Raw genomic sequence first — 57,671 nt, forward strand, 5'->3', positions numbered from 1 at the left:
GATAAAATCAGGGCGCTGCGGGAGGCTGTTACATTTTTCAGGGATAACAATGACTGGGAGTTGGAACGGTATGCGAGGAAAAGATATCTTACCAATTTGCAGATCGCCTGGTACCGGACCGCGAAGTTTCTGCCGGACCGAAAAGAGCTGGGTGCTTTGCTGAGAGCAGAATGGAAGCTGACTTACAGTACATATAAGAAAGAGATCCTGGAATGTGCGGGATTTATGGATCGGTTATCGATCCTCGTATTTTCCGTTTCGCCGCAGGTATACAGGGTGATGGCGGAAGTGTATTTGAAATTATTTCCGGAGGTTTGATACGATTAAAAAAGATAGAAAAGTCCGAAAGGCACTACGGTTTATGATTCTCATAGTTTTATTGGCCGCCGCGGTTATCTGGTTGGTATCTGAATATCGGGCCAGACTGGTTTTTACTTACAGGGAAAGTGGCAGCAGAGTGGCGAATCCCTTTCAGGGAGTCTATTTTCAGTGCTCGACCGGTGATCCTGACAGGCTCTATGATGTGGCGGAGGAACACCCGGATTATGATGTTGTTCTGCTTACATTTCTTTTGGATGACGAGCGGGAAATGGCGGTGATACCGAATGACAAGATGCGGGATCTGGAACATACACTCCAGATTGCACAGGAATTGGGGCTTTCGGTGATCTTCCGGGCGGCATATGATTTTATCGGGGAGTATGAGGATCCGGAGTTTGAAATTATGTTAAAACACATCCGGCAGACCGGCCAGGTTCTGAATGCATACAAAAGCTGCATTGCGGGAGTCCAGGCCGGTATGATCGGGGCGTTTGGGGAATGGACCCAGAGCCGGTACATGGATACAAAAATATACCGTATGGAGGTCATCCGAGCATGGGAGAGTGTGCTGGATGCAAGGATCCCCGTGTCTGTAAGAAGACAGAAGTTTATACGGGAAGCCGAATCGTGGGGATGTGACACCGGCAGGCTGGGAGTTTATAATGACGGACTGTTTTCCAGTGAAAGCGATCTGGGTACTTACAGGGAGGATTACACAAGAGAAGAGGATCTGAAATGGTCCGCTGCGAACATCAAGGTGCCGTTTAACGGGGGAGAGATGCCCTTTATCAGTGAATTCACTGATATACACAATGTGGCGGAAGAAGCGCGGCAGCTGAATCTGTCGTACCTGCATGCGGAGTATAATCATGAGGTGTGGCAGTACTGGGCGGAGCAGGAATATGACAACATGCCGGGTGATGAATACATTAAAATGCATCTGGGCTGCAGGCCGTGGGCAGAATCATTTAGTATTGACAGACATTTTACGGCGAAAAAGCAGTTACGGCTGGAGCTGAAGGTCAGAAACAGCGGATTTGCTATGATCAATCCGGACTACCGGTGGTATTTTATACTGCGGTGCGGGGATGTGGAAAAGCGGATAAGGGCCGACGCAGCAATGGAATCCAAGGAAAAGGGGACAGTCAGCGCCGAATTTGCAAATCCCTTTCCGCAAGAAAAGTTGGGGAAGAACGGAATGACCGTGGGAATCCAAATTTCAAAAGAAGAGCCGAGGGATATAGTGGAAGCTTACTGTGTCCGGCTGGCAAACGATAAAACGGCATATGAAAACGGAATAAACATTTTAGCAAATATCAATGAGTGAGGGCAGAGGGTAAATGAAAAAGCAGCGTAAACCGTGCTGGCTGGAAAAGGCATATTGGGTGGCATGTGAAAAGATCCTGTGTTTCCTGGCATTGCTGCCGGCCAGGGATCATAAAATTGTGTTTGATAATTTTGGAGGCAGGGGATATGGCTGCGATCCGAAGTATATAGCAGAGGAGCTGTTAAAGCGGGACGAGGATCTGGATCTCGTATGGCTGACCCGCAGTATGTCGGAAGAATTCCCCAAAGGTATCCGTCCGGTCCGGTACGGTGGAATCAGGGCGGTGTATGAGCAGGCGACGGCGCGGGTGTGGGTGGATAACTTTAAGAGCGGTATCCGCATACGGAAAAAGAAGGATCAGTACTATATTCAGACATGGCATTCTTCCCTGGGACTGAAGAAGAATGAACAGGATGCAGGGCGGCTGGACCGGGCCTATGTAAGAAAGGCCGTGCGGGATGCATCCATGACGGATCTGATGTATTCCAATAACGCTTTCCGGGCGGATAAATACAGAAATAGCTTCTGGTATCATGGAGAAGTGATGCGGTGCGGTCATCCCAGAAACGGGGTTCTGCTCCATACGCCTCCTGCGGTAATCCGGAAGGTACGGAAACATTTTGGGATACCGGAAGAGAAAAGGATACTTCTCTATGCGCCTACTTTCCGGTCGAAAACGGGAGGCGTGGGGTACCGGCTGGATATCGGCGCCTGCCTGGAAGTTCTGCGGGACAGATTTGGAGGGGATTATATCTGCCTTTTCAGAATGCATCCCAATGTGGCATATCAGGGTACAGACTGCTCGGAGGGCGTAATCCCGGCCTCTGATTATCCGGACATGCAGGAGCTTATGTCTGCCGCGGATGTTATGATTACGGACTATTCCGGGAGTATGTTTGAGTTTATGCTGACGGGAAGGCCGGTATTTCTTTTTGCGGGGGATGTTGCCAGGTATCTGGCAGAAGAGCGGGAATTGTACTTTACCTTCGGGGAGCTGCCCTTTTCCCTGGCAGAGGATAAAACACAGCTGCGCCAAAATATTCTGGCGTTCGATTATGAGGCGTATAGAACAGCGTGCAGGCAGTTTATGGAGCTTGTCGGGATGGAGGAAGACGGAGAAGGGGCCAGGGTGCTGGCGGACCGGATATTAGAAGAGATACATAAAGGGCAGACGGATTGCTGATCCGCCTGCGAACCCCTATTTTATTGATATTCGGGTCTGGATTTTTGGAGTTGCTTTATTTCGGTTACAGAAACCAGCCGGATGATTCCGAATCCGGCAGCAAAAGTGAGGATGCAGAAAAGTATTTCCGGCCCGGACGGAATACCGGGGAAGAGTTCCACAATGGAACCTAGTACAAATCCTAGAATTATAAGATATGCCGGCCGGGGGTATTTTGTCATGGCGTGTTCCAGGAGCTTCGTGGTAAAGACAATTCCCAAGAGCAGCCCGATGCCAAGGGGCGCAAGGAATGTCAGCCGGAAACTGCTGATTGCCCGCATAACGGAATCGTATATCCCCATCAGGAGGAACAGATAGGAGACACTAATTCCCGGCAGCACCAGTGCGATTGCTGCGACAAATCCAGCTAATACCAGAAGCAGCAAGCCGCCAGCCCCTTTAGCCATATCAGCCTGTAAGGCGCCGGAGGGAAGCAGGGCGAATATGAGAACCACAGACAGCCCAATGCCCATGTACAACGGATATTTCCAGGAGAAGCGCCGGATGTCCGCCTGCTTAAGCGTTAAGGGTACACTGCCCGTTACTGCACCCATAAAGAAGTACAAAGTAGGCATGGGATAATTTTGGATGAGTCCGAGAATAGGACGGGCAAAGAGAACCATACCAAATCCGCCGCCTGCAGAAAAGGCTGCAAGGAAAAGAAGGTTTTCTTTTTTATGTTTTGTAAAGGAACTTACGGAATGGATTAATTTGGTGTAAATGCCGAGTATCATAGCCATGGAACCGCCGCTTACACCCGGTACCAGCATGGTTCCGCCTACGATCATTCCTTTGATTGCTGTCAGTAGGTTAGTATGTTTCATTTGGTCTCCTTTTTGCGCTTTATTATATGGGCAGAGGGGGCGGGATACAATGGGGGCAGGGGAATTTTAGCGGGTTTTTAGCAGATGGGGGAGGTGCGGGGCGGTATTATGTTATGCGGAGCAAGATGCTTGTCTTGGCGTACTTGAAAAAACAGATTTTTGTGCATGAACAAAAGAGGCTGCCCTTTTCACGGCCGGGTAGTGGCCTGAAAGGACAGCTTCTTTATCTTAGAGGGACCCGTCTGGGTTTACGTAAAAAACAATTTTATAGTAATTCCGGATTTATCAAAGGAATATCAGTCATACTATCATGGATTTCATAAAAATAGAAAAGGATATCACTGCAGTACTGCCACAGAATTAGTATTGCGCTTCTCTTTCATATTATGCATGTAATGTGGTATAAATAGTGAAAATGAATAAATGGTTTATCATTATTCGAAGATCAGTTACTAAACTGTGAAAACAGAACCAGGTTAAAAGAACTAAATAACTTGTTATATTATACTATTTGAGTGCTGGTTTGTCAATAAGATCAGCGATTGTATGTCAACTTTGTGTAAACTTTTTTGCACCTTTTTTTGTGCTGCACAGAACGTATGTATTTGAATATCTACTTGTCCTGAAGTTTGCATTACTTTTGGAATATAAATAAAAAGAGCTGTTCCGAACCTTTTGGTGCGGAGCAGCCTTTTTTCTGCTATCTTATATTGAATTGCTTATTCTTACAATCTAGTCCACTCTTTCAATACCAAGAGTCTCTTGAAACGCTTTAATCGAAAGTTTGTTGGAAATAAACAGGCAGATTGTCAGTATGACTGCAAGGACAGCGTATAGGAACCATGCAATCCGGTAGCTTCCTGTTAAATCGAAAATGATTGCACAAAACGGAATGCCGACGGCGCTTCCAAGGAACAGAATCGTAGTAAACAGACTGACATTTGATGCATAGTCCAGCAGGCCGAATACCCTCTGTACAGTAAAGGAAGGAACGATAACCAATTCAGCAGACACGATTCCGAATAAAATAACCGGTATAAAGGCGCTTACGTTTCCAAGGCAGGTGGCAAGGGTAGCAAATGCCGCTGCACAGATGACCCCGCAAATAATAATGGACTTTGAACTTCCAAAATGGTCGAATACACCTCCAAGAAGAATTTTTGCTACCAATCCAACCAGCATAACAACTGAGAAGAATGTAGCGGCCCTGGCTGCAGAGATTCCTTCTGAAGTCCAATAGGCGACTAACTGCTGCTGGGTACCGGATACGACTAACCCCATCAGGAATACGCCGATTGCGTAAGTCCAGAACCAGATTTTTTTCATCGCATCTTTACGCATAAAACCAGTTGGTTTGATCTCGGCTTCACTTTTGTTCTCGGTACCGAGGGGCCTTTGCCCGATATCTTCAGGCTTGGTACGTATTAACAGAACAGAGATTAGAACAACGATTACGATTGTTACGGCCAGGATGCGGTAAGTTGTCCGCCATCCATATGCTGCGATCAGCCTGGTGACAACAGGGGAAAGTGCAGAAGTAATCAGGCTGGAACCTGTAAAGGCAATTCCTGTCATTGTACCACGCTTATCATAGAACCAGTTTGCCAGCAGATAATTCATTGGGATTGTTCCAAATAATCCTGATGATGCCCCGGCAATAATTCCGCCCAGATAAAAGAACCAGACATTGGCTGCAACGGAGTAAATTAAATGCGCGCAGGCCCCCAGAATACCTCCGATGATAATAAGCTTTCTAGCGGAGTGTTTACGGAATAAAGGCCCGATAAAGGGAGTTGCAAGCATAGAGGCAAACATAGCCAGTGTACTGAATAACATAAATGTAGAATGATTTACTTTTAATGTTTCAATTGCAGGCGTAATAAAAAGTGAGTTCAGGTTCGTAAGAAGGCCGGTACTGGATGCCGAGAGCAGAAAACAGGCGACCACGATAAACCAGCCATAAAACCCTTTTACTTTCCCATTTTGGTTTCCTTGTGTATTTTGTGCCATAAATTTATCCTCCTAATAAGAATCTTTATTTGCGATGACAAACATTACCAGGAATAAAAGCGATGACACGGTTTTATTGATAGTTTTATTATAAACTTATATCCTTGTAATTACAAGTGGCGATATTATCAAAAATAGAGAGCAAAAACTGTATAAAACCATGAAAAAAGAGCCTAGAATAAAAAATATGAAAAACATACTTGCAAATAGAAAACTCATGTGCTAATCTTGTAGTGATGACATTACCAGGTGCGGTGACAATTTTCAATCAAAGGAGGAAAGATATGATGAAGAAATATGAATTTACAGTATTTGGCACAGCAACAACTGTAAAAGTATTTAAGTTTAAAGAATTTCCGCAGCCAGGCGTGACAACTCCGATTTCCAATACTAATTTCGATAAACTGTATTATGGAGGGAAAGCATGGAATATCGCATATAATATGATTAAGTTAGGTGTACCGGTTTATCCGGTTCTGGCATATTCTGATGACCGCATGCAGGATGAAATTCATCGCGTGAATGCGGAATACGGGACACCGGTTGACGCGGTCTTTAAGTCTCCAAAGGGGGAATATGATTATTTAACCTGTTATATGCTGGAGGACGAGAACAAAAACCACATTACGATCGGCGGTTATCACTCCTCAGAAGGGCATGTGGATCTGCGTAAGCTGGTAGCGGAGCATATTCCCCTTCGTCCGGAGTTTTTGAGTGACAGCAGGATGGCAGTCCTTACTTGTCCGAAGGCAGGAGATTTGATGCCGATGTATGAAGCAATCAAGGAATCCGGCCTGCCGATGGTGCTGTCCATGAGCCAGGATGCTTCTGTCTTCAACAAAGAAAATTTAGAACCAATTTTGAGGGATACCGCGATTCTATTCGCAAATGAATCAGAAGTAGAATGGATCAATGAGATGTATGGATATACAGATATTACAGATTTATTTAAGTTCGGTAAAGCAGAGATTATTGTGAAAACATTGGGTATCAGAGGCTGCATTGTATACGAGAAAAAGTGCGGCGAGGCCGTAGAGACAACGGTTCCGATCACGGATAACGCTGCCGGCAATGTAAACGCCATCGGTGCAGGCGATGCCTTTGTCGCAGGATTTCTATATGGGTTGAGTAAAGGCAAAGATCCTGTGACGGCTGCACAGTATGGAAGCACGGAAGCCTCTTTTATTATTGAAGACTATGGCTCTGTGACACGTGCCCCATCAGAAGAAGAGTTACTGGAACGAAACAGACAGCGTCCGGATGCAAAATAGAAATGAAGGGAAAGTGATACCGTATGAAATTTATGAATATGCTTGAGAAAAACAGTGCTTTAATCGGTATGGTGCATTGTCTTCCTTTGCCGGGGACTATGAATTATGCAGGCAGTATGGACGCAATCATTGAAAAAGCGGTTTCAGATGCAAAGACTTTGGAAAGAGCGGGATTTGATGCAATACTGACAGAGCCTACGTTAGATCTTCCCTCGGGAATGGCGCGGGGGCAGCTGCAATTGGCGGCAATGAGTATTATCTGCAAAGCAGTAAGCCAGGCAGTAAGCCTTCCTACGGGAGTATCTTATTTAACGCCGGACTGTATGGATATGTTTTCGGTTGCGAAGGCATCCGGAGCCGGTTTTGTCAGGCTGACAACATTTGTAGACACGATGATTTTTCCACCGGGAGTTTCTTATCCAAGCGCCAATCGGGTCTGGGAGGTGCGCAGACAGGAAGGAATGCGGGATATTGCAGTCTTGGCTGATATACAGGTAAAACACGGAACAATGATGTATCCGGAGACGCGGCTTGAGGAGTCGGCATATTTTGCAGAAAAGCAGGGCGCGGACGCCATTATTGTTACGGGAAGGGCAACCGGCGAGGAAACACCCATCGAAACCATACAGCGTGTGAAACGGACCGTAAAAATCCCGGTTATCGTTGGAAGCGGAGTATCCGTGGATAATATTCAGGAACAGATGCCGTATGCAGACGGATTTATTATCGGTTCCTCCATTAAGGGCAATGGGAAATTAGAAGCCTGTGTAGACGAGAAGCTGGCAGCTGCTCTGGTATCTGCAAAAAATAAATAAAAAGGAGGTGCAGGGAATGAAGATGGTGGGTTATCTTTCGCTTGGCTATCCGACACTGGAAAGAAGCCTGGAAATGGCGGATGTCTATATAGAAGGCGGGTGCAACGCGGTGGAAATCAGCATTCCAAGCCCCAACCCATGTTACGAAAAAGAGACAATTAAAACGTGGATGCAGGAGGCGTACGCTGCGGAAGCTGATTATGAAGTATATTTTAATGCGATAGAAGGAATCAAGAAGAGACATCCGGATCGGGAAGTATATACCATGGTATATCAGGAAGTTTTTGATATGGTAACCCCGCAACGCTACGCGGATTTTTGTGTGCAGGCGGGCGTGGACTGCGTGATTTCAGCAAATCTGACGAAGGAGTCCATAGATGCGTTAGATGAAAAGGCTGTTTCCAGATGTTCATTTGGCAGCTTTATACTGGATCCTAAACGGCTGAACAATTGTCTGAAGCCGGGGGGACTCATCTATATGCAGACAAAGCCGTTCCCCGGGCAGACGGCCCTGCCCGGATATGAGACATTAGGGGATGTGATCCAATATATGCGTGACCTTGGAATTACACGCCCAATCTACTGTGGAGGGGGAATCCAAAGCCCTGCAGATGTGAAGGGTGTAAAGGAAGCCGGGGCGGACGGGTTCTTTGTAGGAACCGCAATGATCAGCCTGGCCAAAGACCTGGATAAACTCCGCAGGGAAATCTATGAATATAAAGCAGCAGCTGCAGACTGATAACATCTCACATAAGAAAAAAGCGATAACAATGAAGCTTTTAAATGTTTGGCAATTTTTTCTGGATATGGTATAATAACAGCAAAATGTAAAGGATTGAAGATGAATGGAGCAAGAAAATTATAAAAATGTCATGGATAACACATCTGAAATTCCTGTGCCAAAATATTATCGTCTCAAGATGGATATTATTACGAAAATTAATTCAGGACTTTGGGCTGAGCATGAGAAGCTTCCATCTGAAAATATATTGTGTGAACAATATGGAATCAGCCGGACTACTGTTAGGAAAACATTTGATGCACTTGCAGCCAGCAAGTATATCTACAAAATTCAGGGGAAAGGCACTTATGTCGAAGAGGCATCAAAACGCCAAAATGAGATACGCAAGGATGATTACGGATGCAGCGAGATGATCCGGCGGCAGGGTATGGAGCCATCCCACAAAGTACTCAGGCAGGAGCTGCTTCCAAGCGACGCCGTTTCGGCGGAATGCCTGCATCTTGATTCAGGAGATGAGGTTCTGAATTATGAACGGATATATTATGGCGACGGGATTCCGGTAATTTATGCTAAGACAGCCATTAATATAAAGTATCTCCGGGGACTTTCAGAAATCGACTTAAGCAAAACCACTTTGTCGGAAGTGCTAAAGAATAATTTTGGGCTTTCGATAACACCCGAAAGGTGCGTACTGCGTGCAATCTCTGCGGATGAGGAGATGAGTTCTGCCCTGGAAGTTCCAAAGGACTTTCCATTGCTATACCGTGCAATCGTATGTACTGCGACAAATGGTGTGGTGACATTTCCGGTAGAAGCGAGCCAGCTCTATTTCAGGACTGACTGCATGCCAATACAAATCCAATAAAAAGGAGATGATATTTAAATAATGCACATAAGTGCGTTATACAATTACTTGTAGTATCAACATAACAACGGGAGGTGATTACTATGGAAACAAAAACGGCATTGCTGGTAGTTGATATGCAGAACGATTTTACGAAGCCAGGGGCAAAAGCGTATTATCATACCACAGAGATTATGCTGAAAGATTTTGCTGAGAAAATAAACCGCATGAGAGACGAGGGAGTCCTCATAGTCATTATCTATTCTCTTGTACCGGATAAACATAAACCCAATCCGGAGCTTACACGGATTACACACGATACGAGAACGCTGGTAGAAGGGACTTATGGAGCTGAAATTGATGAGAGGATTCCTTATGACCCGGAAAGAGACTGGAAGATGCAGAAATTTGCAGCCAGTTCATTTCTGCATACCGACCTGGCGGAACGACTAAAGAAAAAAGGCGTTGAAAATGTATTGGTCAGCGGAGTAAAGACAAATGTGTGCTGCCGTGCAACGACCACTGATTCGGCCAGTTACGGTTTCCGCACTTTTATGGTCAGCGATATGCTGGGAACAAATACCGAGGAACTGAATCAGTTTCATCTAAACGAAATGGGCCATCAGTACTGCAGCGTTGTAAATTCTGAAGAGGTTATGGAGCTGCTGAAGGCAGGAAAACTGTAAGGGAGGGAGATAACATGCAGAGAACGAACCGGACCGCAATGGTAGTGCTGGATATGCAGAATCAGTTTACGAATAAAAAAGGCTGCTTGTTTTATGAAACAACAGAAAAGGTAATTCCTGCTATATTGGATGGTATTCAGAAACTGAGAGAACGCGGTGTCCTTATCGTATATGCAAATTTAGAGTCTGAGGGAGAAGAGTGCTCCCTGGATACGGAAGTTCTGAAAAGAAGGGATCCTGTCCCGCCTAAGGGAAGCTGGGATGCCGAAATGGATGAGCGGCTGGAGGTCCTTCCGGAGGATCTGGTCATATCACATTTTGCGTCCTCTGCATTCTTTGGCACGGAGCTCGAAAAGAAGCTGAAGGAGAAAGAGATCCGTAATGTAATTGTGTGCGGTGTAAAGACGAATTATGATGTGCGCGCAACAGCCACGGATGCAATGTGGCGGCAGTTCCAGGCCTATGCGGCCTCGGACATGGTGGCATCTGATACGGAAGAACGGTCGAAGATTCATTTGGAAGAATTGACAAAATATACGGCAAAGGCAATCCCTCTGGAAGAGATTATCAGGCGTATCGAAGAAGGCAGATTGTAAAGGAGGTAGAAGGGTGAAATTTAGTCCGGCTTTTTATATTATTAACGGGTGGCCATCCGTAGAAAAAACGATTGAAATGGTCGATAAATATGTCGATCATGGTGTAAATGCAATTCAGATATGCATGCCGTCCTCTAATCCATACGGGGAATCCAAATTTATTCAGGAACGCATGAAGCATGCAATTGATCAATATGGATTGAATTATGACATATTCATGGATTGTATCAGGGAGATCCGAAAGAGGCATCCCAAAATAGAATTCCATCAGGTACTGTACAATGATGTGGCGGACCGCATCGGACTGGAAAAGTTCGCGGATTACTGTCTGGAAGTCCAGACATATACGGTTATGGTTGACAATAATGAAACCGCAGATTATCTGAACAGCCGGGGCGTGCGCACCACAGATTTTCTGCACTATGATATGCCGGAGTTCATGGTCGAACGTGCGGTTCGCACGAAGAATCTTGTGATGCTGCGCAGCAATAGCAGATATGAAGACATGGAACCAAGAGAGGGCCTGGCTACATGGAAGCAGCGGATTGAGTGGCTCCGGAAACGCGGGGTAGAAGGTCCGATTTATCCGGTATCTGGAATTTCAACGAAGGAACAGCTTCAGGAAGTAAAAGATGCAGGCGCCGATGGAGCCTATATCGGTACGGCATTGATGGAACTATGGGAAGATGAAGATAAACTATGGGAGAAACTGGATTCTTTCCGATATTTAACCGAGGCTGAATGACGGGCGGCAAAAAAGCCTGTTGATCAGTGATTCATAATCGTAGGTGAAAGGAGTGGTGAATATGAGATTCAGGCCTGTATTTTATATTATAAACGGCTGGCCGACCATCGAAAAAACGAAAGAAATGGTAGACAATTATGTTGCGCATGGCGTCTGTGCCCTGCAATTTGATATGCCATCGGCTGACCCGTCCCGCGAGTCGGAGTTTATCCAGGAAAGGATGCGCTCTGCCAGAAATCTGTATGGCAGCGGATATGAAGTGTATATGGATGCGCTCCGCGAAATACGTAAAAAACATCCAAACCTGGAAATCCACCTGGTGCTCTATCCGGATGTGATAGAGACAATCGGTCTGGAGCGGTTTGGTGATTTTTGCAAGGAAATTGAGGTATATTCTGTTCTTGCCATGGATCCGGAGATCATGCGTTATCTGAATGAACGCGGTATCGCTACGGCAACTTTTATTGGCTATGATACCAGTGAAAAAGCAATCGAGCTTGCAAAAGCGAATGATAACCAGATTGTGTTCCTGAGCAATAAAAATGGCAGAACAGAACCAAGGCCGGGGCTTACCACGTGGAAAGAACGCGTGGCCTATATTAGAAAGGCAGGGGTAAAAGCACCTGTTTTCGGGGTAACAGGAATATCAACGGCAGAAGAATTAAACGAAGTAAAACAAGCGGGGGCAGACGGAGCTTACATAGGCACGATCATGATGAAGCTCTGGGATCGGGAGCCTGAACTCTGGAAGACATTGGATGCCTTCCAGCAAATAGCAGAATAAATAAAGTCAAACAGGAGGAAATAGTAATGGAAATTAGAAGAGAAATGGAAGATTTTATGTTTTGTGCACCAACGCAGCTGTTTTTTGGCAGAACAGCGCTCGATAACCTGGCGGAAAGTATTAACATCTGGAGCCCAAACAAACGGGTACTGGTTGTATACGGCGGCGGAAGTATTAAGAAAATGGGGCTGTATGATAAGGTAATGGACATTCTGAATGAGGATGGCGCGTATATTAAGGAGCTCCCGGGAGTCGAACCGAATCCAAAGATGGGCCTGGTGCGCGAGGGCGTCCATATTTGCCGTGAGAACAGGATTGAAGCCGTCCTGGCAGTCGGAGGCGGAAGCTGTGTTGATACAGCGAAGGCAATTGCAACTGCTTTCTATTATGACGGCGATGTGTCCGAACTGGTTGGGCAGTGGTGGAAGAAGGAAGTACTTCCGGTGCTTGTTATTTCCACAGCTTCCGGTGCAGGAACCGAGATGACAACAAGTACGGTGTTGAACAATGAAGATACAAAGGTCAAGAAGGGCTTCCATGGCCCGGATCTTCGGCCCAAGGTAACATTTTTGGATCCGGAATATACATTTACCGTAGGAAAATGGCAGACAGCTGCCGGAATTGTGGACGGGATCAGCCATACGCTGGAGTCATACTTTACCCAGGTGGACGGCGCTTATTTCCATGCACGAGTAGGGGAGGCGCTTTTGAAGACTTTCTTTGAATACGGCCCAATAGCCTACAATGAGCCTGAGAACTATAATGCCCGTGCCAATGTTATGCTGGGCTGTACATGGGCGTGCAACGGCATTACCACAAAAGGGAATTATGCGGCATGGATCTGCCATGGACTAGAACACGAAGTCAGTGCCTATAACGATAAGATTACGCATGGCGCAGGCCTGGCAGTTATCACACCCCGCTGGATGCGCTGGGCTCTGGATGAGAATACCGCATTCCGTTTTGTTGACATTGGCGTAAACGTATTTGGGATGGACAAAAACATTCCGCCGTTGGAAATGGGTGAAATGGTCATCCGGAAGTTTGAAGAATTATTCTTTGACGTACTCCAAATGCCAAGAAACTTCAAGGAACTGGGATTGGCGGACGAAGCACTGGAGGTTATGGTAAAGGATATGCAGGGAGTTGTCACACCAAATATTCAGAAATTACTCTTCAAACCGATGACGCTGGAGGACATCAGAGAAGTTCTGGAAGAATGTTATAAATAGGCCTCCCTGGTGAGCGAGTCTTACCTGCCGATCAGATGAACCAGCCTGTGGGAAGGAGGGGACGTGGCACGGCGCAGGAGGCATATGTGGGTTTACAGGGCATAGAATGCGTGTTACTGCCACTTAAGGGGAAACAACCGGATTTTATGGATGAAATTTGTTTTACCAAACAAATTTCAAGAAGGGCTGAGCCGCGTTTTCATCAGAAAACGGGGTGAATCCCTTCGGATCCATAAAATCCGGCTGTTTCCTCTTTAGTGGCAGTTAACAAATGGAAAGCCTTGTAAACCCACATATGCCTCCTGCGCCGTGCCACGTCCCCTCCTTCCCACAGGCGTCCGATTCGATAACAAGACAAAAGCCCGCAATCGAACTTTCAGTTTACAGTATTTTGGCCGTATGATAAAATGTAATAAGGGTGTGGTGCGGGCTGTCCTGCACCATATGAGTTTATACGATTGATGCTGTATTTGGAAACCAACAATACCTTACTGAACCAAAGGGGAACAATTACAATATGCAGATGCGTTTTGAAGTCCCGGACACCTTTTGGAGTTTATTCCGCTCGGTGAACCGGGATGCTTATATTGAGGCGTTATTATATATTAATGAAGAATACCAGTACAATAATTACTTTTTGACGCGGGAAGCCTGCATCCAGGTTCTGGGTGATATGAACGCGAGGAAGCGGTTTGAGCTGCAGCGCGAGGAGGATGAGACGGAGTTTGATATGTTGGAGACGCCTTCTTCCCGTATCTTGAACTGGCTGCTTAGGACCGGCTGGCTGAAGAAGATTGAGGATTATAATACGCTGGCTGTGAATATTGTGATACCGGATTATTCTGCTGTTTTTATCGATGCTTTTGAGCGGCTGACATCGGAAGACATGGAGGAGACGGAAGTTTATATCCAGAATGTGTATGCCACGCTGTTTTCATTTCAACATGATCCGCGCGTGAATCTGAATATGCTCCGGACGGCGCTGATCAATACGAGAAAGCTCAATAAGGCGCTGCAGGACATGCTTCATAATATGGACCGTTTTTTTGCGAGGCTTTTGGACCAGAAGACTTACGGGGAACTGTTGAAGGAGCATCTGGAGGGGTATGTCGAAGAGATTGTGCAGAAGAAGTACCATATTCTAAAGACTTCGGACAACTTCTACATTTATAAGATGGATATTAAAAAGGTTCTGCGGGATATGCGGGAGGACGAGGAGTGGATTGAGAAGATCCGGGAGCGTTCCAGGGCGCAGGGAGATACGAAGGAAGATGTGTTGGACCTGCTTGATATGATTGAGCGGGGATTCGATGATATTGAGCACAGGATTGCCAATATGGATAAGGAGCACACGAAGTATGTACGGGCCACGGTGACGAGGCTGAATTATCTGCTCAGTGGGGAGACGGACACGAAGGGACTGGTGATCCGGCTGCTGAACCGCATGGCGCAGGGAGACGATTATGAGGAGGTTCTGCGGAGTACGGGAAGCCGGATGAACCTGTCCCTGCTGGAAATGATTTCCGAAAAGTCGCTGTACAAGCGCCGGAAGGGGCGGCAGGACTTTATCAGCCAGATGGCGCCGGAGGAGGCTGCCGAGGATCTGGAGAGAAGTGATGTGCTGAGGCTTAACCGGATACAGGCCAGATACAATCGAAGGCAGATTGAGGAGTTTATCGAGGCGCATATGAAGGACGAGGTGCTGGATGTGTCAAAGCTGGAGATTACGGAGGAAGGGGATTTTGAAAAGCTGATACTGGCTTATGATATGAGTACCAGGAAGAACAGCCGGTATATGGTGCTGGAGGAAGATGCAGCGATGGTGGAGAATCATGGGTACCGCTATCCGGGGCTGAGGTTTGTACGACGGCGGTGAGACGGGCAGCTTAACAGAATCTCAAAGGAGCCTCAAAGGGGTCAGACCCCTTTGCAGGATGAATGGCATCAAAAAAGTGAGGAGCAGTGTTTCTATGATAGAGTATTATGAACAGCTGATGCAGGAGGAGCAGGAGGCGCTGACGGATGTGATTCAGCTTCTGTACAGGCAGACGTTTCTTCTGGAGCGGAAGTATGACAGGCGGGCGGGAAGGCTGGCCTATGTGAAGGAGTACCGGACATGCAGTAAGCATTTGGAATTTTTGAGAGCGTATTTTCAGGTGGCGGGGATTACGCTTCAGGAGAATGCCCATATGGGGCTGATCTATATCCAGGGGGAGGCGCTCTGGGGTGAGAAGATGCCCAGGCTTGCCACGATATATCTGCTGGTGCTGAAGCTTCTTTATGATGAACAGATGGCGGAGGTTTCTTCCAGCAGCCATATCGTGACGACTATGGGGGCGCTCAACGGAAAGGCCGGGGACTTCCGTGTTCTTAAGGGGATTCCGTCGCCTACGGAGATGCGAAGGACGATCTCCCTTCTGAAGAAATATCAGATCATTGAGCCGCTGGATATGCTGGAGGAACTGAACGAACACACCAGGCTGATCATCTATCCGTGTATTAATGCGGTGCTGATGGGAGAGGATATCCGGGAACTGCTGAAAACATTTCACGAGGAGGACAACATTGGAGACGAAACAGCCATTCAAGGCACTATCAAAGATCTGCCTGAATAACTGGCATTATATAGACAGGAAGATATTGACGCTGAATGAGGGGATTAATTTTTTCACCGGCCATTCCGGCAGCGGGAAGTCTACGGTGATCGACGCCCTGCAGATTGTGCTGTATGCCAATACGGACGGGCGGGGATTTTTTAATAAGGCTGCAGCGGATGATTCGGACCGGACGTTGATCGAGTACCTCCGTGGTATGGTGAATATCAGTGAAAATAATGAATCTCAGTATCTGCGGAACCATAATTTTTCCAGTACCATTGTGTTAGAACTGGAGCAGACCAATACCCATGAAAAGCAATGTGTGGGTGTTGTTTTTGATGTAGAGACTGCCACCAATGAGATCGGCAGGCTGTTTTTCTGGCATACGGGCGGGCTTCTGGAGAATGGTTACCGGGCGGATAAGCGCTGCCTGACAACCGGGGAAATACGGGAGTATCTGCAGCGGGTATTTCCGCCGGAGCAGCATTACTGCGGCCCCAGCAACGAGCGTTTCCGCAGACAGCTCTATGATATCTACTTAGGCGGGCTGGATATGGAGAAGTTCCCCAGGCTTTTTAAACGGGCGATACCGTTTCGCATGAACATTAAGCTGGAAGATTTTGTGAAGGAATATATCTGCATGGAGCAGGATATCCACATCGAGGATCTGCAGGAGAGTGTTATGCAGTACGGGCGGATGCGCAATAAGATTGAAGAGACGCTGGAGGAGATCCGGCGGCTGAAGGAGATCCGGGAAAGTTATGGACAGTACAGGGAGCGCCGCAGGGAAGCCGAGTCCTGTACGTATCAGATCGATAAGCTGGAGATGCTTTTACTGCGGGCGAAGATTCAGGAGTTGTCGGACAAAATCGGGGGCCGCGAGGAGGAGATCAGCCGGCAGGAGACGATGCAGCGGCGGCGGGAGGAAGATGCTGCCCGGATTCAGAAGGAATATGAGGACGTGCTGCTACGGATCAGCAACAGCGGCTATTCCGGGCTGGAAACGGAGCTGCTGAGCGTGAATGAGGCGCTGGAGCGCCTGAGCAGCAGTAAGGTAAAGTGGGAGCAGACCGCGGGGCGGCTGAAGGACTGGACCGGCTGTGACGCGGCGCCCAACCAGGTTTTATGGGATATCGAGAAATTTGGAAAGGGGAGTATTACCGAAGGGGAGCTGGAACGGCTGAAGGAGAGCCTGGCCGCGCTTCGGGAGGAGCTGGAGGAGGAGCGGCGTGAGACCGATTCCCGGCTTAGGAAGATTAAAAAGGAAGAGCATGAGGCCCGGGAGGAACTAAAAGAACTCAGGCAGGGGCGCAAGGCATACCCGAAGGAGCTTGAGGAGGCCAGATATGAGCTGCGCAACCGGCTGCACGAGCGCTGCGGGAAGTTTGTGAATGTACAGATTCTGGCGGATCTGCTGGATATCCGGGATGAGCGGTGGCACAATGCCGTGGAAGGATATCTGGGGAATAATAAGCTGCTTCTGGTGGTGGAGCCGCAGTATGCAAAGGCTGCTATGGACATTTACCAGCAGATGGATAAGAAAAAGTTCTTCCGCGCCGCGGTGCTGGATACGGAGAAGGTTCTGGAGGAGGAACATTCGGTACGGCCCGGAGCGCTGGCAGGGGAAGTGACTGCGCGGGAGGCGCATGTGAAGGCATATATTGATTTTTTCCTCGGGAATGTGATGAAATGTGAGAGTGTGAAGGAGCTGCGCAGGTGCCGCGTGGGCGTGACGCCGGACTGTGTCTTGTACCACAGCTACCGTCTGCAGCACATGAATCCGGAGAACTACACCAGAAGGGCTTACATTGGTGAAACGAGTATGCGGCAGCGCATCCGCCAGCTGGAAGAGAAGTGCCGGACGCTGCAGGAGGAGCGGATGCCCCTGCAGGAGATGCTGGAGCAATTCCGTAAGATTGGGCAGTTCGAGGGCCTGCTGCAGCCGGTTTCCGAATACATGGAATGGCTGGACGATGTGGGGAAGATTCCGGGGAAGGAGCGGCAAAAGAAGCAGCTGACGGAGAAGATGCGTACGCTCCGGGAAGAATCTGTGTCTGCGTGGGAGGCCGAGAAGCTTGAGCTGATGCGGCGGCAGGAAGAAAAGAAGATGCAGATCCGGACGGCCCAGGAGGAGATCTGGAAGAATAAGGAGTTTATCAGTAAATGTAAGTCCGACAGCCTGGAGATGCATGCCCAGCTTGCGGATCGGGAGCGGTACTTCAAAGAGGATGCGGAGTTAGAGGCGCTGTTTGCTCAGTTTATGGAGGGCAGGCGTTCCGTGAACTACGACTATCTCAGAAGGCAGCGGCTGGGGGACCGGACGCCGCTGGAGGAGAAGAAGGAACGGGCTTACCAGGAGCTGGTGGATATCCGGAGCAGCTACACGCAGAGATACCCGAACCGGACATTCTCAGCCAGTATTAAGGACAACGGCCCTTATGACAGGCTGCTGGAGAGCCTGGAATGCGACGATCTGGAAGGCTACAAAGAAGCGGCCAGGGAGCAGGCGCGGTCGGCGGTAGAACATTTCAAGGACGACTTCATTTTCAAGATCCGCAGTGCAATCCGGGAAGCCTACCAGCGCAAGGATGAGCTGAACCGCATAATCAGCAGGCTGGATTTCGGAAAGGATAAATACCAGTTTGTGATTACAAAGAACAAGGGACCGGACGGAAAATACTACAGGATGTTCATGGATGATTCACTGAAGATCAATCCGTCCCAGCTTACCCATGCCATGGAGAACCAGCTGAATATGTTCACCATGGAGCACGAGGATCAGTACGGGGATATGATGAACGAGCTGATCAACATCTTCATTCCGCCCGAGAATGCCACAAGGGAGGAACTGGAAGAGGCCAAGAAGAACATGGACAAGTATGCCGATTACCGTACCTATCTGTCCTTTGACATGCAGCAGATCGTGCAGGGCGAAAAAGACATGACCATCGGCCTCAGTAAGATGATCAAGAAAAACTCAGGAGGCGAGGGGCAGAACCCCTTGTATGTGGCACTGCTCGCCAGTTTCGCCCAGGTATACCGGATTAACCTGTCGCCCAAGATACATCGGAATCCTACGATTCGGCTGGTGGTGCTGGATGAGGCATTTTCAAAGATGGATGCGGAGAAAGTGGCAAGCTGCATTTCGCTTATTCGTGGATTAGGCTTCCAGGCTATCATCAGTGCTACGAATGATAAGATACAGAACTACCTGGAGAATGTGGATAAGACATTTGTATATGCGAATCCGAATAAAAAGCATATATCTATACAGGAATTCGAGCGGACAGAATTTGGGGAACTGGTGGAGGAAGAATAGGGGTCAGACCCCTTTGCGGACCGTTTTCAGAATGTTCAGTTAATAGGATAACGAAGATGTGTTTTTCCCTTAGGGAGGCGTGATATTGTGTATCTTGTAGAAAGAATTATTGAGAAATGTGAGAACAGTCGTAATGACTGGCGGCTGGGGGCCACGGGCGGGAAGTCTTTGCGGATTGACCAGCAGGAGTATGATGCATGCGGGAAGACGGCTCTGGTGTCGGAGGCGGAGGAGCTGGAGCGGGCGGGGATGGTCCGGATCAAGTGGCTGACCCGGGGGAGTGATATCGAGCGGATTCACTACCGGCTGGAGGATCTGGACAGGTTTTATGCGGTTCTGATGGAAGCACAGCCCGGGCGGCAGCCGAAATGGAAGCAGATCCGGACGTACTGCGAACTGTTAGAGCGGGAACTGGAAGGGCTTAAGACGGAGTGGATCTGCCGGTACTACCGGGATCTTCTGGAGCAGCTGGGGCGGGGAAATATTCCGAAGATGCTGGACAAACGGGAAGTATACCTGCCCTGTTTCCGGGGAATCGATGAACTGAAGGAGCCTGTGTTCAAACGGATTTTCAGCAGTAAATATCTTATGAATTCGAAGACTTTTGAAAATAATGCGGAACCCCATATCATAGCAAAGGCCCGGGAGTATTGCGGGGATGTGGTGGAAGAGATGGACGATAAGGAAGTACTCTCCCAGCTCTATATAGAGGAGTATTCCCAGGAAATGTCTCTAAAGGGGGCTCTGTGTATTGGGATTGTGCAGGGCTCAAAATGTTCTGATATTAACCTGGGAGATTATATCTACGGGACGGTTTTGAACAGCGAGACATTGAAAAATGCCGTGATCCTGAGTGAGCAGCCGGAGATAAAACGCGTAGTGACCATTGAAAACAAGGCGAATTTCGTATCGGCTCCATATCAGGAAGGAACCTTATACATCTTCAGCCACGGTTATTTTTCGCCGCGGGAAAAAAGATTTTTGCAGCGGCTTTGGGCCGTGCTGGAGGGAAAAGGCGTACAGTTTTATCACAGCGGGGATTTGGATTACGGCGGAGTTAAGATTTTTGAATATATTAAGAAAAATATTTTCCCGGATGTGCGGCCGCTTATGATGGACGTGGAGACATATGAACGTTATCTGGCATGGGGAGAACCGATTGCCGCAAAGACGCTGCAGAAGCTGAAAAACACTAAAATACCGGAACTGCAGGGCCTGATAGATGCTATCATGGAGAAGAGGGTGGCTGTCGAGCAGGAATGCTTTCTGATGTGAGGCCTGCGCGGAAAAACGCAGGCGAAAATGAGGAATGCTCAGACCGTGCGCTGTGCACAAGAGCTTCCGAGAGTACTCAAAATAAAAAGGAGGTAAGTATGAAATATGAAATAAAAGGCGGGGCATTTCCCGTGGTTGTATGTGAACTTGAAAATGGGGAGCAGATGATTACTGAAAAAGGCTCCATGGTATGGATGAGTCCAAATATGCAAATGGATACTGCAGGCGGAGGCCTGGGGAAAATGTTCTCAAAAGCATTTTCCGGCGAAAGTATGTTCCAAAATATATATACTGCACAGGGGGCAGGGATGATTGCGTTTGGTTCCAGTTTTCCGGGGCGGATACTTCCGTTTGAGATCAGGCCGGGCAGAGAGATGATTGTACAGAAAAGTGCATTTCTTGCGTCGGAGGCAGGAATTCAGCTGTCCATACATTTTAACAAAAAAATGGGGGCAGGATTTTTCGGCGGGGAAGGTTTTATCATGCAGCGGCTTTCAGGTTCAGGCATGGCGTTTGTAGAGATTGACGGGGAACTGGTCGAATATCAGCTGGGGCCCGGACAGCAGATCGTTGTGGATACCGGCAATGTAGCCGGATTTGAAGCCGGCGTGCAGATTGATATACAGCAGGTTCCGGGGATCAAGAATAAGCTGCTGGGCGGTGAAGGGCTGTTTAACACCGTACTGACCGGCCCGGGCAAGATCTGGCTGCAGACGATGCCGATATCCAGCGTGGCGGCATCCATCCGGCCTTTCATACCAAGCGGGAATGCATAAAGGGCGCAAAGGGGTCAGACCCCTTTGCAAGGAAAGGAGCTGCAGAGATGAGATTGATGATTGCATCGGATATTCACGGATCTGCCTTTTACTGCAGGCAGATGCTGGAGGCTTACGAAAGAGAAAGGGCGGACAGGCTGCTTCTTTTGGGAGACATCCTGTATCACGGGCCGCGCAATGACCTGCCGAAGGAGTACGCTCCCAAGCAGGTGATTGCATTGCTGAACCCTATGAAGGAACACCTGCTCTGTGTCAGGGGAAACTGTGATACAGAGGTAGACCAGATGGTGCTGGAGTTTCCGGTTATGGCGGAATACTGCCTGCTGGAACTGGATGGACAGACCCTTTTCGCCACGCATGGGCACAACTTCAATCCAGAACATCTGCCGGCGCTTAAAGCAGGCGATATTCTGCTGAATGGACATACCCACGTTCCGGCCTGTGAGGAACATGAAACATATATTTATATGAATCCGGGCTCTGTTTCTATTCCAAAGAAGGATTCAGTGCATAGTTATATGATATATGAAAATAAATTATTTCAATGGAAAGATATGAATGGAGAGGTATACCGGATATGGAAGACAAATATGCATTGCTGATTGACGCGGATAATGTTTCCGCAAAATATATAAAGCCGATACTGGATGAATTGTCCAAGTATGGAAACGTAACTTATAAAAGAATCTACGGAGACTGGACCAGCACGTATAATTCAAGCTGGAAAGAGGAACTGCTGCAGAATTCCATTACTCCGATCCAGCAGTTCAGTTATACGCACGGGAAAAATGCAACCGATTCCGCGATGATTATAGATGCGATGGATATGCTGTATACAAGCGAGCTGGAAGGGTTCTGCCTGGTATCCAGTGACAGTGACTTTACAAAACTGGCCAGCCGCCTCAGAGAAAGCGGCAAGACTGTCATAGGAATGGGAGAAGATAAAACGCCGGCGCCTTTTAGAAAAGCCTGTGATATCTTTACCGTGTTGGAATTGCTGCTGGAAGATAACACCATAGAAAAGGAAGAGAAGAATACAGTACATGCCACCGGGAAAGACTGCAAGAAGAGCAGCACGGATGTGGTATCCAAGAATCAGATAGAAGAGGCGGTCGTCAAGATCATAACTGAAAATCAGAACAATGATAAGGAGACCGGCCTTGGTGAGGTTGGCAGCCGTCTGGTCAAACTGTATCCTGATTTTGACGTCCGGCGCTACGGGTACAGCCTGCTGTCAAAGTTTCTGGAGACATTTCCAAAACTAAAGCTGAAACAGGATGGCACCCAGGTTACCGTCACGCTATATGAAGATAAAAGCAGGCAGGAGATGCTGCAAGAGTATATCATCATGCTTGTTCAAAACGCCGGGGCCCAGGGCGTATCCTTAGGCACGCTGGGGAACAGAATCAGAAACCGGTTCGGCGATTTCAAAGTCAGAGATTATGGATATTCTCAGTTTAAACAGTATATTCAGAGCTTCCCCAGTATACAGATTCGGGATGATGGGGAGCAGAACTGGGCAGTACATGTTGATAACAGGTAAATAAGTGCAAAGGGGTCAGACCCTTCTGCAGAGGGGGCTGCTCCCTTTGCAGAAGGGTCTGATCCCTTTTATCATATCTCTTTCGAAAATTATCTTTCTAAAATGTTCGTTTCCGAATAAATTCCCCCAAAAACCCCTCCGCGCCCAATTGATTTGCGTACCCTCTATGCTAAGATAATCTTGTAAAGGCAGCAACTTATTTCATAATCCATAACAGAAAGGAGCAAAGTTATGAGCATAAATAAGAAACTTCTCCCTTCAGGCCTCACCAGGGAAAACAGAACAGAGAAACTAAATCAAGCCATGAGAAATGTAAAACCGGAGATCTGTATCGAGCGGGCCCGCCTTATTACGCAGAGCTACCGCAGTACAGAAGGAATGCCTTACATTATCCGCAGGGCTATAGGCCTGAAAGACCTTCTTGAGAATATGACAATCTTTATAGAGGACGAAGAGCTGATCGTAGGAAATCATGGTTCCAAACCCCGTTGTGCCCCTCTCTTTCCGGAATTCGGAGGATTCAGCAAGGAGGAACTGGACAGGATGCCCACCAGAAAGGTAGACACACTGCAGATTACGGAGGCGGATAAGGCGGCTCTTTTGACGGAAATATACCCGTACTGGGAGAATAAGTCCATAGGAGACCTATCCAGGCACTACATCGACGAGCGGATCATGAAGGTGCTCGACTCCCCCTACCGTGTATTCAATCCACTGAGCCGCGCGCGCAGCGGATATGGTCATTACCTGCCGGATATTCAGAAAATCATCAGCCATGGGTTCCGAAAAGTAGAGGAAGAAGCAAAAGATTACTTGGAAAGTCTGGACATTCTGGATCCTGAGTTTACAGATAAGACTCATTTCTATAAAGCAGTCCTGATTGTATGCGAAGGGATAAGAATCTTTCAGAACCGTTATGCGGACCTGGCAGAACAGATGGCAGCAGAGGAAGGTAATAAGCGCAGAAAACAGGAGCTGCTTCTCATCGCCTCCAATTGCAGGCATGTTCCTTATGAGCCGGCGCGGACATATTATGAGGCGCTCCAGTCATATTGGTTTACGCTTCTGATTGATTACTGCGGCCAGAATGGATCCGCTATATCAGGAGGCCGGGTGGATCAGATGTTCTACCCTTACTATAAGAATGACCTGGAAAATGGCATCATGGTCAAAGAAGAAGCGCGGGAGCTTCTGGAGGCATTGTGGGTAAAGAGCAGCGATGTCATTAAAGCGGGAACCTACATGAGTGCCAGAAATAACGGCGGATTCGCCACTACGATCAACGTGGTGCTGGGCGGTGTCGATAAGAATGGGGAAAATGCGGTCAACGATTTTACCTATGTCTGCCTGGATGCAGAACAGACGGTATTCAATTCGGAACCCAACACCAGCATCCGCATTTCACAGAAGAATCCGGATAAATTTTTAAACCGTGTACTGCAGATCCTAGTGGAAAATGAAGGCGGAAAGCTTCCATTTTTTAACGATGACTTAATCATAGACGGCCTGATGAAGGACGGCGTATCCCTGGAGGATGCCAGAAACTACGCAATCGTAGGGTGTGTGGAACCGACAGGACAGGGCAATACCATGGGCAGGACCAATGCATGTTACTTCAACCTTGCCAAATGTCTGGAGCTTGCGTTATTTAACGGGGTATGCCAGATGTCGGGAGAACAGATGGGGCCGGCAACCGGAAAATTTGAAGAGTTTGAGACTTTTGATGAGCTTAAGAAAGCATATGAGATACAAGTAAATTATTTTGTTGACATGATGATCAGCTCGCTTAACTCCATCGAACTGCTGCACGCACGGTACGGGCAGCATATATACTGCTCCATGCTGCTGGAAGGCTGCCTGGAAAAAGGCAGAGACTGTACGCAGGGCGGGGCAAAATACGACTATGCAGGCGTGCAGGGTGTCGGAATTGCGGATGTGGGAGATTCTCTCATGGCTATAAAAACGCTGATATTTGACAAAAAGGAAATGGCCCCGTCCCAGCTTCTTGATGCATTAAGGCATAATTTTGAGGGGCAGGAAATCCTGAAATACCGTCTCATCAACCAGATACCGAAATATGGAAACGACATCCCCGAAGCAGACGAGATGACAGCATATGTGGGAAAACAGTACTGCGAGAGCGTCAAAGGCCATCGGTCTCCCTACGGTGCGATCTACCGTCCCGGTCTGTTCTGCCTCTCCTCAAACACACCGTTGGGCCGCCAGGTCTGCGCACTTCCAAGCGGCAGAGAGGCGGGGACTCCGCTGGGGGACGGCGGCATTTCTCCGAAACACGGCATGGATATCTGCGGTCCGACCGCTGCGGTTAAGTCTGTAGCCAGAGTGGATCACGGGAGCGCGATCAACGGTGTGAACTTTAACATGAAATTCATGCCTACGATTCTCAGGACAAAAGAAGAAAGGCAAAAACTCATCGACCTGATCCGGACGTATTTCGCCATGGGAGGCATGCATATTCAGTTCAACATCCTGACCCCGGATAAGCTCAAAGATGCACAGCAGAATCCCGACCGCCACAGAAACCTCGTTGTACGCGTAGCAGGATACAGTGCATTTTTCGTGGAACTGGACAAAGACATACAGGATGAAATCATCAGCAGAACCATGCAGTGTGTATAGAGGGAGGAAAAGAATGCAGGGAAATATATTTGATATTCAAAGATACAGTATCCACGATGGCCCGGGGATCCGCACAGTGGTCTTTTTAAAGGGCTGCCCGCTGCGCTGCAGGTGGTGCTCCAATCCGGAATCCTGGCAGGTGCATCCGCAGTTATTCTATGCATCCTCCAGATGTATTGGCTGCCTGAATTGCGTAAATCACTGTCCGGACGGGCAAATTACGGCGGAAAATGGTCTGCAGATTCATTGGGACAGGTGCGGAAACGAACATCTGGACTGGGTGGCAAAGTGCCCTACAAAGGCTCTTACCGTAAAGGGAAAATGGATGACGCCAAAAGAGGTGTTCGAAGAGGTCTTAAAAGACGAGTCATTTTATAAAAGAAGTAAGGGCGGGATCACCCTGTCAGGGGGGGAACCGCTGCTGCAGGCGGACTTTGCAGAATCCCTGTTAAAACTATGCCGCAGCCGCGGGATTCATACGGCCGTGGAGACGACCGGATGCGTGCCAAAAGAAAACCTGGAAAAAGTGCTGCCTTACACGGATTTATTTCTATACGACATTAAATCTGCAGACAGCCAGGTCCACAAAACCTGGACAGGTGCAGACAATCAACAAATTCTAAGGAATCTGGAGTGGCTTGCGGGACAAACAAAAGGCATTTTCATCAGGACTCCGATGATACCGGGAGTAAACGATCGGGAACAGGATATTTTGGACATCATCGAGATTATTCAGAAAAATGGAATCCGCCATTACGACATCCTTCCATTCCATCAGTATGGAAGCGGAAAATACATTTCCTGCGGGCTGGATTACTCCATGCAGGATGTAAAGCCCCATGAGGAAGACTATGTAGAAAAAATCAGGAATACCATACACAGCTTCGGCCTTTCCACCAATATGGAAGAAATGGCTGACCAATAAGAAAAAACATCCCCCCCTATATCTGAACTAATCCAGATATAGGGGGAATATGTATCATCCTGGCCGCTGCCGCAGAGCGGTATGTGTAACGGACAGAACGGTGCAGACGAAAAAATATTATGACAGCGTTACCTGTCGGCGGATGTCAATCGGGCTTTTGCTGGCGGATGTGTTGCGGTACAGTTCCAGTTGAAATACGCACTTATCGGCCCGGGTGATAGAAGTGGTGAACTCGAATACAAATCCTGAATCCAGATAAGAGATACGCTGAATCTTATAGCCGGGCACTTTTGCTGCACATTTCAGCAGATCAGCCTCATCCTTATTGATAATGATTGCTTCAATTGTCTCCGTTGCACGGTAGAGATTCAGTGCGTAGCGCTCACTCAGCACCTTGTACAGGGATACGGTTGAAAAATCAAAGAATTCAATCCGTTCGCAGAGATAATAGGGAATAAAAGCCTTCTCAAATAAGATTGGCTCATTGTTCGCACAGCGCAGCCGGTAAAGCTTAAATACCTTATTCTGTGTCGGCGGCAGTTTGAGCTGGTCGCGGATATACTGATCTGCCTCAACCACTTCGCTCTTGATGACAACAGAGGCGGGAACCGCTCCAAGTTCCCTCATATTCTCGGTAAAATTGTATAGATAGTTGATATTTCGTTTCATCTTGGGATCTGCAATAAAAGAGCCCCGTCCTCTGTAACGGACAAGGAGGCCCTCATCCACAAGCCTGTCCATGCACTGGCGGACCGTAGTCCGACTGATATTCAATATGTTGCAAAGGTTTGTCTCTGTGATCATCTGATCTCCGGGCTTCAGGACACCTGCCTGGATTTGTATCTTAATATAGGAGGCAAGCTGCTCATACAGAGGAGAATCGCTCTCAGGCGAAAACTGAAATGTTTCTTTAAAATAGTCAATGTCCAATTGTATAGTTCCTTTCTATAAAATATGAATTTCCGCCCGGATTAGATTGGGAAAATGCAGTAAATATAGCGGATTCAGCTGTTTTATTTTCTTCAATAGTATCATAAATATATACGATATTCAAACATATTTACCAGTTAATGGAATGGTAAAAACAACTGGATTATGTCTATCGGATGTGATACAATAATAATGTATCAAATGTATGATACATTTATATTATCATATTAAATTATAAAACGCAATATCCACGGAAAAAGAAATTGTTGTATGGGGGGCTGATAAGTATTGATGCATACACAGGATCGCAGAAAAGCAATTTTAAAAGAACTTGAGCAAAACGCTTATGTTCGTGTGGGTACACTGAGCAGCATGTTCGGCTGCACTGAGATGACGATCCGCAGAGACCTGAATGAGATGGCGGAGGAAGGCCTGCTGAAAAGAACCCACGGGGGCGCTGTAAAAATAGGAAAGAATTTTGTAACTGACAATGTAAAAGACTTGCTGTACAGCAATCTGCATAATAAGATATACATAGCCAGGCAGGCGTACAAAGTCATCAGGACGCGGGATACCATATTTTTAGATGATGCAACCACATGCCTGTATCTGGCTAAGGAAATTAAGAAAAATGAGAAAAAACAGGTAAATATCATAACAAACAGCGTACTTCTTGCATTGGAACTCATGCAGACGGAACATGTCTCCCTAAAGATTATCGGAGGAGATGCGGCCGGCAATCTTTCTGCGACTGTGGGGCAGGAGGCCGTCGAACAGATCGCACGGTGCAGGGCGGACAAGGCGTTTATTGGAGTCAATGGCATTGACTTCACGGAGGGGATTACAGGGATTGGATACCCCCAGATGGAGATTAAGCAGGCCATGTTAAAAAGTGCAAAAGAGACCTACGTGCTGGCGGACAGCAGCAAATTTGGGCATATCTATCTTTCCCATATCTGCAATATCGATCAGGTTACAGCCGTGCTTACAGATGGGAATCTGGGGGCGGCATTTCAGGAAGAAGCCAGGGCCCAGGGGGTTCCGGTTATCTGGCAGACGGAGGCAGAGAAAAATAAAGAATGAATACGGTTCGGACTGTTTGAACTATTACAAATGAAGGGAGCAAATATGGGCAAAACAAAGTTAAGCGAAAAGGAAAAGTGCCAGGCAGGGCTGCTCTATGATGCCAATTATAATCAGGGGCTGGCAGAAGAAAGAAACAGATGCAAGGATCAGTGCTGGCTGTTTAATTCCTGCCGGCCTTCGGAGCAGGAAAAAAGGATGGACATCATGAAGGGGATTCTAGGGAAGACAGGCAGCTCCTTCCTGATTGAACAGACCTTCTGGTGCGATTATGGATACAATATAGAAATTGGTGAAAATTTTTACGCAAATCACGGATGCGTCATCCTGGATGCGGCCAGGGTCACTTTTGGAGACAATGTCTTCATCGCGCCCAACTGCGGATTTTATACAGCCGGACACCCGTACAGCCCGGATCTGCGCAACCAGGGTCTGGAGTACGCAAAGCCGATAAGCATTGGTAATAATGTGTGGATTGGAGGAAATGTCACAGTGCTGCCGGGAGTGACCATAGGGGATAATACCATCATCGGGGCAGGCAGCGTGGTGACGAAAGACATTCCGGCAGGTGTGGTGGCCGTGGGCAATCCATGTAAGGTGTTAAGGGAAATAACTGAAGAGGAGATGGAAAGAGAAAGGAGGAGTGTACAATGAACTGGCTGGATTTACATATGCATTCCGTCATCAGCGATGATGGAGAATTTGAGCCGGAGAAACTGATGGACATGTGCCGGGAGGCAGGGCTGAAAACCGTGGCAGTTGCGGACCATAACAGTACTAAAGCTCTTGGGCGGGCTGCCGCCAGGGCAAAAGAAAACGCTCTTGAGTTGATCCCCGCAGTAGAGCTGGACTGCTGCATACGGGACAGGGAGCTGCATATTCTGGGATACGGCATTGATCCAGATTATCCGGAGTATGAAAAGGTGGAACAAAATCTGCTGGCCCAGGAACAGGAGAGCTCAAAAATACGGCTGCGGCTGGCGGAGGAAGCGGGATTAATCGTGGATCATGATTTGGTCTATGAGCTGGCACATCACGGTGTCGTGACAGGAGAAGTCATTGCAGAGGCTGCGCTGAAGAACGAGGAGAATCACGGATTGCTGCGGGATTATCTGCCGGGGGGAAAGCGGAGTGACAACCCCTATGTGAATTTTTACTGGGACTGGTGCTCACAGGGAAAATGCGCCTATGCCCCAGTAGAATTTATTTCCCTGGACAGAGCGGTAGAGATTATTACAGCATCGGGGGGAGTTCCCATTCTGGCGCATCCCGGCAATAATACGAGGGAGGATGAGATCCTGCTGGAGGATATCGTGAAAGCAGGGGTCCGGGGAATGGAAGCATTCAGCAGCTACCATACGGATGAGCAGGTGGAGTTCTACCTGGAATGGGCCTTGAAGCGGCAGCTGCTGATCACGGCAGGAAGCGATTTTCATGGAAAGACAAAGCCGTCTATCCATTTGGGCCGTATGGATGTAAGAGGGCTGGAAGATAAAATTTACAAAGAACTTATAGATGCGCTCTAAAGCGTATCTGAAAGGAGGGCATAGATTATGAATGAATTGTACCAGAATGTGCCGTGGGAAGCGGGCGTATGGACGAACGAACCGGCGGAAGTAAAAATAGAAGACGGACGGTTGACCGTAACGGCCGTGCACGAAAGCGATTATTGGGAGAAGACGCTTTATGGATTCCAGCACAGGGACGGGCATGCGCTGCTGGCAGAACTGAAACGGACGGAAGCGATGGAAGTTACATTTCTCCTGGAGGATTTTAAAGAATTATATGACCAGGCAGGGATGATGTTATGGTATGACGACGTACACTGGATTAAGATGACAATAGAAGTGATTGACAACGAGCCGAATATTTCAATTGTAGTAACGGATGTCTACTCTGACTGCTCGAACTTTCCGGTGCCGTCCTGGGATGGAAAACAAGTGACATTCCGTGTGTCTCCGTTCGAGGATGCGGTACTGATCCGTGTGCGTACCGGGGACAGCAGATGGATGACCATGCGGCTTGCGCGGTTTCCTTATACGGACGGGATGAAAGCGGGGCCGCTGGTATGTGCGCCTATTAGAAAAGACTTCCGGGCGGTATTTACACGCTGGATAAAAACGGATACTGATAAGGGACAGCATGAGGATCCTCCGATCTTATAAGAGGGAGATGCTGTTCCTACCTTAACCTGCATAGATAGGAACCATAAGCGAAATAAAAATGCCTACCCTGTCTGACCCACAGGATAGGCGGCTGCCGTAAGGCAATTACTTAACTTAAGAGGTTACCACCCGTGCGGCGGTTGTTCTCTTTGTGTCTTTAATATAGCATATCTAAAATGATTCTGGAAGAAAACATAAACATTCTTTACAAAATAGACTACCCTACTGTTACGATTCACGGGGCCGATGGATGTAGGATGGGTTTGCGCGGGTGTATTTCTTTAGGAGCGGGTAACTTGAAAATTTCTACATTTTCTTGTAATAGTCTGATTGTTTTAGGGGATATCGGAAGGTAGACTATAATTATGGTGCAGAAGGAGGGCAAATTATATGAAAATGTTTTATGAGGCGCCAATGGGAAACCTGTCCGGAGAGGAGATGCTGGAAAAAATCCGAATACGTGAGATTGTAGAGTACGACCGGTACTGTACGGATTATGGCCTGAAAGAACAGCAGAGGGCTTTGTGGCATGAGGATGGCAGAATATTTACAACATGGTTCGAGGGGAGTATCAATGACTATCTGGGGAATCCCACAATCAGATCCAAGGAGCTGCCAAAGACACATCAACCCGAGGAGTCTCACGGTCATCGGATTAATAATACCGTAGTCTGGCTGAACGGAGAAAAGGCGATAGCGGAAGTGCTGTGCTTCTTGAACTTCAGAACAGAAATCCAGGGAGAATGGATGGACTCCCAATGCTGGTGCAGGATGCATTACCGGCTGGAAAGAAGAGCGGATAGGTGGGGAATACTTTATTTCGAAGGAATCTATGAAAAAGACCGTATGGATCCGGTGTTTATGGACAGCTGCCTCGAGATCCCAAGAGATGAACTTGAAAAGTTCAGATCCATTAATTGGAATATGGCATACAGGAGAAGCTGTATTGGCGGGCTGAAGAACGCCGACAGATGGGCCGGCAGCGATGTTCCCGAGACACTGGAGAGGCTGTATACGGAAAGTTCAGAGTGGTTCTGGCTATAAGGGGGTATAAGGCGGCGGAATGAAAAGGGGGCGGTCCCTTCTGTAAAGGGGTCAGACCCCTTTGCAGGAAGCGCAGTAGATGTTGCACCTTAAAATGTTGATATGTATATAAAAAAGTTGTAATAGAAATAAACTGAAAGTTTGATATATAATATGACTAAAAGGGGTCTGTCCCCTCTGCAAAAGGGTCAGCCATTTTTGCAGAGGGGACAGACCCCTTTCATATGGTATAATGGTCTCAGCAAAAGATGAGTACTCAAGAAAAATTCGGAGGTGATTGCAGCATGTACAGTATCTTGATCGTGGACGATGAAAAGAAGGAGCGTGAGGGCATCAGCAGGCTGCTGAAGCGCTATCATTTTAATTTGAAGATCAGCCAGGCAGCAAATGGTGAGGAGGCGCTCAAAGAGTTCGAAAAGCATGAGTATGATATTCTCCTGACGGATATTAAGATGCCGTTTATGGATGGCATACAGCTTATCAAGGAGGTACAAAAGCGGGGAATGAATCCCATTTGCATTATCTACAGTGCTTACGGAGAGTTTGAGTATGCGCAGAATGCCATTTCACTTGGGGTACTGGAGTACTTGCTGAAGCCGATCCGCCTGGATGCGTTTGAAGACTTGTTCCATAAAGTGATTGACCTGTGCAGGGAGAAGGATGAGATTGAGAAGGAGAAGGAGCAGACAAGACAGGCCTATGAGGAGGTCGCCGCTTACCGGCTTAGCTGGAATCTTCTGGGCTATCTGGAAGGGGATGGAGCAGCCGGAAAAGGGGAGACAGCTTATAAAAAAGAGACGGTAGAGGAGCTGAAAGCGGAATTTGCGTTTGATAAAAATGTTTGCGTACCAGTGCTGATCTCCTGTTATTCCAACCTCTTCTCCATGGAGTGGGAAGCCTATCAAAACGAGATCGAAAAACAGCTAGGAGGGGAACTTCTTGTCATAAATAAAGCGGATAACCAAATTCTTGTTCTTGTAAAAAGAGAAGCACAGACTTTCCGGGCAAAAGAGCTGAAAAAGAAATGTGAACTGCTCATTGAACAATCGAAAAGAAAATATCAGACCGATGTATTTATCATCATAGGAAGTAAGACGGAAAGTTTAATTCAACTGAAGAAAGAGTATGAAGAGATGAAAGATCAGTTGGATTATCAGTTTTTTGTATCGGACAGTATGCTGATTGTGCATGACGAATCCTATTTTGTGAAAAAGGAGCAGGACATGCTGACTCTGTATTTTGAGCGTATCTTTAATTGCGCCAGAATGCAGGATTACGGCGGGATGAAAAAGGAGCTGGAAAAAGTATTTGCATACATTGAGAAACAGAGCGGATTCAGCTCGATATATGTGAAATATACATTTACCGATGCCGTTAAGAAAATCAATGAGTATACAAAATCAGATATTGATCTTATGTCGTATCTGGAAAGAATATATGAGGCCCGCTCTTTTGAGGAAGTCAGCCAGACGGTATATGAAGTGTTAGATGACATGGCAAATCAGAAGAAGAACGATGAAAAAGAAAACAGGCTCGTACGGATGGCTAAAAATATCCTCTATGAAAGGTACGGCGATTCCAGCCTGAGCGTGTCCTCCATTGCGGAGGAGATGCATGTGTCATCGGCTTACCTCAGCAGTCTCTTTAAAGTTGAAACCGGCGAAAATCTGGTAAAGTTTATTACCAAATACCGGGTTGGAAAATCAAAAGAGCTTTTGAAACAAAGTAATATGAAAATCGGTGATATCGCGGCTGCTGTGGGTTATATCAGCGTTTCCTACTACATATCAATCTTCAGGAACCATGAGGGATGCAGCCCTGTTCAGTATAGGGAGAAGATAAATGAAGACAATTGACTGGAGAGCCCGTTTTAACCAAATGCATTTTTTAAATAAAGTCCGCCTGATTTACAGCCTGATTCTGATTATACCGATCCTGCTGCTTGAGTGCCTGATCTGTATTACTTCCAGCAATTTCATCAAAGAGCAGCAGATGCTGGAGGTGAGGAGCATGATTGAGCGTAATTACCAGGACATCCAGAATCAAATGAAGCAGTGTGAAAAATCACTGCTTTATCTATCCAGCAACACGATGCTGAAAGAGTTTCTTATGACCGGGGATGATGAATATATGAAACGTCTGACGCTCTCAAAAAATGTTGCGCCTCTGGTCTACAACAGCTTGCTGTCAACCCAGGACTTTGAAAAGATACTTGTCTATTCGGAAAAGAATTTCAGCATATCCTACGACCTGTTTAAAAATGATTCGGAAGTGCAGGCGAAGGAATGGTACCGGGAAACGGAAAATACGAGCAAGACCCTCTGGTGGTATGAAGAAGAAAAGGAACAATTCTTTATCACCCGCTGTGTCAGAGATTCCGTAACGGAAAAGAAACTAGGAATTATCCGGATTGACCTCAAAGGTGAGATTCTGGCAAAAAGCTTTGAAATATTTTCCGGGGTACCTGTGGAAATCCGTTTGCTGGGAGAAGAAAATGAATTCTACCGTTATACCAATATAAGTGGGGATGGGGGGCATAAAACCGGCTATGAAACGTCTCTGGATATGGGGCAGCCCGACTGGCAGATTCAGTATGCCGTAGACCAGTCCTATTTTTCAACCATTTTTCACCCGCGGATCTTAATATCACTCATGATTGTCATGATTCTGCTTGCATGTGTCTGGATTCTGGTTAACCGCAGCACAAAGTACTTATTGAAGCACTTGTACCGGATTATTGACGGTGTAAAAAAGGTGAATGACAGCAATTTTGAGATCGAAATAGATGAGTCGTCGGGAGATGAGATCGGAGAATTAGCAAAAAGTATCAACCGAATGTTGAAAAAAATCAGGATGTTGATCGAGGAAGTGTATAAATCGGAACTGGACAAAAAAAATCTCGAACTCAACCTCCTGCAGTCGAAGATTAATCCGCACTTTTTGTATAACAATCTCTCCGCCATCAACTGGATTGCGATTGAAAAGGGGGAGGACAGGATTTATGAAATTACGACGCAGATGGCAACATTTTACAGGACGGCGCTGAACCGGGGAGTGAATATTGACAGGCTGCGGGTAGAGATTGACAATATAAAGTCTTACATGAAACTACAGTCATACGCTCATGATGATTCTTTTCAGGCGGAATATGAGATTGAGGATGCCTTGCTGGACACCCGGATCCCTATATTTATTATGCAGCCCCTGGTAGAAAATGCAATTGAGCACGGAATCGACACGCTGCGGGAAGACAAAGGTAAGATTAGGATACATATTTTCTCAGAGGACGTCTGGTTAGTGATACATATATGGGATAATGGTAAGGAACTGTTCGGGAAAATCGGAGACTCAGAGCTGAATTCTGAAGAATTTGGATATGGCGTCAGTAATGTAGATAAACGGATAAAGCTGCTGTGCGGTGAATCCAGCGGAGTGAAGATCCGGGCAGACAAGTTCGGAACTACTTCGGAGATACGTCTGAAAAAGGATACAATCGTATTGGATGCAAAATCTTAAAAAGTTGATAACCAGTTAAAAATTTTATTATTTTTTCAAAAGAATGCCATAGCTATAATGAATATATACCAAAGGAGACATCAAAAAAGAAAGGGGATTGCTATGAAAAAGAAAAAAGTACTTAGTATTTTACTTGCAGCGGTTATGGCAACAGCAATGATGGCGGGTTGCGGCGGAAAAGAAGAAGACACATCCAAAGGCGAAAAGAAAGAAACAGAAAACAAAACGGTCAGCATAATGGGCTGGTACGACGAGGATGATATGGAGGGTGTAATCAATGCCGTGAATGAACAGCTTGACGGCGCATATACACTGGAGTATACCTACGTTGCACTTTCAGACTATAACAATGTGCTTGGTACCCAGCTGGCATCGGGTGAAGGCCCGGACATCGTGCTGGACGGAGCCGAGTTCCCGGCGAGAGTTAAGGCGGGGAATGTGGAAGAAATTACGGACAAGGATTATGTAAAAGAATTCAGCGAAGCGGGGCTTTCTCTCGCAAGCAAGGATGGAAAAGTATACGGGATCCCGTCCTACGGCTGGTTTGCCGGTATGTGGTATAACAAAGATATTTTATCAGAATGTAATGTAGAGGTACCAAAGACATTTGATGAATTTGTGGCAGCATGTGAGAAGATCCAGGCGGCAGGGCATCAGGCTATGGGATTCGGGCTCGCAGACGCGGATACGGCGCAGGCGTCCCTGATGGGTTATCTGGAAAATTCATTTTATCACAATAATACCGACAATCCTGACGGTATCGATTTCGATGCAAAATTTGCCGCAGGCGAGGCTACGCTGGACGGAAATATCAATGACTGTGTTAAAAAATGGTATACATTAATTGAGAAAAAAATTATCACACCGGAAATGCTTGGGATTTCCAATCAGGATGCACTGAATACATTTAAAGCGGGGGATGTTGCGTTCTTCAATGGGGGGCCTTGGCAGTATACGGAGATCAAGGAAGCGGGCGTGAACTTTGGCCTGATGCCGCAGCTGAGCGAAAGCGGCGAAAATGTATTTACCGGCGGCGGTCCGGCTGCAAGCCTTGGGATCAATGTAAATGCGGCAAACAAAGAGGGCGCTGAAAAGACATTGGAGGCATTTGCTTCTGTGGAGGTGCAGCAGGCGTTTATTGATGCGAACCCGGGATCACCGAGTTACAGAAAGGGTGTGGAGACTGAACTTCCGGATGAATATGCAGAGATCGCAGAGTGCGTCGAGGCAGGCAATATTGCTGTCAATTGGGACCGCTGGTCTGTCAATATGCCTTCTCAGACAATGATTAATGAATCCATTGCACAGATCCAGGGGATGGTATCGGGAGACTTAACACCGGATGACTATGTAAAGGCAATGGACGCTAAGGCGGATTCGGTTCGATATGAGTAAGGATAGTAAATATAGTAAGAAATAAAAGCGGCAGGCTGTACGGGATCTTGTACAGCCTGTTTTTACGATTTATAAGAAAAGACTTTCCTTGTGAAAACTCTTGTTGTTAATGGCTTGAGCGCAACAGTTGAAAAATAAAATCAAAAACAATTACCATAGGTTGAATCTATGAGTACAAGCAGTCTGAAAAAACAGCTCGAGAACGGAAACGGGTAGAAATTAAAGTATTAGTTAAATAGTGGGATTAGGAAATCTTATTATCTTTGAATTCGACTTGAGGTGTTAGTTTGTCTAAAAGAATAGTAGATGAGCAGGAACTAATATGTATACGTTCTTTTTTTAATAAGGAGCGAGGTCGTTGATTTGATTCATAATCACGAGCCCCTTGTTTAAAGGTTGAACAACATGAAAAATCACATTTAGCAGAGCCATCTGCATTTGATTGGATTATGAATACAAAACTTTTTATATCTGTGCGAGAGGAAATGAGGTCGCTTTTATTTGTGTATAAAAAGGGTACATACGTGGCATATATGAAAAAAGCATAAATTCATTGTCAAGAGTATCCTTAATTCGGACTAATGCTTTCAGCCTGGGAACTACCATTTCATTGTATTGAGCAGCTTTCTGGATTTGCTCCAGTTTTATTGTACTTATAATCTGTTAGTTCGTTCCAAACAGAAGCAGCCTGATAAAAAATATCATTTGTTGAAGATGTCAGATATTGTCCCCCCATTCAAAGAAAGATAGAGTGCTCAGATAATAAATGAGACCTTGCATGAGCAAGGCCCCATTAATGCGTTTTCGTTCGATTACTAAGAATCTATTCGGCTTGTGGTTACCGCATAACCCACGGGCAGGTTCCACAATCAGCTGCATGCCGACACAGTCAATTGCTTCAACACCTACGATAGCTGATCACTGCCGCTATCCTCTAACAGCATTATAGCACAAATAAGCTTTAATTCAAGATATCTAAAAGTTTTTTTGAACTCTTTTTGAACTCTCCGTGAATGTAATATTGAGTTCACTATTATTATATGTAGATTTGATAAAAAATTTGATGATTAGCTAAAAAATTTATTATATAAACGGATATTCCTCCATCTTATAATGAATGTATAAAAGAGATAATCTGAAAGGAAGAGGAAAAAATGAAGAAGGCATACAAGGTGAAAAATGGCGCGCCCTATGTGATTATGGTACTTCCGGCGCTTCTGGTTTTTGTCACGTTTTTTATTCTGCCGCTAATATTTACCGCAAAGTACAGTTTTTACAGCTGGACTAATTTTTCGCAGGAGATTACATTTAACGGCTTAGAGAATTATAGGAAAATATTTGACGACCCTATTCTGGCAAAGGGAATCAAAAACACACTTATTTTTGCTTTTGTGACGGTTACCGTACAGAGCCTGATCTCTCTGCCCGTATCGGTATTTCTGAATTCAAAAATCAAAGGGAGCAATATCTACCGCGCCATTTACTTTGCGCCGGCAGTTTTGAGCACTTTGGTTGTTGGTTATCTGTGGAAATATCTGATGTCCTCCAGCGACTACGGTTTTATCAACCAGGTACTTACCGGAATGGGATTTGAGAAGGTGAATTTTCTGGGCAATGCGCAAATTGCGCTGTTCGCTATTATTACGATCTCGGTGTGGCAGTGGTTTGGCTGGTCCATGGTGATTTATCTGGGCAGCTTACAAAGCATTAGTGAAGAGCTGTATGAGGCGGCCTCGGTGGATGGGGCGAACGGGCTGCAGAAGTTCTGGCACATAACCATCCCGGGACTGGCGCCGGCCATTAAGATCAATTTTGTAACAAGTACCATATCGGGCCTGAAGATATTTGACCTGATTCTGGCAACCACAAACGGAGGACCGGCACATCAGACGGAGACGATTCTGTCCCTGATGTTCTCCAAGTTTTCGGATGGAAATTATGGGTATGCATCGGCCTTTGGAATGGTATTTTTGTTAGTCAGCATGCTGGTTGCGGCAGTGATGCTGGGAGTATTTAAGAAATGGGAGGATCGGCTGGGATAATGAAGAAGAAAAAGATTTATATCAACGTTTTGAAGCATTTGGTTTTAATCGCGCTGGCGGTTGTTGTCCTGATTCCGGTCTATTATCTGATTGTGACTACTTTCAAATCAGGGGCCGAGGCTGCCCTGAATCCGATGGGACTTCCGTCCTCTATAGATTTTAGCGGTTACATAAAGGCATTTCAGGATATGCAGTATCCACGGGCATTTAAAAATACGCTGATCATCACGGCATGTTCGGTTGTGGGAATTATATTTACCAGCTCCATGTGCGGATATGTACTGAACAGAAAAGGAAAATATAGAATCACACAGTTCGTATTCCTGCTGATCTTATCAGGCATGATGTTTCCCTATCAGATGTCAATCATGGGACTTTACAAGCTGATCCGCGGGATGGGGCTTATGAACTCGCTGCTGGCTGTTATTTTAATCGATATTGCAATTAATATTCCATTTGCCACATTTTTGATGAAAAACTTCATCTCCACCGTCCCGATTGAGCTGGAGGAGGCTGCCAAGATCGACGGCGCGGGAGTATTCCGGACATTTTCAACGATCACATTTCCGCTCCTTAAGCCGGTGATTGCTACCGTGGCGATTTTGAATACATTGAATGTATGGAATGATTTTATGGGGCCGCTGTACTTCTTACAGACAAGGGAAAACGATGTCATCCTGCAGGAGGTTTACCGGAACATCGGCCAGTTTTCCACGGACTGGACCAGCCTGTTCCCGATGATGGTGCTGGGCGTACTGCCTCTTCTGGTCTTTTATCTCTTCATGCAGAGATTCATCATTAGCGGTGTGATGGCCGGGTCAGTCAAGGGATAGGAAGGAGTGTCTGCAGGATGGAATGGAAAACCAGCTGGGGGTATGAGCCCATTGACTATGGAAAAACGATCGGGCGGATAGAAGAAACGGCCTGCAGGATGTATGCAAAAAATAATCTCTCAGGAAATAGCGTAAGAGTCAAATTTTCAAATCGTTATGGAAATACGCCGCTTCATTTTCAGGCGGTCAGGATTTCAGACGGACGGAGAGAGCGGGCGGTTACGTATCAGGGGAGAGCAGAGATAACCATTCATGCGGGTGAAGAATTTTATAGTGATGCTGTGAACCTGCCTGTTCAGGCCGGAAATGAGATTATGGTTGATATCTTTGTTGGTGAAGTGCTCGAAATCGGCTCTGTCTGTACTACATTTTCGGCAGGGGGATGGTCTGCGTGGTACAGGAGGCGCCAATCGGAGGGGGAAAGCAGCGCCGGGAGGGAACTGGAAGAGATATTTCCATTTGTGAAGGTAGAAGCAATAAAACCTCAAATCATATTCGGTTTCACGGAAATCCAGGTATTGACTGACAGCAATGTGCGGGAAATTCTTCTCTTCGGCGACTCCCTTACTCATATGTCATTTTATTCGGATGCACTGGCGGAACGGCTCTATAGAAAGTATCCGGGAAAGGTATCGGTTATCAACGGAGGAATATGCGGGAACCGGGTCTTGCGCGACGCAATGGAGGTGGAACGTTTTGCGGGAAATGGCAGAGAAATGGGACGATCCGGCATCGGACGGGCAGAAGGCCAATACAGAGGATGTACGGATATTGCGGTCATACTCGAAGGGATAAATGACATACTGCAGCCATATGGTGAGAATCGGCTGGAGGAGGTTGTGACCTCCGGCGAATTGATTCAGGGCCTGTCACAGTTGATCTTCCTGCTGAAAAAAACAGCAAGGCAGGTTTACATAGGGACGCTGCCTCCGTTCCAGAGCAGAGATGCAGCATGGCCGTACCAATGTGAGAATATCCGGCAGGAATGTAATCAATGGATTCGGGAGCAGAGGTTAGCGAACGGGTTTGTGGATTTTGACAGAGCGGTTGCAGACCGTGTAAATCCATGCCGTATGGCGGAAGGGCTGCATCTGGGAGACGGCGTGCATCCCAATACAGAAGGTGGGATTTTGATGGCTGAGGAAGTCATGCATAAGTGTTTTGGGGAAAGGGGAAACGTATGAAAATAAAAACGGATCACAGAGAATGGAATCAGGCATTTGTGACAAAGGAAAATGAAGCAGGCTATCTGACATTTTTAGGACATAAAGACGATCAAGCGGGAATGAACTGGATCGAAGGCAGCAGGCTGTGGGGGGAGGTAATATGCCCGGATGGCATACAAGCCGAGGTGTCCAGGGAATTTACGGAGGCCGGGAACTTAAAGGAAACCTACCGGTTTCAGAATGTCTCCGAATTTCCCGTTTTTCTGCAAAAGACGGATACCGGGATCTGCACTACCTTTAATGACAGCTACGAGGAGGCGGAGAAGTGCCTTGCTTATAAATGCCATACGCACTTGTTCTGTGGAAATCATGCGGCCTATGTTATGGCGCTTCGAATGTCCGGGGAGGGAGCAAACCTGGGGTTAAAGCTCCTGCAGGGGAATATTGGGTCATACAGTATCGAACGGGATCTGAATCAGAGGAGTGACGACAGAGGGGACTTTATTCTCCACCCTGTAATCGGCTGTATCGAACCGGGGGAGGAGGCGGTGGTTCAATGGGAACTTTTCTGGTTTGACACGAGGGAGAGGTTTTACAGTGAGCTACTGGAGGTGCCGCATTTCCCCGTAGTATTTTTAGAGCGGAGTACGTATTTTACCGGTGAGACTATGTGTTTTAAAGCCGCGGTAAAGGGGGAGGCTGATCCAGGGGCAATCAAAATTATGCTGGGTGCCAGGGAAATTCCTTTTGCTATAAAGAAAGAGAAGGCGATTCTCTGGATATCCGCGGAATATCCGGCAGAACAAGAAGGGGAATACCGGTTTCGAATAAACATGTATGGCAAAGAAACCTTTGCGTTATTGTATTGCGCTGCCGGACTTGAGGATATGGTGGACAGGAGGTGCAAATTTCTGGCTGAGAAACAGCAGTTTCACGGCAGCAGTACTTCTCTGGACGGGGCATATCTGATTTATGACAGGGAGGAAGACTGCCGCTATTACGATCATACTGCGGATGACCATAACGGGGGGAGAGAACGCCTGGCTATGGGGGCTTTGATGGCCTTATGGCTGCAGCGCCGCCGGGACGGGGATCTGGAAAACAGTCTGAAGGATTATGTAACATATGTCTACAGAGAGTTGTACCGCAGAGGTGAGGGGATTGTATACAACGATATTTCCTATAATCTGGATTGGCACAGGATGTATAACTATCCCTGGATGGCGGTCTTTCAGCTTGAGCTGTACCGGCTTTGGAAGAAACAGGAGTATCTGGAGGATGCTTATCAGGTTATGAAGCGGTATTATGAACAGCGGGGAACCGAATTTTATGCAATCGGAATCCCGGTTTATGAACTCCGGGAAGAGCTGCTGAAAGCAGGTTTGTCCGGGGAGGCGGAAGTAATGGCACATTATGCCAAGGTGCATGCGGATCATATTTGCAATAACGGAGTGTACTATCCGGCATCGGAGGTTTCTTATGAACAGAGTATCGTTGCCCCGGCGGTGTCATGCCTTCTTCAGGGATACCAGATAACCGGGAAGGAAGAGTATTTAAGAGAAGCAGAAAGGCAATTACGCATATTATCATTGTTTAACGGAAGACAGCCGGATTACCATCTTTTCGAAAACGCGATTCGGCACTGGGACGGGTATTGGTTTGGGAAAAACAGGATGTATGGGGATACATTTCCGCATTACTGGAGCGCGCTGACAGGGGTGGAGTATGCCAGATACGGAGCGGTTACCGGGAACCACTGCATGGATGCGCAGGCTTCGGCATCGCTGCGGGGATGCCTGAACCTGTTCTTTGCAGACGGCTGTGCATCCTGTGCCATGGTCTTTCCGGAAAGGGTGAATGGGAGGAAAGGGCATTACTATGATCCCTGGGCGAATGATCAGGACTGGGCATTGTATTATGCGTTGAAGTATCGGGAGATTACGGAGGGGGGACGCTTAAAAACCAAGAAGCCTGCCCTATACCAGGAGAATGGGGGAAAATAGCTCCAGAGTATACTTTCTGCGGGCAGCGCTTTCAGCCAAAAAAAGAAGTATAATTAATAATATAAGCCATTGTTAGTTTTTGGCTGACAATGGCTTTAGCTCTGGCAAGAAATTATATTTTATGATGAATGAACGCTTTAAATTTCCCCATACGTCTCCTTCGCTATCTGCGTATACTTGGCAACAAAATCCGACTTCGAGTCCGTATAACTATCCCTGTCATGTTCAAACTCCTTCCAGAGCCTCAGCTTCAGCCGCTCATATTCATGAGCAATATCCGGATTTTCAATCAGATAATCCCTGAAATACAATTCGTCATGATCCCCAATATATCTCAAATGCAGATGAAATACCCTTTCAGCAAATCCATTTTCCGTGTAACCTTTATTAAAAGAAATTCTGCGGTTTCCCCGGGACATGCATAGATAACCATTGTCTTCTAATATGGAATTTATAAGCTCCATATCAGAATCATCCGGCACTTCTATCAAAATATCCACAATAGGCTTGGCCCAAATCGTACAAACAGAGGTACTTCCAATATGGCTGATCCGCATTGTCTCACGATGCGGCAGAATCCCCATAAGAAGGCTTGTCTCCTCCTCGTACCATTCCTTCCATACTGCCTGATGAGGTTCTAAAAAAATAGGGAACAATTCCCATAAATCTTCCAAACTCATCTCCGAAAGCGTACTGCTCATTAATAAACCTCCTAAATAAAATAACAGAATATCACGTTGCTTTAACAAAAATAAATGCCAATTTATTATAGCATAAAGGACAATTATCATAAACAACCTAAAATAAAGTACATCGTAAATATAACAAAAATAAAAGTAGTATTTTTGTGCAATATGTTAGTTTTCAGTATAATTTTACAAAATTATTGACAATATTAAATGAATAATATATATTAAATGTATCATACATTTGAGACAAATAAACAGGAGGTTAGTTATGGGGAAAGGTAAGGTATCGAACGTAAGCGGAAATGGCACGCTTCTTAAAAATTTAAAGGCAATGGGAATTTTGTGGGCGTTAATTTTAATTTGTATCATTGCAGCTATTATTTCCCCAAATTTTCTGAGACCGGCGAATATGGTCAATGTGGTGCGCTCGGTTTCTTTGAACGGAATTATTGCAATGGGGATGACATTTGTCGTACTGACCGGAGGCGTTGATCTGTCTGTGGGTTCCACTGTGGGCGTGGTGGCTGTATCTGCCGCGATTATGATGCAGAAAGGGATTCATCCGGTTGTTACCATAGCAGCAAGCCTTCTGATCGGAATAGTTCTGGGACTGATCAACGGGATCGGCGTTACTGTAGGAAAACTGGCCCCGTTCATTATGACGCTGGGTACCATGACGGCTTTGCGCGGTGTTGCAAGGTATATCGCGAATGGCTCTCCGCAGAACTGGAGGGATTCCGGTATAGATTTTTCCTTTCTGGGACAGGGCAGCATCCTGGGGATTCCGGTGCCGGTGTACATATTTCTAGCGGTATTTGTGGTAGCATTTTATGTGTTAAAGTATACGGAATTTGGACGGAGCGTTTACGCGTTGGGGGACAGCCGCGAGGCGGCAAGGCTGTGTGGGATCAACACGAAGAAGGTAGAGACGCTGTGCTTTGTAATCACTGGTTTTCTTTCTGCGTTATCCGCTATTATCTTTATCTCAAGGCTTGGCATCGGACAGCCGGAAGCGGGCGAGGGTTATGAACTGGATGCCCTGGCTATGGTTTACATTGGCGGTGCAAGTACGGCTGGAGGCAGCGGAAGTGTAGTGGGCACACTGATTGGCGCGTGTCTGATCTCTGTAATCAACAATATCCTGAACCTGATGGGCATTTCTCCATTTATTCAAAAGGTAATCCAGGGTGTCATTATTATTCTTGCGGTCTTGCTGGAGCGAAGGACCAAGAAGAACAGATAAGTAACGGCAGTTTAAATAAAGAACAGCAGTATAGGACTAAAGAGTTTGTTTAGACAGAAACAGCGTCTCTTTAGATAGAGGGAGCAGTGCGGATAAAGGCTAACAGCACATAAGTGCTTTAGTACATATCAAATTCAAGAATTATAAGAGGAGGAACGGTGAATGAAAAAGAAGATTTTCAGTGTAATGTTATGTATGGCAATGGCAGCGACCATGGCGGCGGGGTGCAGCAATGGAGCCTCCAAAGAGACGAAGGCTACGAACGGGGAGGCAAAGACAGAAGATACGGATAAAGCTTCCGACAGCGGTGATAAGAAGTATGTGATCGGTGTATCGCAGGGAACAATGAACCACCCATTCCGTGTGGCCATGGTAGATGAAAATGTAAAATATGCGGAGGAAAATTATCCGGAATTTGAATGTATTACAACAGACGGACAGAACGATTCCGCAACGCAGGTGCAGGATGTGGAAGATCTTCTGGCCCGCGGCATCGATCTGCTGCTGATTTCTCCGCTCACCTCAGATGCGCTGACGCCTGTTTGTGAGAAGGCAATGGAGCAGGGCATCCCGGTTGTTACGCTGGACAGAAATGTGGAATGTGACGTTACCTGTTTTATCGGAGCAGAGAACAAGCCGATGGGCGTGGCTTCTGCAGATAAGCTGGCTGAGGCTCTGGACAAGAAGGGAAAGATCGTGGAAATTCAGGGTACGGCAGGCGCATCTGCGACAATTGACCGTCACGATGGCTTTGCAGAGCAGCTGGAGAAGGAATATCCAGACATGGAAGTAATTGCAACCCAATACTGTGACTACCTCCGTGAAGATGCAATGGCATTTATGGATGATACTCTTCAGAGATTCGGACCTGGTGAGATCGACGCCATCTACTGCCACAATGATGAGATGGCACTGGGCGCGCTGGAATCGCTGCGTGCGGCAGGCCGGGAGGATGAAGGCATCCTGCTCGTCGGAATGGATGGTACGGAGGTTGCATTTTCAGAGATTGAGGATGGCAATATGTTCTTCACTGTTGTATATCCATACTGTGCACCGGAAGGAATGCAGGCTGCATATGAGATTCTGGAGGGCGACGGAGTGGAAACCCGCTGGGAACTGGATACAACAATTGTGGATAAGGATAATGTAAAAGACTGGATAGGTAAAGGACTGTAAACAGGCACAGGAGGTGGCAGGGATGCTCAAAATGAACCATATTTCTAAAAGCTTTCCGGGAGTGAAGGCGCTGGATGATATATCAATTTCTGTTGAAAAGGGTGAGATCCATGCGCTGGTCGGCGAGAACGGAGCCGGAAAGTCTACCCTGATGAAGATTTTATCGGGGGCTTATTCTCTCGACAGCGGGGAGATTCTGCTGGACGGGGAAAAGATTGAGAATACATCGCCTGCGAAGATGATTGAGAGGGGAATTGCGGTTATTTATCAGGAGCTGATGCTGCTGCCTCACCGTACTGTAGCCGAGAATATTTTTCTGGGCAGGTACCCTAAAACAGGCTTAGGAAAGATCGATTATAAGAAAATGGAGCGGGATGCGAAGGCGGTCCTGGATGAATTGAAGCTGGAGCTGGATGCCCGGGCGGTGGTGGAAGATCTGAGCGTTGCAAAGAGACAGATGGTAGAGATTGCCAAGGCGATGTCCCGCAATGCCAAGATTGTCGTGTTGGATGAGCCGACCGCGGTTTTGGGCGACAGTGAGCTGGAGGGATTGTTTGATATTGTGAAGCGGCTGGCGTCGGAGGGGGTCACATTTATCTATATATCACATCGGCTGAAGGAGATTTTTGAACTCTGCACGAGCCTGACGATTATGAAAGACGGGAAAATGGTAGAAAGCGGACCTGTGGAGCAATATACGACAGAGATCCTGGTCAGCAGGATGGTCGGCCGGGATGTGAAGGATATTTATCCAAAAAGAACGCGGAATATCGGCGAGGTGGTGCTTTCGGTCAAAGGACTGACCAGGAAAGGGGTTATAGAGAATATTAATTTTGACCTGCATAAGGGAGAGATTCTGGGGATTGCAGGCCTGGCAGGAGCCGGGCGCTCGGAGATTCTGAGGGCAGTCATCGGGGCGGATCCCATAGATGAGGGTACCGTGGAGCTGGAAGGCAGGCCGGTGAAGTTTAAAAATGTGAAAGAAGGCATTCTGGCCGGGCTGGGAATTGTTCCTGAGGAGCGCAAGGCGGAAGGGCTGATGCTGCAGCAGAATATGATTTTTAATATGACCGTGCCTGCGCTGAGAAAGTATAAGAACCGCTTCGGCAGGCTGACGCCGGCAAAGGAGGCGGAAGTTACCAGAAAGTATATTGAGACGTTCCACATCCGGCCCGGTTCCGCTCATACAATTACCAATTTTATGAGCGGCGGCAACCAGCAGAAGGTGGTATTGTCCAAATGGATTGCCGCGGACTGCAAGATTCTGCTGGTCGACGAGCCGACCAGAGGTGTGGATGTGGGGGCGAAGGAAGAGATATATGAGATACTAAACCAGCTGATTGAAAATGGGCTTTCGATTCTTATGGTTTCGTCGGAACTGCCGGAGCTGCTGGGCACATGCGACCGGATTATGGTGATGAACGAAGGACGGCAGACAGGACTGTTTGATATTGATGAATGTTCGGAAGAGACACTGATGACATTTGCAACAAATTAAGGGCAAGGTGGCAGTATGTTTGATTTATGTGCAATCGGGGATGCCCTGATTGATTTTATCCCGGCGCCTCAGTATACTTCCGAGGCGCCAGTTTACCAATGTGAGGTGGGGGGGACGGTGGCGAATCTGCTGACGGCCGGAAGTAAACTGGGACTGAATACGATGTTTGTGGGGAAGATCGGCGAGGACTGTATGGGCCGTCTGATCCGGGAAAAGATGGCGGGCTATGGGGTCAGTATGGACGGATGTGTTATGGATCCGATGCATTTTACGACCCAGGCATTTGTGACGCTGGATAAAGACGGGGAGAGAAGCTTCAGTTTTTCCCGGCGGTTCGGTGCGGATATCTGGCTCCGGGAAGAGGAACTGCCGATAGAAAAGGCTGTGGCATCTTCCATGGCTGCTTTTTCGGGAATGTGTATGACGGATGAGCCTGTGCGTTCTGCAACCTGGCGGTTTTTGCGCGCGGTGTACGACAAGAAGATCCCTATCGTATTGGATGTAAATTACAGATACAATCTCTGGAAAAGTGAAGAAGACATGATACGGATTATGCGGGAGACGCTGCCCTATGTAACGCTTTATAAATCCTCGGAGGAGGAGGCCTGTCTGCTGGCGGGCGCCGAAAGCTGGGACAGGGCCGCGGAGATGCTCTCGGGATATGGATGCAGAATCGTTATTATAACGCTGGGGGAGAAAGGGTCTTATTACTATATGGATGGCAGGGCCGGCCTGATTGAATCTTATCCGATAGAGGCCGTGGACACGACAGGGGCAGGAGACTGTTTCTTTGCCGGACTGCTCTATCAAATTAAGATAAAAGGCGGCATTGACAAGATCGTTCCGGAAGATTTTCCGCAGATCCTAAGCTTTGCGAATGCCGCCGGTGCTTTGGCTGCGACAAAGCGGGGCGGTACAAAAGGTTCACCCTCACTGCAGGAAGTTACAAGCTTTCTGGCTAAGCAGAAATAAGCTGGGTGGCAGGTAATCCTGCTCGTGTTTGGATTCATTTACAGAATGGGCTTTGGTTTAAAATCTGTATTCAGATAAGTAAGAGTAATATTAAAATGAAATTAACTCTAAATAAGAGTTGATAATAAATCATAAAAAGACAATAGGAGGAGACAAAATGAAACCTGATAAAAAGGCGTGTGACATGACAACCAGAGAGCTGGCCGCATACATTGATTATTCGGTCTTAAAGCCGGAATTCACTGAGGAAGAGATCATTGAGCTGACAAAGGATGGAGTAAAACTGGGATGTGCAACAATCTGCATTAATCCAGGATATATGGAACTGTGTGAACCATACGTAAAAGGGACAGACACCATGCTCTGCCCGGTAACAGATTTTCCATTTGGAACAAGCTCCACAGAATCCCGTGTACAGCAGATCGAAAATGTTGCAAAATACGATACAGTAAAAGAAGTGGATATCGTAGCAAACTTCGGATGGATAAAAGCAGGATTATATGACAAAGTAACCGAAGACTTGAAAAAGTGCGCAGAGGCGGCACACAAATACGGAAGAGAAATCAAGGTTATCCTGGAAACAGATGCCTTAAATGAGGAGCAGGTAAGACGGGGGTGCCACTGCTGTATGGATGCGGGGGCAGACTTCGTAAAAACCAGCACCGGTTTTCTCACTGGCTTCGAAGCCCATGGAGCTACACCGGAAATTATCAAAGTGATTATGGAAGAAGTGAACGGAAAGGCAAAAGTAAAAGGAAGCGGATGCATACGGACGAGAGAACACTTTCTTCAGCTGATCGATATGGGAATTGACAGAATGGGTGTGGGGTATAAGTCGGTACCTGTTGTATTGGGAGAAGAGGTTTAAAGGGGTCAGACCCTTTTGGACTCCATAGTCAGAAAATAACAAAAAGATGCGGGAATTTTCCGGCATCTTTTTGTGTTATATAAAGAGAAAATACAAAGTGGTTTAGGAAACCCCTTAATTAGTGGGCGTATAATAGAATTTGCAAATTTGCCGGCAAAATAAAGATTCAGAATTGATGGAAAACGGAAGGCAAAGGGGTCAGACCCCTTTACTGTCTTGTCACCTGTAAACTTATGTGCTATAATGATGAGAATTTACCGCAGAAGTTTTTCTGCAAAGGAATACATAAGCCCCAAGGGGCGGGAGAGGTGTGAAAAAGATGACAATAGCCGATGAGATTAACAAGTTGAAGAAGGAAAAGAATGCTGTGATTCTGGCTCACTATTATGTGAATCCGGAGGTGCAGGACATTGCGGACTACATAGGGGATTCTTTTTATTTAAGCAAGGTTGCAGTAGAGCTTACGGAGCAGACGATTGTGTTCTGCGGGGTTTCTTTTATGGGAGAAAGCGCCAAGGTGCTGAATCCTGGGAAGACGGTGTTGATGCCGGATGCTTCGGCGGACTGTGCAATGGCGCATATGGCAGATACTGATACGATCAGAAAGATGCGGGAGCAATACGAGGATTTGGCTGTGGTGTGTTATATTAATTCCACTGCAGAACTCAAAGAGCATTCGGATGTCTGTGTGACGTCGGCAAATGCGGTTAAAATAGTGAAGGCCCTGCCCAATAAAAATATCTTTTTTATCCCGGACAGAAATCTGGCCCATTTTGTGGCTGAGCAGGTTCCGGAAAAGAATTTTGTTTACAACGAGGGCTACTGTCCGGTTCATGAAAAAATGAGTGTTGCGGAGATCAGAAAAGCGAAGAAGATGTATCCGGAGGCGGAGGTTCTATCCCATCCGGAGTGTCCCAAGGCAGTGCTGGAGCTTTCTGACTACATAGGCAGCACCACCGGGATCATCGACTATGCGGGCAAAAGCAACAGCAGAGAATTTATTATCTGCACAGAAAATGGTGTCCGCCACAAGCTGGAGAATGATTATCCGGAAAAAAAGTTTTATTTTACGGAGACCGAGCCTGTATGTGAGGATATGAAGACGATTACACTGGAAAAAATACTGCATGTACTGAAGACCGGAGAAAATGAGGTCCGGGTATCGGATGAACGGAGAGAGAATTCCAGAAAACCACTGGAAAGGATGCTGGAGTTGGCGAAATAGGAAAGGCTGTGGGGCTGTTATGGAAATGAAAACAGAAGTCGTAATTGTTGGTACTGGTGTGGCAGGATTATTCTGTGCGTTGAATCTGCCGCGGGATAAGCAGATCCTGATGCTCACCAAATCGGATGTGGAGAGCAGTGATTCTTTCCTGGCCCAGGGCGGTATCTGCGTTCTCCGGGACGAGGATGATTACGACAGTTATTTTGAAGATACAATGAAGGCAGGGCATTACGAGAACCGCAGGGAGTCCGTGGATATTATGATACGGAGCTCCCGGGAAATCATAGAAGACCTGGTTAGATATGGAGTGGAGTTTGAGCGAAGCAAAGACGGTTTCGCCTATACGCGGGAGGGAGCGCATTCCACTCCCAGAATCCTGTATCATGCGGACATTACCGGACAAGAGATTACGGGTAAGCTTCTTGCCCAGGTTAAGAAGCTTAAGAATGTCACTATTTTGGAATATACAACCATGACCGATATTATAGAAGAAAACGGAATATGCACCGGGGTTCTGGCAGAGTCGGAGGCAGACGGCAAGATAGAGATCCGCGCGGATTTTACGGTCCTGGCAAGCGGGGGAATCGGGGGAAATTATAAACATTCCACTAATTATCCTCATTTAACAGGGGATGCCATAGAAATCTCGAAAAAACACGGCATCCGTCTGGAACATTTGGACTATGTGCAGATTCATCCCACCACGCTGTATTCACGGAAACCGGGCAGAAGATTTTTGATTTCCGAGTCAGTAAGAGGAGAGGGGGCCGTCCTTTACAATAAAAAAGGGGAGCGTTTTGTAAATGAACTCCTTCCACGCGATGTTGTGACAAAAGCGATTCACGAACAGATGGAAAAGGATGGAACAGATTATGTATGGCTTTCGATGGAACATATTGATAAAGAAACCATCATGAGCCATTTCCCAAATATCTGCCGGCACTGTCTGGAAGAAGGCTATGATGTAACCAGGGAATACATTCCGGTGGTTCCTGCCCAGCACTATTTCATGGGCGGTATCTGGGTGGATTCCGACAGCCAGACATCCATGGACAGCCTGTTTGCCGTGGGAGAAACTAGCTGCAACGGCGTCCACGGCGCCAATCGTCTGGCCAGCAATTCCCTGTTGGAGAGCCTGGTATTCGCAAAGCGGGCGGCTGGAAAGGTCAAAGAACTGTATGGGACAGAAACCCAAAAGGAAGAAACGGCGTGAACAGCGGGAAAATGGCACAGACCTGCCTTAAATGGAACGTTTATGGTGGACCGGATTAAAAAATCAGTAAATAGAAGGGAGAACAGGACAAATGAATGATATTACAATGACATTACAGGCTGACCACCTGATTTTAGAGGCGCTAAAGGAGGACATTTCCAGTGAAGATGTTACCACCAATGCAGTGATGAAAGAAGCCGTGAAAGGTGAGGTAGAGCTGATCTGTAAAGAAGACGGAATCATCGCCGGACTCCATGTATTTAAACGGGTATTCGAGCTGCTGGACAGTCAGGTTATGGCAGAGTTTTACTGCAAAGACGGCGATCAGGTCATGAAAGGCCAGCTCATGGGAAAAGTAACAGGGGATATCCGGGTGCTCTTATCGGGCGAGCGGGTGGCGCTTAATTATCTGCAGAGAATGAGTGGAATCGCGACCTATACGCATTCCGTAGCGGCACTCCTGGAAGGAACGAAGACAAAATTACTGGATACAAGAAAGACCACGCCTAATATGCGGATTTTTGAAAAATACGCTGTGCGGGTCGGCGGTGGATATAATCACAGATATAATCTGTCAGACGGTGTTTTACTAAAAGATAATCACATCGGCGCAGCGGGCAGTGTGGCGAAGGCCGTGCAGATGGCGAAGGACTATGCGCCATTTGTGAGGAAGATCGAGGTTGAGGTTGAGAATCTGGATATGGTAAAAGAAGCGGTTGAGGCCGGTGCAGACATCATTATGCTGGACAATATGACGACCGAAGAGATGCAGGAAGCCATCCGCATCATAGACCACAGAGCCGAAACAGAGTGTTCCGGAAATGTGACAAAGGAGAACATCGACAGAATTACCGCGCTTGGCGTAGACTATGTTTCCAGCGGGGCGCTGACACATTCCGCGCCGATCCTGGATATATCGATGAAGAATCTTCATGCAGTATAAATCAGGACGGACAGAAAGGCAGGTGAAATCATCCCATGATGACAGGTTCTGAACGCAGAAATGCTATAGTGAGCCATATAAAAAACAGTGCCATACCGGTATCCGGCAAGACACTGGCACGGGAATATGAAGTGAGCCGTCAGGTTATCGTGCAGGATATCGCCCTGATCCGCGCATCCGGACACGATATCATTTCCACAAACAGGGGATATATTCTGAATGCGCCGAAGTCCGCCGGCCGGGTGTTTAAAGTGAACCATACGGACGATGACCTGGAAAATGAGCTGTGTTCCATCGTAGATCTGGGCGGCCGGGTCGTCAATGTTATGATTAATCATCGGGTATACGGGCACATGGAGGCGGAACTTAACATCAATTCCAGAAGAAAAGTCATGGAGTTTATGGAAGACATCAGGAGCGGAAAATCCAGTCCGCTCAAGAATATAACATCGAACTATCACTATCATAAAGTGGAGGCGGATAATGAAGAGACCCTGGACATGATAGAAGATATGCTCCGAAGAAAAGGATACCTGATCGAGCCTTAGATGGAATTTCCTAATATCATAAAAAAGCCGGGGCTGTGAGCTCCGGCGGAGAAAGGTATGAAAAAGAAAATTTATCTGAAAAAGCATCTCTGCTTTGTATGATTATAATTTAAACAAAAAATGTGACAAAATTGTGATATCAGCATTAATAGTTTGTAAAAGAATCATTTAAACTTTATGAAGGGATCTTTAGAATTTATAAAGTCATACCCTTGACATTCGCAAATTGCTGTGATACGCTTTTTAACAGACCAAACAGAAATGAAAAACGCAGTGACGGAGAGAGTAGTCCGCAGGACATTCCACAGAGAATTCCCACAGTTCCTCAACATAGGAACGAACGCTGAGAGGGATGAATGAAGGGCAGATGAAGATGGCTTCTGAGCGGCGCACCGAACAGAGAACAGACGTGAGGCAGTCTGAGGAATTCTTAAGTATTTAAGTATGCCGCCGGAGGTTCTGTGCAAGGCTGCGATGGGTTCGCCCTTTACAGCGAAGGAGTGCTGGCTGGCACTTACTGAGGCTCTGTCCGTGAGGTCAGGGTGAATTGGAAGTGGTAACACGGATAGGATCCGTCTTCTTAATATTAATTAAGAGGGCGGTTTTTTGTGTTATAAGAGTACCAGTCTAAAGCGTTTTGGTACAGGTCAACAGTGAAATCGGGGCGTCCCTTCCACGGACAGGGCGGCGTTCTTAAAGGAGAGAGAATCATGTCAGAAAAACAAAAGTATTACATTACAACAGCGATTGCCTATACATCCGGCAAACCGCATATTGGGAACACCTATGAAATCGTCCTTGCAGATGCGATTGCAAGGTACAAAAGAAGCCAGGGGTATGATGTGTTCTTCCAGACAGGTACAGATGAACATGGTCAGAAAATCGAGCTGAAGGCAGACGAGGCTGGGATCACCCCTAAGGAATTCGTGGACAATGTGGCAGGTGATATCAGAAGAATCTGGGATCTGATGGATACATCCTATGACAAATTTATCCGCACTACTGACGAAGAACACGAAAAACAGGTGCAGAAGATTTTCAAAAAGCTGTACGACCAGGGTGATATTTATAAAGGGCATTACGAGGGCATGTACTGCACTCCGTGCGAGTCCTTCTTTACAGAGTCCCAGCTTGTGGATGGAAAATGCCCAGACTGCGGGCGCGAGGTTCAGCCTGCACAGGAGGAGGCGTATTTCTTTAAAATGAGCAAATACGCGGACCGTCTGATCGAGCATATTAATACACATCCGGAGTTTATCCAGCCAGTGTCCCGTAAAAACGAAATGATGAACAATTTCCTTCTGCCCGGCCTGCAGGATCTGTGCGTATCCAGGACATCATTTAAATGGGGAATTCCTGTGGAATTCGATCCCAAGCATGTGGTATATGTATGGCTGGATGCGCTCACGAACTATATCACAGGTATTGGGTATGACTGCGACGGAAACAATACAGAACAATTTAAAAAAGACTGGCCGGCAGATCTTCACCTGATCGGTAAGGATATTATCCGTTTTCATACGATATATTGGCCGATATTCCTGATGGCGCTGGATCTTCCGCTGCCGAAGCAGATTTTCGGGCATCCGTGGCTGCTGCAGGGCGACGGTAAGATGAGCAAATCCAAGGGAAATGTGCTGTATGCGGATGAATTGGTTGATTTCTTCGGCGTGGACGCCGTGCGTTATTTTGTACTCCACGAAATGCCTTTCGAGAACGACGGCATCATCTCCTGGGAACTGATGGTAGAACGTCTGAATTCGGACCTCGCAAACACCCTGGGCAACCTGGTAAACCGAACCGTGTCCATGACCAATAAATACTTTGGGGGAACGGTATGCGATAAAGGCGCTGCGGAGGATGTGGATGCAGACCTGAAAGCGGTCATGGAGGGGACGCCAAAGGCAGTGGAATCTAAGATGGAGGGACTGCGCGTAGCAGATGCCATTACGGAAATCTTCAACTTATTCAAACGCTGCAACAAATACATTGACGAGACCATGCCCTGGGTTCTTGCAAAAGACGAGGCCAAAAAAGACAGGCTGGAAACCGTACTGTGGAACCTGATTCAGGGAATATCCGCAGGAGCCGTACTTCTGGAATCCTTCATGCCGTCCACCAGCAAGAAGATTCTGGAACAATTGAACGGGGGCCATGTCACAGATAAACCGGAAATTTTGTTTCAGAGGCTTGATCTGGAAGAGGTACTGAAAAAAGTAGAAGAACTCCATCCGCCTGTGGCAGAGACCGGGGCAAAAGATGCGGAAGAAACCGTCATTGACATAGAGGCAAAACCAGAAATTACATTCGAAGATTTCGGAAAAATGCAGTTCCAGGTCGGAGAAATTATTGCCTGTGAAGAAGTAAAAAAATCCAAAAAACTGCTCTGTTCCCAGGTAAAAGTCGGAAGCCAGGTAAAACAGATCGTATCGGGAATCAAGGCATACTACAAACCGGAAGAGATGGTAGGCAAGAAAGTCATGGTGCTTGTCAACCTGAAACCAGCAAAGCTGGCCGGAGTACTGTCAGAGGGAATGCTGCTCTGCGCAGAAGACGCAGATGGCTGCCTCGCACTGATGACACCAGAGAAAGACATGCCGGCCGGTGCCGAAATCTGCTAAAAGGGGTCTGACCCTTTTGCGGAGGGGTCTGACCCCTCTGCAAAGGGGACAGACCCCTTTGAACTATCGAAACCCTTCTTCTCTCTTTACAATATATAGAGGCCGCTTTTTTGTTTCCATGTAATCTTTTGAGATATACTGCCCCAATACGGATATAAAAAGCAGCTGTATCCCGTTCAATCCCAAGATGAGCAGCACCACAAGCAGGATTCCGCTGGCTGCATAGCCTAAGATAAACGTCCGTACAGCCACGGCAATTCCGAGCAGCAGGGCGGCAGCCAGCAGGAGGCTGCCGGTTGTTCCGGCAAGCGTAATCGGGGCGGTTGAGAAGGAGAATATTCCGTCCAGGGCATACCTGAACAGGCTTCTAAAGCTCCATTTGCTGTTTCCCGCGGCACGTTCCACGTTGCGGAATGGAATCCATTTGGTATCAAAACCGATAAATGAAAAGATTCCTTTCATATATCGGTTATATTCCTTGAATTCCAGGATGGAGTCGGCCATCGCACGGTTCATCATGCGGTAATCCCCGGCCCCGTCACTCATGTTCATATCACAGATTTTGTTAACGATTTTATAGAATCTGCGGGAAAGAAAGCTTCTGACCCGCCCTTCTCCCTCACGGTCTTCCCGGAATCCGGCACAGCAGTCATAGCCCTCATTTTTCAGTACCCTGTACATTTCCCTGAGAAGCGAGGGCGGGTGCTGGAGATCCGCATCCATAAATACGCAGTAATCGCCGGAAGCATGCTGCAGACCGGCATACATAGCGGCCTCCTTGCCAAAGTTCCGGGAGAACGACAGGTATTTGCAGCGTTTATCCCGATAAACCAGGCTTTGCAGTATTTCGGGTGTGTGGTCCCTGCTTCCGTCATCAATAAAAATGAATTCACACTCTGCAGTCTCTATGCCGCGGACTGCCTTGTCTGTTTCCTGATAGAACATGGAAAGCACCTGTTCTTCATTATAGCAGGGAACGATAATGCTGATTTTATCCATGGTTCATTTCCTCCTTTTGGAAAATCTTATACTTACACAGCACATAATTCGATAATATAGTGATTACGCTTACTATGATCTTAGAAGGCAGAGGCGGTATGCCCAGGGCGCCTGCTGTCAGCCAGAGCAGGGCATTTTCCACCAGAAGCGTCAGGAACCTTAAACAAACAAAGGAAGAGAATTCCTGCAGGATCTGTTTCTGCGAGTGGAACACCAGTCTGCGGTTCAACAGATACGCCGTGATAACAGCTCCTCCCCAGGCCAATGTATTAGCTGCAAGGTACCCCACAGATATTTTTAAAAGCGCATAGTAAATTAAATAATTTACAAATGTTGTTACACCGCCGCTTAAGCAATAGAGTACAAGTTCCTTTTTGGTTTTCAGCATCCCGAGAAGCGCAAGCCCGGGAGCCCGGAGTGCATAAAGAAGATAAATCAGAAAGCTGCCAGTCGTAATAATAAATCCGGCCAGCTGTCCCGGCGCATGGAACCGGACGCTGATTTCATGAACTCCTCTTGTCAGATGAACACCTGCAAATGCTTGGTTCAAAGTAAGGATAGGAACATTTTTCCCGTCAACCAGGATTTCCATACCCCTTTGTACAGGAATGGAGGTTACAAAAAAGCCGTCCTCATCAAGAGATGCCCTGCAGGATAATATTTCACCGGATCGTGGCGCCTGTTCTTCAACCTCCGTATACTGTTTTTCCGCGAGGTTTTGTACGTCATAGGTATGCCAGTTTATATGCTTTATCAGATATTTTCCTTTGGAAAATGTAATAGTAAGCGTGTGAAGTCCCTCTTGAGAAGGACTGGTAAACTGGTAATGGAAAGTATTGTTTCCGTTGGGGTAAGGGGCGCCCGGACCGGACAGCTTATTTCTCATATGGTTTATATCAATGACAACCGCGTGCTGTCCCTGATTCTCAACTTCAAAATCCAGCAGCAGAATCTGTTCTTTCAAAGACTGGCTCAGTTTGAGCGCAGCTGTGGTTTCTTTCTTTA

At 47.0% G+C, this 57,671-nt stretch carries 49 protein-coding genes (2 of these 49 cut by a window edge); 43 read left to right on the top strand and 6 right to left on the bottom strand.

Translation table 11 applies throughout. The annotated features are described in order from the left end of the window. The 3 genes in view from BN1938_RS03800 to BN1938_RS03810 are tightly spaced (at most 43 nt apart) and all read left to right on the top strand, a layout consistent with a single transcriptional unit that may run on beyond the window. Positions 1–318: the 3' end of a glycosyltransferase family 2 protein gene (locus BN1938_RS03800; RefSeq protein WP_050639326.1), read on the top strand. Its footprint begins 702 nt before the window's first position; only the last 318 of its 1,020 coding nucleotides appear in the window; its start codon lies beyond the left edge, outside the window; it ends in the stop codon at positions 316–318. Positions 319–361: 43 nt separating this feature from the next. Beyond that, entirely contained in the window at positions 362–1,648 is a 1,287-nt protein-coding gene (locus BN1938_RS03805; RefSeq protein ID WP_242843799.1) for a DUF4832 domain-containing protein, read from the top strand. Positions 1,649–1,661: 13 nt separating this feature from the next. Beyond that, a complete protein-coding gene (locus BN1938_RS03810) occupies positions 1,662–2,831 on the top strand; it encodes a CDP-glycerol glycerophosphotransferase family protein (RefSeq protein ID WP_050639327.1) in 1,170 nt (389 codons plus the stop codon). A gap of 20 nt (positions 2,832–2,851) precedes the next feature. On the opposite strand, the gene BN1938_RS03815 is transcribed toward BN1938_RS03810, so the two are convergent. Both BN1938_RS03815 and BN1938_RS03825 read right to left on the bottom strand, forming a co-directional pair. Next, complete coding sequence (locus BN1938_RS03815) at positions 2,852–3,694, bottom strand: DUF368 domain-containing protein (RefSeq protein ID WP_050639328.1); 843 nt, start codon at positions 3,692–3,694, stop codon at positions 2,852–2,854. 732 nt (positions 3,695–4,426) lie between these two features. Next, the gene (locus BN1938_RS03825) at positions 4,427–5,704 is read right to left on the bottom strand and encodes an MFS transporter (protein ID WP_050639330.1); all 1,278 of its coding nucleotides are present in this window, start codon (positions 5,702–5,704) and stop codon (positions 4,427–4,429) included. A gap of 284 nt (positions 5,705–5,988) precedes the next feature. On the opposite strand from BN1938_RS03825, the gene BN1938_RS03830 reads away from it, so the two are divergent. The 18 genes from BN1938_RS03830 (at position 5,989) to BN1938_RS03915 (ending at position 26,494) form a co-directional block, all read left to right on the top strand. Then, complete coding sequence (locus tag BN1938_RS03830) at positions 5,989–6,975, top strand: carbohydrate kinase family protein (RefSeq protein WP_050639331.1); 987 nt, start codon at positions 5,989–5,991, stop codon at positions 6,973–6,975. Between the two features lie 23 nt (positions 6,976–6,998). Continuing rightward, positions 6,999–7,790, top strand: a complete 792-nt coding sequence (locus tag BN1938_RS03835; RefSeq protein WP_050639332.1) for a BtpA family protein — start codon at positions 6,999–7,001, stop codon at positions 7,788–7,790. Positions 7,791–7,797: 7 nt separating this feature from the next. After that, complete coding sequence (locus BN1938_RS03840) at positions 7,798–8,529, top strand: tryptophan synthase subunit alpha (protein WP_255350404.1); 732 nt, start codon at positions 7,798–7,800, stop codon at positions 8,527–8,529. Positions 8,530–8,635: 106 nt separating this feature from the next. Then, on the top strand, positions 8,636–9,397 hold the full coding sequence (locus tag BN1938_RS03845) for a GntR family transcriptional regulator (protein ID WP_050639334.1): 762 nt from the start codon (positions 8,636–8,638) through the stop codon (positions 9,395–9,397). An 83-nt stretch (positions 9,398–9,480) separates the two neighbouring features. Beyond that, entirely contained in the window at positions 9,481–10,062 is a 582-nt protein-coding gene (locus BN1938_RS03850; RefSeq protein WP_050639335.1) for a cysteine hydrolase family protein, read from the top strand. Positions 10,063–10,076: 14 nt separating this feature from the next. After that, on the top strand, positions 10,077–10,658 hold the full coding sequence (locus tag BN1938_RS03855) for a cysteine hydrolase family protein (RefSeq protein ID WP_050639336.1): 582 nt from the start codon (positions 10,077–10,079) through the stop codon (positions 10,656–10,658). Positions 10,659–10,671: 13 nt separating this feature from the next. Further along, entirely contained in the window at positions 10,672–11,403 is a 732-nt protein-coding gene (locus BN1938_RS03860; protein ID WP_050639337.1) for a tryptophan synthase subunit alpha, read from the top strand. Between the two features lie 61 nt (positions 11,404–11,464). Next, positions 11,465–12,187: a tryptophan synthase subunit alpha gene (locus BN1938_RS03865; RefSeq protein WP_050639338.1), complete on the top strand. Its 723-nt coding sequence runs from the start codon at positions 11,465–11,467 to the stop codon at positions 12,185–12,187. A 26-nt stretch (positions 12,188–12,213) separates the two neighbouring features. Continuing rightward, complete coding sequence (locus BN1938_RS03870; protein ID WP_050639339.1) at positions 12,214–13,419, top strand: iron-containing alcohol dehydrogenase; 1,206 nt, start codon at positions 12,214–12,216, stop codon at positions 13,417–13,419. 517 nt (positions 13,420–13,936) lie between these two features. Further along, entirely contained in the window at positions 13,937–15,295 is a 1,359-nt protein-coding gene (locus BN1938_RS03875; RefSeq protein ID WP_050639340.1) for a Wadjet anti-phage system protein JetA family protein, read from the top strand. A 94-nt stretch (positions 15,296–15,389) separates the two neighbouring features. Next, on the top strand, positions 15,390–16,034 hold the full coding sequence (locus BN1938_RS03880; protein ID WP_050639341.1) for a DUF4194 domain-containing protein: 645 nt from the start codon (positions 15,390–15,392) through the stop codon (positions 16,032–16,034). Continuing rightward, positions 15,985–19,335, top strand: a complete 3,351-nt coding sequence (locus BN1938_RS03885) for an ATP-binding protein (protein WP_050639342.1) — start codon at positions 15,985–15,987, stop codon at positions 19,333–19,335. Before BN1938_RS03880 ends, BN1938_RS03885 begins: the two co-directional genes overlap by 50 nt. A gap of 87 nt (positions 19,336–19,422) precedes the next feature. Next, positions 19,423–20,610: a Wadjet anti-phage system protein JetD domain-containing protein gene (locus BN1938_RS03890; protein ID WP_050639343.1), complete on the top strand. Its 1,188-nt coding sequence runs from the start codon at positions 19,423–19,425 to the stop codon at positions 20,608–20,610. A 98-nt stretch (positions 20,611–20,708) separates the two neighbouring features. Next, complete coding sequence (locus tag BN1938_RS03895) at positions 20,709–21,386, top strand: TIGR00266 family protein (protein WP_050639509.1); 678 nt, start codon at positions 20,709–20,711, stop codon at positions 21,384–21,386. Positions 21,387–21,433: 47 nt separating this feature from the next. Further along, positions 21,434–21,988, top strand: coding sequence for a phosphodiesterase (yfcE, locus tag BN1938_RS03900; protein ID WP_050639344.1), 555 nt, complete (start codon positions 21,434–21,436; stop codon positions 21,986–21,988). After that, complete coding sequence (locus BN1938_RS03905; RefSeq protein WP_050639345.1) at positions 21,964–22,929, top strand: NYN domain-containing protein; 966 nt, start codon at positions 21,964–21,966, stop codon at positions 22,927–22,929. The genes yfcE and BN1938_RS03905 overlap by 25 nt, the downstream gene beginning before the upstream one ends. Before the next feature lie 231 nt (positions 22,930–23,160). Then, on the top strand, positions 23,161–25,569 hold the full coding sequence (locus tag BN1938_RS03910; protein WP_050639346.1) for a glycyl radical protein: 2,409 nt from the start codon (positions 23,161–23,163) through the stop codon (positions 25,567–25,569). A gap of 13 nt (positions 25,570–25,582) precedes the next feature. After that, positions 25,583–26,494, top strand: a complete 912-nt coding sequence (locus tag BN1938_RS03915) for a glycyl-radical enzyme activating protein (protein WP_050639347.1) — start codon at positions 25,583–25,585, stop codon at positions 26,492–26,494. Positions 26,495–26,611: 117 nt separating this feature from the next. On the opposite strand, the gene BN1938_RS03920 is transcribed toward BN1938_RS03915, so the two are convergent. Further along, positions 26,612–27,424: a GntR family transcriptional regulator gene (locus BN1938_RS03920; protein ID WP_050639348.1), complete on the bottom strand. Its 813-nt coding sequence runs from the start codon at positions 27,422–27,424 to the stop codon at positions 26,612–26,614. A gap of 291 nt (positions 27,425–27,715) precedes the next feature. Here BN1938_RS03920 and BN1938_RS03925 point away from each other — a divergent pair, with 291 nt between their 5' ends. From BN1938_RS03925 to BN1938_RS03980, 12 genes are all read left to right on the top strand, one after another. Continuing rightward, positions 27,716–28,507: a DeoR/GlpR family DNA-binding transcription regulator gene (locus tag BN1938_RS03925; RefSeq protein WP_050639349.1), complete on the top strand. Its 792-nt coding sequence runs from the start codon at positions 27,716–27,718 to the stop codon at positions 28,505–28,507. 45 nt (positions 28,508–28,552) lie between these two features. After that, positions 28,553–29,161, top strand: coding sequence for a sugar O-acetyltransferase (locus BN1938_RS03930; protein ID WP_050639350.1), 609 nt, complete (start codon positions 28,553–28,555; stop codon positions 29,159–29,161). Next, positions 29,158–30,033: a PHP domain-containing protein gene (locus BN1938_RS03935; protein WP_050639351.1), complete on the top strand. Its 876-nt coding sequence runs from the start codon at positions 29,158–29,160 to the stop codon at positions 30,031–30,033. The genes BN1938_RS03930 and BN1938_RS03935 overlap by 4 nt, the downstream gene beginning before the upstream one ends. Positions 30,034–30,060: 27 nt before the next feature. Continuing rightward, positions 30,061–30,672, top strand: a complete 612-nt coding sequence (locus BN1938_RS03940) for a DUF1349 domain-containing protein (protein ID WP_050639352.1) — start codon at positions 30,061–30,063, stop codon at positions 30,670–30,672. A 390-nt stretch (positions 30,673–31,062) separates the two neighbouring features. Beyond that, positions 31,063–31,716, top strand: a complete 654-nt coding sequence (locus BN1938_RS03945; RefSeq protein WP_050639353.1) for a nuclear transport factor 2 family protein — start codon at positions 31,063–31,065, stop codon at positions 31,714–31,716. 284 nt (positions 31,717–32,000) lie between these two features. Beyond that, a complete protein-coding gene (locus BN1938_RS03950; RefSeq protein ID WP_050639354.1) occupies positions 32,001–33,572 on the top strand; it encodes a response regulator transcription factor in 1,572 nt (523 codons plus the stop codon). After that, positions 33,559–35,232, top strand: a complete 1,674-nt coding sequence (locus tag BN1938_RS03955; protein ID WP_050639355.1) for a sensor histidine kinase — start codon at positions 33,559–33,561, stop codon at positions 35,230–35,232. Before BN1938_RS03950 ends, BN1938_RS03955 begins: the two co-directional genes overlap by 14 nt. A 102-nt stretch (positions 35,233–35,334) precedes the next feature. Then, entirely contained in the window at positions 35,335–36,627 is a 1,293-nt protein-coding gene (locus BN1938_RS03960; protein WP_050639356.1) for an ABC transporter substrate-binding protein, read from the top strand. Between the two features lie 1,154 nt (positions 36,628–37,781). Next, positions 37,782–38,669: a carbohydrate ABC transporter permease gene (locus BN1938_RS03965; protein WP_050639357.1), complete on the top strand. Its 888-nt coding sequence runs from the start codon at positions 37,782–37,784 to the stop codon at positions 38,667–38,669. Next, complete coding sequence (locus tag BN1938_RS03970; RefSeq protein ID WP_082202777.1) at positions 38,669–39,502, top strand: carbohydrate ABC transporter permease; 834 nt, start codon at positions 38,669–38,671, stop codon at positions 39,500–39,502. The genes BN1938_RS03965 and BN1938_RS03970 overlap by 1 nt, the downstream gene beginning before the upstream one ends. A 17-nt stretch (positions 39,503–39,519) precedes the next feature. Then, positions 39,520–40,686: a GDSL-type esterase/lipase family protein gene (locus BN1938_RS03975; protein WP_050639359.1), complete on the top strand. Its 1,167-nt coding sequence runs from the start codon at positions 39,520–39,522 to the stop codon at positions 40,684–40,686. Further along, on the top strand, positions 40,683–42,671 hold the full coding sequence (locus BN1938_RS03980; protein ID WP_050639360.1) for a hypothetical protein: 1,989 nt from the start codon (positions 40,683–40,685) through the stop codon (positions 42,669–42,671). Before BN1938_RS03975 ends, BN1938_RS03980 begins: the two co-directional genes overlap by 4 nt. 137 nt (positions 42,672–42,808) lie before the next feature. On the opposite strand, the gene BN1938_RS03985 is transcribed toward BN1938_RS03980, so the two are convergent. Then, entirely contained in the window at positions 42,809–43,372 is a 564-nt protein-coding gene (locus BN1938_RS03985) for a GrpB family protein (RefSeq protein ID WP_050639361.1), read from the bottom strand. Positions 43,373–43,628: 256 nt separating this feature from the next. Between BN1938_RS03985 and BN1938_RS03990 the strand changes: the two genes are divergently transcribed. The 10 genes from BN1938_RS03990 (at position 43,629) to metG (ending at position 55,667) form a co-directional block, all read left to right on the top strand. Continuing rightward, positions 43,629–44,603, top strand: coding sequence for an ABC transporter permease (locus tag BN1938_RS03990; protein ID WP_050639362.1), 975 nt, complete (start codon positions 43,629–43,631; stop codon positions 44,601–44,603). A 162-nt stretch (positions 44,604–44,765) separates the two neighbouring features. After that, a complete protein-coding gene (locus BN1938_RS03995; RefSeq protein ID WP_242843800.1) occupies positions 44,766–45,779 on the top strand; it encodes a substrate-binding domain-containing protein in 1,014 nt (337 codons plus the stop codon). A gap of 22 nt (positions 45,780–45,801) precedes the next feature. Continuing rightward, positions 45,802–47,277, top strand: a complete 1,476-nt coding sequence (locus BN1938_RS04000) for a sugar ABC transporter ATP-binding protein (protein ID WP_050639363.1) — start codon at positions 45,802–45,804, stop codon at positions 47,275–47,277. 15 nt (positions 47,278–47,292) lie between these two features. After that, positions 47,293–48,249: a carbohydrate kinase family protein gene (locus BN1938_RS04005; RefSeq protein WP_050639364.1), complete on the top strand. Its 957-nt coding sequence runs from the start codon at positions 47,293–47,295 to the stop codon at positions 48,247–48,249. 157 nt (positions 48,250–48,406) lie between these two features. Further along, complete coding sequence (gene deoC, locus BN1938_RS04010) at positions 48,407–49,117, top strand: deoxyribose-phosphate aldolase (protein ID WP_050639365.1); 711 nt, start codon at positions 48,407–48,409, stop codon at positions 49,115–49,117. Between the two features lie 319 nt (positions 49,118–49,436). Then, positions 49,437–50,342, top strand: a complete 906-nt coding sequence (nadA, locus tag BN1938_RS04015) for a quinolinate synthase NadA (protein WP_050639366.1) — start codon at positions 49,437–49,439, stop codon at positions 50,340–50,342. Between the two features lie 19 nt (positions 50,343–50,361). After that, on the top strand, positions 50,362–51,555 hold the full coding sequence (locus BN1938_RS04020; protein WP_050639367.1) for an L-aspartate oxidase: 1,194 nt from the start codon (positions 50,362–50,364) through the stop codon (positions 51,553–51,555). A gap of 91 nt (positions 51,556–51,646) precedes the next feature. Continuing rightward, positions 51,647–52,498 (top strand): carboxylating nicotinate-nucleotide diphosphorylase, encoded by an 852-nt coding sequence (gene nadC / locus BN1938_RS04025; protein ID WP_050639368.1) that lies wholly within the window; start codon positions 51,647–51,649, stop codon positions 52,496–52,498. A 35-nt stretch (positions 52,499–52,533) separates the two neighbouring features. After that, positions 52,534–53,046 carry a transcription repressor NadR gene (locus tag BN1938_RS04030; RefSeq protein WP_330581539.1) on the top strand — a complete coding sequence of 171 codons (513 nt, stop codon included), beginning with the start codon at positions 52,534–52,536 and terminating at the stop codon, positions 53,044–53,046. A gap of 710 nt (positions 53,047–53,756) precedes the next feature. Further along, on the top strand, positions 53,757–55,667 hold the full coding sequence (metG, locus tag BN1938_RS04035) for a methionine--tRNA ligase (RefSeq protein ID WP_050639369.1): 1,911 nt from the start codon (positions 53,757–53,759) through the stop codon (positions 55,665–55,667). A gap of 63 nt (positions 55,668–55,730) precedes the next feature. Here the strand turns inward: metG and BN1938_RS04040 are convergent, their stop codons facing one another. Both BN1938_RS04040 and BN1938_RS04045 read right to left on the bottom strand, forming a co-directional pair. After that, positions 55,731–56,666, bottom strand: coding sequence for a glycosyltransferase family 2 protein (locus BN1938_RS04040; RefSeq protein ID WP_050639370.1), 936 nt, complete (start codon positions 56,664–56,666; stop codon positions 55,731–55,733). Continuing rightward, positions 56,659–57,671: the final stretch of a YfhO family protein gene (locus BN1938_RS04045; RefSeq protein ID WP_050639371.1), read on the bottom strand. The gene runs 1,888 nt beyond the window's last position; only the last 1,013 of its 2,901 coding nucleotides appear in the window; the start codon falls outside the window, past its right edge; the stop codon is at positions 56,659–56,661. The genes BN1938_RS04040 and BN1938_RS04045 overlap by 8 nt, the downstream gene beginning before the upstream one ends.

Origin of the sequence: Eubacterium sp. SB2, assembly GCF_001244405.1 — a bacterium.
Classification (GTDB): Bacteria; Bacillota; Clostridia; order Lachnospirales; family Lachnospiraceae; genus Faecalicatena; species Faecalicatena contortus_B.

Excerpts from the sequence above, each read along its gene's own strand:
- BN1938_RS03805 (WP_242843799.1), top strand. The coding sequence starts at position 362 with ATGATTCTCATAGTTTTATTGGCCGCCGCGGTTATCTGGTTGGTATCT.
- BN1938_RS03810 (WP_050639327.1), top strand. The coding sequence starts at position 1,662 with ATGAAAAAGCAGCGTAAACCGTGCTGGCTGGAAAAGGCATATTGGGTG.
- BN1938_RS03815 (WP_050639328.1), bottom strand. The coding sequence starts at position 3,694 with ATGAAACATACTAACCTACTGACAGCAATCAAAGGAATGATCGTAGGC.
- BN1938_RS03825 (WP_050639330.1), bottom strand. The coding sequence starts at position 5,704 with ATGGCACAAAATACACAAGGAAACCAAAATGGGAAAGTAAAAGGGTTT.
- BN1938_RS03830 (WP_050639331.1), top strand. The coding sequence starts at position 5,989 with ATGATGAAGAAATATGAATTTACAGTATTTGGCACAGCAACAACTGTA.
- BN1938_RS03835 (WP_050639332.1), top strand. The coding sequence starts at position 6,999 with ATGAAATTTATGAATATGCTTGAGAAAAACAGTGCTTTAATCGGTATG.
- BN1938_RS03845 (WP_050639334.1), top strand. The coding sequence starts at position 8,636 with ATGGAGCAAGAAAATTATAAAAATGTCATGGATAACACATCTGAAATT.
- BN1938_RS03850 (WP_050639335.1), top strand. The coding sequence starts at position 9,481 with ATGGAAACAAAAACGGCATTGCTGGTAGTTGATATGCAGAACGATTTT.
- BN1938_RS03855 (WP_050639336.1), top strand. The coding sequence starts at position 10,077 with ATGCAGAGAACGAACCGGACCGCAATGGTAGTGCTGGATATGCAGAAT.
- BN1938_RS03865 (WP_050639338.1), top strand. The coding sequence starts at position 11,465 with ATGAGATTCAGGCCTGTATTTTATATTATAAACGGCTGGCCGACCATC.
- BN1938_RS03870 (WP_050639339.1), top strand. The coding sequence starts at position 12,214 with ATGGAAATTAGAAGAGAAATGGAAGATTTTATGTTTTGTGCACCAACG.
- BN1938_RS03875 (WP_050639340.1), top strand. The coding sequence starts at position 13,937 with ATGCAGATGCGTTTTGAAGTCCCGGACACCTTTTGGAGTTTATTCCGC.
- BN1938_RS03880 (WP_050639341.1), top strand. The coding sequence starts at position 15,390 with ATGATAGAGTATTATGAACAGCTGATGCAGGAGGAGCAGGAGGCGCTG.
- BN1938_RS03895 (WP_050639509.1), top strand. The coding sequence starts at position 20,709 with ATGAAATATGAAATAAAAGGCGGGGCATTTCCCGTGGTTGTATGTGAA.
- yfcE (WP_050639344.1), top strand. The coding sequence starts at position 21,434 with ATGAGATTGATGATTGCATCGGATATTCACGGATCTGCCTTTTACTGC.
- BN1938_RS03905 (WP_050639345.1), top strand. The coding sequence starts at position 21,964 with ATGGAAGACAAATATGCATTGCTGATTGACGCGGATAATGTTTCCGCA.
- BN1938_RS03910 (WP_050639346.1), top strand. The coding sequence starts at position 23,161 with ATGAGCATAAATAAGAAACTTCTCCCTTCAGGCCTCACCAGGGAAAAC.
- BN1938_RS03915 (WP_050639347.1), top strand. The coding sequence starts at position 25,583 with ATGCAGGGAAATATATTTGATATTCAAAGATACAGTATCCACGATGGC.
- BN1938_RS03925 (WP_050639349.1), top strand. The coding sequence starts at position 27,716 with ATGCATACACAGGATCGCAGAAAAGCAATTTTAAAAGAACTTGAGCAA.
- BN1938_RS03930 (WP_050639350.1), top strand. The coding sequence starts at position 28,553 with ATGGGCAAAACAAAGTTAAGCGAAAAGGAAAAGTGCCAGGCAGGGCTG.
- BN1938_RS03935 (WP_050639351.1), top strand. The coding sequence starts at position 29,158 with ATGAACTGGCTGGATTTACATATGCATTCCGTCATCAGCGATGATGGA.
- BN1938_RS03940 (WP_050639352.1), top strand. The coding sequence starts at position 30,061 with ATGAATGAATTGTACCAGAATGTGCCGTGGGAAGCGGGCGTATGGACG.
- BN1938_RS03945 (WP_050639353.1), top strand. The coding sequence starts at position 31,063 with ATGAAAATGTTTTATGAGGCGCCAATGGGAAACCTGTCCGGAGAGGAG.
- BN1938_RS03950 (WP_050639354.1), top strand. The coding sequence starts at position 32,001 with ATGTACAGTATCTTGATCGTGGACGATGAAAAGAAGGAGCGTGAGGGC.
- BN1938_RS03955 (WP_050639355.1), top strand. The coding sequence starts at position 33,559 with ATGAAGACAATTGACTGGAGAGCCCGTTTTAACCAAATGCATTTTTTA.
- BN1938_RS03960 (WP_050639356.1), top strand. The coding sequence starts at position 35,335 with ATGAAAAAGAAAAAAGTACTTAGTATTTTACTTGCAGCGGTTATGGCA.
- BN1938_RS03965 (WP_050639357.1), top strand. The coding sequence starts at position 37,782 with ATGAAGAAGGCATACAAGGTGAAAAATGGCGCGCCCTATGTGATTATG.
- BN1938_RS03970 (WP_082202777.1), top strand. The coding sequence starts at position 38,669 with ATGAAGAAGAAAAAGATTTATATCAACGTTTTGAAGCATTTGGTTTTA.
- BN1938_RS03975 (WP_050639359.1), top strand. The coding sequence starts at position 39,520 with ATGGAATGGAAAACCAGCTGGGGGTATGAGCCCATTGACTATGGAAAA.
- BN1938_RS03980 (WP_050639360.1), top strand. The coding sequence starts at position 40,683 with ATGAAAATAAAAACGGATCACAGAGAATGGAATCAGGCATTTGTGACA.
- BN1938_RS03985 (WP_050639361.1), bottom strand. The coding sequence starts at position 43,372 with ATGAGCAGTACGCTTTCGGAGATGAGTTTGGAAGATTTATGGGAATTG.
- BN1938_RS03990 (WP_050639362.1), top strand. The coding sequence starts at position 43,629 with ATGGGGAAAGGTAAGGTATCGAACGTAAGCGGAAATGGCACGCTTCTT.
- BN1938_RS03995 (WP_242843800.1), top strand. The coding sequence starts at position 44,766 with ATGAAAAAGAAGATTTTCAGTGTAATGTTATGTATGGCAATGGCAGCG.
- BN1938_RS04000 (WP_050639363.1), top strand. The coding sequence starts at position 45,802 with ATGCTCAAAATGAACCATATTTCTAAAAGCTTTCCGGGAGTGAAGGCG.
- BN1938_RS04005 (WP_050639364.1), top strand. The coding sequence starts at position 47,293 with ATGTTTGATTTATGTGCAATCGGGGATGCCCTGATTGATTTTATCCCG.
- deoC (WP_050639365.1), top strand. The coding sequence starts at position 48,407 with ATGAAACCTGATAAAAAGGCGTGTGACATGACAACCAGAGAGCTGGCC.
- nadA (WP_050639366.1), top strand. The coding sequence starts at position 49,437 with ATGACAATAGCCGATGAGATTAACAAGTTGAAGAAGGAAAAGAATGCT.
- BN1938_RS04020 (WP_050639367.1), top strand. The coding sequence starts at position 50,362 with ATGGAAATGAAAACAGAAGTCGTAATTGTTGGTACTGGTGTGGCAGGA.
- nadC (WP_050639368.1), top strand. The coding sequence starts at position 51,647 with ATGAATGATATTACAATGACATTACAGGCTGACCACCTGATTTTAGAG.
- BN1938_RS04030 (WP_330581539.1), top strand. The coding sequence starts at position 52,534 with ATGATGACAGGTTCTGAACGCAGAAATGCTATAGTGAGCCATATAAAA.
- metG (WP_050639369.1), top strand. The coding sequence starts at position 53,757 with ATGTCAGAAAAACAAAAGTATTACATTACAACAGCGATTGCCTATACA.
- BN1938_RS04040 (WP_050639370.1), bottom strand. The coding sequence starts at position 56,666 with ATGGATAAAATCAGCATTATCGTTCCCTGCTATAATGAAGAACAGGTG.